Source organism: Geomonas anaerohicana (assembly GCF_016458305.1).
Lineage (GTDB): Bacteria > Desulfobacterota > Desulfuromonadia > Geobacterales > Geobacteraceae > Geomonas > Geomonas anaerohicana.
This window is the reverse complement of sequence record NZ_JAEMHL010000002.1, coordinates 115343-173013: the sequence shown is the minus strand read 5'-3', so window position 1 is coordinate 173013 and position 57671 is coordinate 115343. Positions and strand designations below refer to the sequence as shown.

Annotated in this window: 48 protein-coding genes and 1 riboswitch (2 of these 49 running past the window's edge); of the genes, 18 read left to right on the top strand and 30 right to left on the bottom strand. The window is 63.7% G+C overall.

The genetic code is table 11. The annotated features are described in order from the left end of the window. The 6 genes from JFN91_RS04125 to JFN91_RS21980 form a co-directional block, all read right to left on the bottom strand. A protein-coding gene (locus JFN91_RS04125; protein ID WP_199387940.1) for a methyl-accepting chemotaxis protein crosses the window boundary here: on the bottom strand, positions 1 to 595 show its 5' end (the start). 1898 nt of this gene lie to the left of the window's left edge; only the first 595 of its 2493 coding nucleotides appear in the window; its start codon is at positions 593 to 595; its stop codon lies off the left edge, out of view. A gap of 31 nt (positions 596 to 626) precedes the next feature. Further along, positions 627 to 1382 (bottom strand): substrate-binding domain-containing protein, encoded by a 756-nt coding sequence (locus tag JFN91_RS04120; protein ID WP_199387939.1) that lies wholly within the window; start codon positions 1380 to 1382, stop codon positions 627 to 629. Between the two features lie 323 nt (positions 1383 to 1705). After that, a complete protein-coding gene (locus JFN91_RS04115; protein WP_199387938.1) occupies positions 1706 to 3196 on the bottom strand; it encodes a M15 family metallopeptidase in 1491 nt (496 codons plus the stop codon). 69 nt (positions 3197 to 3265) lie between these two features. Continuing rightward, the gene (locus tag JFN91_RS04110) at positions 3266 to 8416 is read right to left on the bottom strand and encodes an MBG domain-containing protein (protein WP_199387937.1); all 5151 of its coding nucleotides are present in this window, start codon (positions 8414 to 8416) and stop codon (positions 3266 to 3268) included. 2 nt (positions 8417 to 8418) lie between these two features. Further along, positions 8419 to 13029, bottom strand: a complete 4611-nt coding sequence (locus tag JFN91_RS04105; RefSeq protein ID WP_199387936.1) for a pilus assembly protein — start codon at positions 13027 to 13029, stop codon at positions 8419 to 8421. Between the two features lie 195 nt (positions 13030 to 13224). Beyond that, entirely contained in the window at positions 13225 to 13377 is a 153-nt protein-coding gene (locus JFN91_RS21980) for a hypothetical protein (RefSeq protein ID WP_236014947.1), read from the bottom strand. A 128-nt stretch (positions 13378 to 13505) separates the two neighbouring features. Here JFN91_RS21980 and JFN91_RS21975 point away from each other — a divergent pair, with 128 nt between their 5' ends. Next, the gene (locus tag JFN91_RS21975; protein WP_236014945.1) at positions 13506 to 13784 is read left to right on the top strand and encodes a hypothetical protein; all 279 of its coding nucleotides are present in this window, start codon (positions 13506 to 13508) and stop codon (positions 13782 to 13784) included. A 146-nt stretch (positions 13785 to 13930) separates the two neighbouring features. Here the strand turns inward: JFN91_RS21975 and JFN91_RS04095 are convergent, their stop codons facing one another. Together JFN91_RS04095 and JFN91_RS04090 are read right to left on the bottom strand one after the other, a co-directional pair. Beyond that, a complete protein-coding gene (locus JFN91_RS04095) occupies positions 13931 to 14122 on the bottom strand; it encodes a ferredoxin (RefSeq protein ID WP_199387935.1) in 192 nt (63 codons plus the stop codon). Positions 14123 to 14165: 43 nt separating this feature from the next. Continuing rightward, positions 14166 to 14510: a YtxH domain-containing protein gene (locus tag JFN91_RS04090; RefSeq protein ID WP_199387934.1), complete on the bottom strand. Its 345-nt coding sequence runs from the start codon at positions 14508 to 14510 to the stop codon at positions 14166 to 14168. A 358-nt stretch (positions 14511 to 14868) separates the two neighbouring features. Here JFN91_RS04090 and JFN91_RS04085 point away from each other — a divergent pair, with 358 nt between their 5' ends. The 5 genes from JFN91_RS04085 to JFN91_RS04065 all read left to right on the top strand — a co-directional run bounded on the left by JFN91_RS04085 (position 14869) and on the right by JFN91_RS04065 (position 20904). Further along, the gene (locus JFN91_RS04085) at positions 14869 to 15930 is read left to right on the top strand and encodes a hypothetical protein (protein ID WP_199387933.1); all 1062 of its coding nucleotides are present in this window, start codon (positions 14869 to 14871) and stop codon (positions 15928 to 15930) included. Positions 15931 to 15933: 3 nt separating this feature from the next. After that, positions 15934 to 17106 (top strand): vWA domain-containing protein, encoded by a 1173-nt coding sequence (locus JFN91_RS04080; RefSeq protein ID WP_199387932.1) that lies wholly within the window; start codon positions 15934 to 15936, stop codon positions 17104 to 17106. 5 nt (positions 17107 to 17111) lie between these two features. Then, positions 17112 to 17522: a hypothetical protein gene (locus tag JFN91_RS04075; protein WP_199387931.1), complete on the top strand. Its 411-nt coding sequence runs from the start codon at positions 17112 to 17114 to the stop codon at positions 17520 to 17522. Between the two features lie 187 nt (positions 17523 to 17709). Further along, positions 17710 to 18570: a substrate-binding domain-containing protein gene (locus tag JFN91_RS04070; RefSeq protein ID WP_199387930.1), complete on the top strand. Its 861-nt coding sequence runs from the start codon at positions 17710 to 17712 to the stop codon at positions 18568 to 18570. A 33-nt stretch (positions 18571 to 18603) separates the two neighbouring features. Next, positions 18604 to 20904 carry a PAS domain-containing sensor histidine kinase gene (locus JFN91_RS04065; RefSeq protein WP_199387929.1) on the top strand — a complete coding sequence of 767 codons (2301 nt, stop codon included), beginning with the start codon at positions 18604 to 18606 and terminating at the stop codon, positions 20902 to 20904. Here the strand turns inward: JFN91_RS04065 and JFN91_RS04060 are convergent. The 7 genes from JFN91_RS04060 to moaA form a co-directional block, all read right to left on the bottom strand. Continuing rightward, positions 20888 to 22228 carry a radical SAM/SPASM family putative metalloenzyme maturase gene (locus JFN91_RS04060; protein WP_199387928.1) on the bottom strand — a complete coding sequence of 447 codons (1341 nt, stop codon included), beginning with the start codon at positions 22226 to 22228 and terminating at the stop codon, positions 20888 to 20890. The two genes, JFN91_RS04065 and JFN91_RS04060, sit on opposite strands and share 17 nt — an antisense overlap. A gap of 339 nt (positions 22229 to 22567) precedes the next feature. Next, positions 22568 to 24538 carry a (Fe-S)-binding protein gene (locus JFN91_RS04055; protein ID WP_199387927.1) on the bottom strand — a complete coding sequence of 657 codons (1971 nt, stop codon included), beginning with the start codon at positions 24536 to 24538 and terminating at the stop codon, positions 22568 to 22570. Positions 24539 to 24756: 218 nt separating this feature from the next. After that, positions 24757 to 26106: an electron transfer flavoprotein subunit alpha gene (locus JFN91_RS04050; protein ID WP_199387926.1), complete on the bottom strand. Its 1350-nt coding sequence runs from the start codon at positions 26104 to 26106 to the stop codon at positions 24757 to 24759. 81 nt (positions 26107 to 26187) lie between these two features. Next, positions 26188 to 27000 carry an electron transfer flavoprotein subunit beta/FixA family protein gene (locus tag JFN91_RS04045; RefSeq protein ID WP_199387925.1) on the bottom strand — a complete coding sequence of 271 codons (813 nt, stop codon included), beginning with the start codon at positions 26998 to 27000 and terminating at the stop codon, positions 26188 to 26190. Positions 27001 to 27139: 139 nt separating this feature from the next. Next, entirely contained in the window at positions 27140 to 27313 is a 174-nt protein-coding gene (locus tag JFN91_RS04040; protein ID WP_199387924.1) for a hypothetical protein, read from the bottom strand. 47 nt (positions 27314 to 27360) lie between these two features. Then, positions 27361 to 27792 carry an MOSC domain-containing protein gene (locus JFN91_RS04035; RefSeq protein ID WP_199387923.1) on the bottom strand — a complete coding sequence of 144 codons (432 nt, stop codon included), beginning with the start codon at positions 27790 to 27792 and terminating at the stop codon, positions 27361 to 27363. A 61-nt stretch (positions 27793 to 27853) separates the two neighbouring features. Beyond that, positions 27854 to 28834: a GTP 3',8-cyclase MoaA gene (moaA, locus tag JFN91_RS04030; RefSeq protein ID WP_199387922.1), complete on the bottom strand. Its 981-nt coding sequence runs from the start codon at positions 28832 to 28834 to the stop codon at positions 27854 to 27856. A gap of 489 nt (positions 28835 to 29323) precedes the next feature. Between moaA and JFN91_RS04025 the strand changes: the two genes are divergently transcribed. From JFN91_RS04025 to JFN91_RS04005, 5 genes are all read left to right on the top strand, one after another. Beyond that, entirely contained in the window at positions 29324 to 30487 is a 1164-nt protein-coding gene (locus JFN91_RS04025; protein WP_183349128.1) for an iron-containing alcohol dehydrogenase, read from the top strand. Between the two features lie 245 nt (positions 30488 to 30732). Then, positions 30733 to 30854, top strand: a riboswitch (molybdenum cofactor riboswitch). A gap of 39 nt (positions 30855 to 30893) precedes the next feature. Continuing rightward, on the top strand, positions 30894 to 32624 hold the full coding sequence (locus tag JFN91_RS04020; protein ID WP_199387921.1) for an aldehyde ferredoxin oxidoreductase family protein: 1731 nt from the start codon (positions 30894 to 30896) through the stop codon (positions 32622 to 32624). Between the two features lie 72 nt (positions 32625 to 32696). Further along, positions 32697 to 32921: a MoaD/ThiS family protein gene (locus tag JFN91_RS04015; RefSeq protein WP_199387920.1), complete on the top strand. Its 225-nt coding sequence runs from the start codon at positions 32697 to 32699 to the stop codon at positions 32919 to 32921. 1 nt (position 32922) lies between these two features. Further along, on the top strand, positions 32923 to 33774 hold the full coding sequence (locus JFN91_RS04010) for a HesA/MoeB/ThiF family protein (protein WP_199387919.1): 852 nt from the start codon (positions 32923 to 32925) through the stop codon (positions 33772 to 33774). Positions 33775 to 33900: 126 nt separating this feature from the next. Next, positions 33901 to 35142 carry a molybdopterin molybdotransferase MoeA gene (locus tag JFN91_RS04005; RefSeq protein ID WP_199387918.1) on the top strand — a complete coding sequence of 414 codons (1242 nt, stop codon included), beginning with the start codon at positions 33901 to 33903 and terminating at the stop codon, positions 35140 to 35142. 517 nt (positions 35143 to 35659) lie between these two features. Here the strand turns inward: JFN91_RS04005 and ahcY are convergent. From ahcY to JFN91_RS03990, 3 genes are all read right to left on the bottom strand, one after another. Continuing rightward, complete coding sequence (gene ahcY, locus JFN91_RS04000) at positions 35660 to 37054, bottom strand: adenosylhomocysteinase (protein ID WP_199387917.1); 1395 nt, start codon at positions 37052 to 37054, stop codon at positions 35660 to 35662. 136 nt (positions 37055 to 37190) lie between these two features. Then, on the bottom strand, positions 37191 to 38120 hold the full coding sequence (locus JFN91_RS03995) for an ArsR/SmtB family transcription factor (RefSeq protein ID WP_199387916.1): 930 nt from the start codon (positions 38118 to 38120) through the stop codon (positions 37191 to 37193). 259 nt (positions 38121 to 38379) lie between these two features. After that, entirely contained in the window at positions 38380 to 39471 is a 1092-nt protein-coding gene (locus JFN91_RS03990) for an NAD(P)H-dependent flavin oxidoreductase (protein WP_199387915.1), read from the bottom strand. Between the two features lie 143 nt (positions 39472 to 39614). Between JFN91_RS03990 and JFN91_RS03985 the strand changes: the two genes are divergently transcribed. After that, complete coding sequence (locus tag JFN91_RS03985; RefSeq protein ID WP_199387914.1) at positions 39615 to 40574, top strand: sensor histidine kinase; 960 nt, start codon at positions 39615 to 39617, stop codon at positions 40572 to 40574. Positions 40575 to 40576: 2 nt separating this feature from the next. After that, positions 40577 to 41281 (top strand): response regulator transcription factor, encoded by a 705-nt coding sequence (locus JFN91_RS03980; RefSeq protein ID WP_199387913.1) that lies wholly within the window; start codon positions 40577 to 40579, stop codon positions 41279 to 41281. A gap of 155 nt (positions 41282 to 41436) precedes the next feature. Here the strand turns inward: JFN91_RS03980 and metK are convergent, their stop codons facing one another. Then, positions 41437 to 42606, bottom strand: a complete 1170-nt coding sequence (gene metK, locus JFN91_RS03975) for a methionine adenosyltransferase (protein ID WP_199387912.1) — start codon at positions 42604 to 42606, stop codon at positions 41437 to 41439. A gap of 83 nt (positions 42607 to 42689) precedes the next feature. Beyond that, on the bottom strand, positions 42690 to 42830 hold the full coding sequence (locus JFN91_RS03970) for a hypothetical protein (RefSeq protein ID WP_199387911.1): 141 nt from the start codon (positions 42828 to 42830) through the stop codon (positions 42690 to 42692). Between the two features lie 46 nt (positions 42831 to 42876). Here JFN91_RS03970 and JFN91_RS03965 point away from each other — a divergent pair, with 46 nt between their 5' ends. Next, positions 42877 to 43380, top strand: a complete 504-nt coding sequence (locus JFN91_RS03965) for a hypothetical protein (protein WP_199387910.1) — start codon at positions 42877 to 42879, stop codon at positions 43378 to 43380. Positions 43381 to 43450: 70 nt separating this feature from the next. On the opposite strand, the gene JFN91_RS03960 is transcribed toward JFN91_RS03965, so the two are convergent. Further along, positions 43451 to 43966, bottom strand: a complete 516-nt coding sequence (locus JFN91_RS03960) for a peptidylprolyl isomerase (RefSeq protein WP_199387909.1) — start codon at positions 43964 to 43966, stop codon at positions 43451 to 43453. A 192-nt stretch (positions 43967 to 44158) separates the two neighbouring features. Here JFN91_RS03960 and JFN91_RS03955 point away from each other — a divergent pair, with 192 nt between their 5' ends. Beyond that, positions 44159 to 44788: a peroxiredoxin gene (locus JFN91_RS03955; RefSeq protein WP_199387908.1), complete on the top strand. Its 630-nt coding sequence runs from the start codon at positions 44159 to 44161 to the stop codon at positions 44786 to 44788. A 51-nt stretch (positions 44789 to 44839) separates the two neighbouring features. Here the strand turns inward: JFN91_RS03955 and JFN91_RS03950 are convergent, their stop codons facing one another. Continuing rightward, positions 44840 to 46876, bottom strand: a complete 2037-nt coding sequence (locus JFN91_RS03950; protein WP_199387907.1) for an ATP-dependent helicase — start codon at positions 46874 to 46876, stop codon at positions 44840 to 44842. Positions 46877 to 47084: 208 nt separating this feature from the next. On the opposite strand from JFN91_RS03950, the gene ligA reads away from it, so the two are divergent. After that, on the top strand, positions 47085 to 49091 hold the full coding sequence (gene ligA / locus JFN91_RS03945) for an NAD-dependent DNA ligase LigA (protein WP_199387906.1): 2007 nt from the start codon (positions 47085 to 47087) through the stop codon (positions 49089 to 49091). Between the two features lie 83 nt (positions 49092 to 49174). Here ligA and JFN91_RS03940 read toward each other — a convergent pair whose 3' ends face one another. From JFN91_RS03940 to JFN91_RS03915, 6 genes are all read right to left on the bottom strand, one after another. After that, entirely contained in the window at positions 49175 to 50086 is a 912-nt protein-coding gene (locus tag JFN91_RS03940) for an electron transfer flavoprotein subunit alpha/FixB family protein (RefSeq protein WP_199387905.1), read from the bottom strand. 10 nt (positions 50087 to 50096) lie between these two features. After that, the gene (locus tag JFN91_RS03935; RefSeq protein WP_199387904.1) at positions 50097 to 50873 is read right to left on the bottom strand and encodes an electron transfer flavoprotein subunit beta/FixA family protein; all 777 of its coding nucleotides are present in this window, start codon (positions 50871 to 50873) and stop codon (positions 50097 to 50099) included. A 201-nt stretch (positions 50874 to 51074) separates the two neighbouring features. Next, a complete protein-coding gene (locus JFN91_RS03930; RefSeq protein ID WP_183349089.1) occupies positions 51075 to 51260 on the bottom strand; it encodes a hypothetical protein in 186 nt (61 codons plus the stop codon). A gap of 113 nt (positions 51261 to 51373) precedes the next feature. After that, positions 51374 to 52294, bottom strand: a complete 921-nt coding sequence (locus tag JFN91_RS03925) for a diguanylate cyclase (protein ID WP_199387903.1) — start codon at positions 52292 to 52294, stop codon at positions 51374 to 51376. 364 nt (positions 52295 to 52658) lie between these two features. After that, positions 52659 to 52934 (bottom strand): hypothetical protein, encoded by a 276-nt coding sequence (locus JFN91_RS03920; RefSeq protein ID WP_183349082.1) that lies wholly within the window; start codon positions 52932 to 52934, stop codon positions 52659 to 52661. A 56-nt stretch (positions 52935 to 52990) separates the two neighbouring features. Beyond that, the gene (locus JFN91_RS03915; protein ID WP_199387902.1) at positions 52991 to 53872 is read right to left on the bottom strand and encodes a pseudouridine synthase; all 882 of its coding nucleotides are present in this window, start codon (positions 53870 to 53872) and stop codon (positions 52991 to 52993) included. A gap of 664 nt (positions 53873 to 54536) precedes the next feature. Between JFN91_RS03915 and JFN91_RS03910 the strand changes: the two genes are divergently transcribed. After that, complete coding sequence (locus JFN91_RS03910) at positions 54537 to 54950, top strand: MerR family transcriptional regulator (RefSeq protein ID WP_199387901.1); 414 nt, start codon at positions 54537 to 54539, stop codon at positions 54948 to 54950. Positions 54951 to 55019: 69 nt separating this feature from the next. After that, complete coding sequence (locus JFN91_RS03905; protein WP_199387900.1) at positions 55020 to 56267, top strand: endonuclease Q family protein; 1248 nt, start codon at positions 55020 to 55022, stop codon at positions 56265 to 56267. Here the strand turns inward: JFN91_RS03905 and JFN91_RS03900 are convergent. Further along, positions 56260 to 56967, bottom strand: a complete 708-nt coding sequence (locus JFN91_RS03900) for a DsbC family protein (protein WP_199387899.1) — start codon at positions 56965 to 56967, stop codon at positions 56260 to 56262. The two genes, JFN91_RS03905 and JFN91_RS03900, sit on opposite strands and share 8 nt — an antisense overlap. A 102-nt stretch (positions 56968 to 57069) precedes the next feature. Next, positions 57070 to 57671 carry the 3' portion of an ROK family protein gene (locus JFN91_RS03895; RefSeq protein WP_199387898.1) on the bottom strand. It continues 298 nt past the right edge of the window, so 602 of the gene's 900 nt are visible here — the last part of the coding sequence; the start codon falls outside the window, past its right edge; the stop codon is at positions 57070 to 57072.

Genomic DNA, 57671 nt, shown 5'->3' with positions numbered 1-57671 from the left:
CCTTCAGGAAGTCCCTGGCGGTGGTGAGGTTCATCAGCTTCTGGGTGATCTCGCTTGCCGAACCGCTGGAGACGGAGAGCTGGCGCGCCGACGATTTCTGGCGCTTCTGGATCGAGACGTCCAACTCGGAGAGCTTCCTGGTGATCTCGGAGAGCTCCGTCTTCATGGCTAGGTCCGCCTGGCGCGCCCCCTCCTCGGCCTTGAGCCGCGCCTGGGTGGAGGCGAACATCTCGCGGGTCAGCCCCTCCAGGCGTTCCACCTCCTGTGCGTCGGCGGCGCTCCCCTCCTTTCCCTTCAGCGCCGCGAGCTCGCCCCCCACCTTGTGCAGTTCCGCGAGGGTGCGTTCCGCGTTGCCGCGGGCGGTGGCGAGCGAGTTGACGTTGGCGGCGAAGGATACCTCGGAGAGGTTGGCGGTGTGCTCCTGCAGGGAGCGCTGCATCTCGATGGTCTTCAACTGGAACGGCGTGGAGCGCTCGGTCAGTATGAAGAGCTTGCCCTGAACGAATTTCATGCCCACAAGGCTCACCCCGCCGATGATGGCGATCCCGGCAAGGGTGAGCAGGGCGTTGCAGATCAACTTGGTCTTTATCGTCATATGGCACCAGTTCAGGTTCGCGTCGCCGCGGTTACTTCTTCACGTACTTGTCGCCTTCGCCCTTGATGTAGTCCAGCACCTTCTGCAGCTTGGCCGAAGGCTTGCCTTGGGTCACCACCAGGATCGGGCTGGTGAGCACCGGGGACTGGACCGCCTTCACCGAAGCGTCCGCCATGCCGAAGGGGTCGATGCCGATCGCCTCCGGGGTCGCGGAGACGCTCTCCTTGATCTTGGCGTAGTTGGTGGTGTCGAGGATGTCCTTGGTCACCTCCGCCCCGTCCAGGATCTCCTTCTGGAACTGGGCGTTCTGACCCGGGGTCCCCTTGCCCCAGACCACGATGATGTCCTTGTCGTCGCCGCCGACCTCTTTCCAGTTGCCGATCTTGCCGGTGAAGATCCCCTTCAACTGCTCCTTGGAAAGTGCCGCGACCTTGTTGGAGGGGTGCACGAAGACGGCGGTGCGGTTGACGCCTACCTGCTGCACCACCAGGGCATCGCGGTTCACCTTGACCCCGTCCTTTTCCGCGCCGGCGACCATGGCGTCGAACGGCACCGCCCCGGCCGCCATCTCGATTTTTCCCTTGATCAGGTCGACCAGGCCGTCCTTGGGCGAGGACTGCAGGATCATGAGCGTGCTGCCGGTCGCCTTCTCGAAGGGGGCCTTAATGGGAGTGAACACCGCGCTCATCGAGGCACCGCCGCCGCCTACCTTGATTTCCTCCCCGTAGGCTGCCGCCGCTGCCAGTACTACCAGACCACAAACCGCCGACTTCACTACTTTTCTCATGAGAACCTCCGGGATTTTTTTTACATCCTATCGACACGGCTAATGAAACCATTAGTGATAAAATCGCCCGGCTGTATACAATATACCCCTGCAGCGGCCCCAAAGGCGGCCTGGACGCGGGATAAGAGAACGGAATGGAGGTGGGACAGGACTGGAATCGAGCAGGCTCGAAAAAGAGAAAAGCACGTATCTTTAGTGCATTGGGACGGGGGACCGGGGCGGCCGGATCGTGCCGGACGGCTCCCGGTCGTGTGCCGGTGGCCAGACAGAAGGGGATGGGAGAGAGAAGATAATGAAAGAAAAATAATTACATCGAACGAACGTTAGGGAACCGACAGGAGCCGCCCCAGGTCGTACTCGAGGTGCTGGTAATCCGGGAAGCGCCAGCTCCCTCCCCAGGTGAAGCCGCGCTGGCGGAAAGGGGCGAGGAGCGGGTCGCCCGGCTGCAGCATGCCGGGGCGCGGGCTCTGCCGGTCCAGGTAATCGGCCGAGGCGGCCGGGAGGACGCGGCACAGGGCGGGGTTCCCCAGGCAGAATTGCTGCGCTGCTGCGACGGCCGTGATCCCTGCTGCCTGTGCCCCCCCCCCCTCTTCCAGCATCAGGTACGGGTTCTGGCGCGGGTTGACGTCGATGGCGGCACCAAAGCTGTGCCTGGAGAATACGCCGGGCCTGCCGGGGACCTCGCGGCAGTTGAAGGCCGAGGTGTTGTTGGCCTCCATGGAGCGGAAGTCGTCGCCGTCGTAGGCGTCGATGAGCTCCATCCGCTCGATGGGGAAGCGCCCGTTGTAGGCGTGGTGCAGGGAGTCCAGGAAGAAGGCGGCCAGCGCCTGGTGCACCACCAGTTCGCCGTAGTGGGGGGCGCCGTCGAAGCCCCAGTAGGAGGTGACCAGGTAGGCAAGCTGGTCCAGGGGGACCGGACACTCCGGGCGCCATGTTTTCTTCTCCTGCATCTGCTGCCCGACGCTTGCCGGCAAGGGCACCGCGGCGGCGAAGAAGCCGCCGGCGCCTTGGCGCAGCGCCAGGACGCGCCCCCCCTCGGAGAGCCTTCCCTTGAGCCCGGCCGGCAGGTCGGAGGGGAGCTGTTCAGCGATGCCCGCCAGGGCAGCCGCCACGGCGGAGGCGCTGCCGATCACCACCTGGGGGCGCTGTTCCGGGTCGAGCCAGCCGATCAGCTGCACCAGCTCCTTTTCCGGCAGCGAAACGCAGCCCGCGGTGACGCTGTCCGCCCCGCGCTCGACGTGGATGAAGATGGCGCTTCCCAGGTCGCGCACGACCGGGTCCGTGTTGTAGTCGAGCACCAGGGCGTACTTGTAGAGGGGGTCGGGACGCAAGAGTTCCTCGAAGGAGGAGGCCCTGGTCTCGCCGCGCCAGACCCAGCGGTTGTAATCGGGGGATTGCGGGTCGTCCACCCAGAGGTCCTGGGTGTCGACCTGGCGGTACGGGAAGCTGCCGGGGAGGCTTTGGGGATAACCGAAGGCGGTGCGCAGGGGGAAGATGCCGGCAGGGGTGCGGCCGTCCCCTTCCCGTTTCTCGAACGGTGGCGCCACGCCGTTGCGTCCCAGGTTCACCGGGACCGCCGGCAGGGCAAGCTCCCACCCCAATAGCGAGCGCCGCACCGGGTAGAGGGTCGCCTGCGGGTGTCCCGGCGTGCCGGGGTCGACGTAGAGGAACTGCCCGCTTTGCGAGCTTCTGGCGATGCCGTCCAGACTCTCAGTGACCCGCCGTGGCAGCTCGCGGTTCGAGCTGCACCCCGCGGCCAGGGCCAGGGTCGCCAGCATCATGCCCGCCAAGATCAATCGCCAAGTCCTGTTCATACGCCGCTCCTGGTCGTTAGATTAGAGAGGTCTATACGATTTTGGAGCGGGAAAGGCAAGAAAAAGTTCTTAAAACCGCGAAAGCCCCACGATGCTGCGCAACAGCACCAGCAGGTCGCCCACGTCGATCACCCCGTCGGGCCGGGACACGCCGTTCAGCACCGGGGCCAGGTCGCCGTGGGCGAGCGCGGCGGCAGTGACGGGTTCGGTCCCCAAAGAGATCTTCAGTAACTGCAGGGCGTCCTGGATGTCGACGCTGCCGTTGCCGTCCAGGTCGCCGCTGAGGCGTTCGATGCGCACCAGGTTGCGCTGCGCCACGCTCGTGGTCCCGTTGCCGGCGACCGCCCGCACCGTGACCCGGTTTTCCCCCAAGGCCAGCGGCAGCTGCTGCCGGAACACTCCCCCCACCACCTCGGGTGCGTAGAGCGCCCCCGCGGCCTGGATCTGCACCCCCCCGACTGCGGCACTCCCCACCGTGCCGGCGATGGTGATCGATGCCGCCTCGCTCCTCAGGTCCTGCACCGGGTCGGTAATTGCCAGCGCCGGTGCTGTCGGGTCGAAGGTGACGCTCCGCTTGCTGCGCGAACTGCGCCCCTCGCGTTCTGCGGTGAGCTCGATGGTGTTGATCCCTTCGGCCAGAAGGGCGCTCCCCGTGAAGCTCCCCACGTTCACCGGGATGAGCTGCAGCGCCGCGCCGTTCACCGCCATGGTCACCGTGCTCCCCGGGGTGACCGTGCCGGTGACGGCGCAGCTCACGGCATCGGTGACGCTGTTGTCGGCCGGTGCGCTCACGGCCAGCACCGGCGCCAGCGCATCCAGGGTGACGGTGAAGCTGTGCGTGGTCGCGTTGCCGGCGCCGTCGCGGGCGGTCACGGCGATGGCGTTGTCTCCTTCGGCAAGGGTGACGGCGGCACTGAACAGCGCCGCGTCGGCGCTGCGCTCGACGCCGGCCACGCTGAGGCTCGCGATGCCCGAGGCGTCCGAGGCCCGCCCCATGATGTTCAGCACCGGGTTGGAGGTGCCGGCCCCGGAGTTGAGCGTAGAGAGGTAGAGCTGCGGCGGGGTACCCTCCTGGGCCACGGTGAGCGTCCTGGTGACCGGCAGGGCGGGGAGGTAGTTGCCGCTTCCCCCCTGCAGCGCGCTCAGTACCGTGGTCCCGGCGCCGACCACGGTCACCCTGTTCCCGGCGACGGTGGCCACGGCGGGGTCGGAACTGGCATAGCTGAGGGGGAGGCCGCTGCTCGCGCTCCCCTCCAGGTCGAAGGGGGGGTCCCCCACCACCTTCCGGGCCGGCGAGGAAAAGCTCACCTGCTGCCCGCTTCTGTGCACGACGAAGGGCTGCGACTTCCCGGTCGCCGTCTCCAGGTCGCCGCTGCCGGGCTGGCTGGCCGTGATCACGGTGCTCCCCGCCCCGGTAACGGTGATGACGTCCCCGTCCACCCGGGCCACCTCCGGGTTGGAACTGCGGAAACTGAGCGGGAGCCCGCTGCAGGCGGAGGCGACGATCTCGAAGGGGGGATCGCCGAAGGTCCGTTCCGGGATGGCGGGGAAGGTGATCTCCTGGCAGGACTTGAAGACGGTGAGGGTGCCGTTGACCGGGACGATATCGTAGTTGGCGGCACGCAGGCTCCCGGCGGCGGCGACGATGGGGTAGCTCCCGACGGCGCTGGTCAGGGTCGCCGCGGTGGAGAGCAGCGGGGCGCCGGTGAGGACGGAGGCCCCCTCGCCGTAGACGAAGCCCGAAAAGTTCACGCTGAGCTCGGGGTTCGGCGTCAGGTAGGCCCGGCTTTGGTCCCGGGCTGCCACGCGCAGCGCCGCCCTGGCGACGTCCAGGGTGACCCGGACCTCGGGAGCGGGGTCCCAGAAGGCGTCCCCTCCCTGCGTGGCGGTGATCACGGTGCTTCCCGCGCCCGCGATGCGGATCTCGCCGTTGACTACGGTGGCCGCCCCGGGGTTGGAGCTCGCGTAGCCGACCGGGAGACCGCTGTCGGCTCGGGCTGCCGCGGCGAACGGGGCGTCGCCGTAGCTTTTCGGCGGGGGCTGGTTGAAGGTGATCAGCTGCGGTCGCCCGGTGACGGTGAAACTGCCGTCGGCGAAGCTGTAGCGATAATTGGCGCTGGTGATCCCCCCCAGGGCCGCATGGATGGGGTAGCTCCCCCGCCCGGTAGCGGCATCGACGGCGGTGGTGACCAGGGGCGCGCCCCCCAGGCTGTCCTTTGTGTCCCAGGGGGCGAGGCCGGTGTAGCGGGCGCTAAGCGGCGGGTTGGCGGAGCCTGCCGTCTTGGTCTGATCCACCGCGCTGATCAACAGGTCGGCCCGGGTGACGGTCAGGTTCGCCCCGCGGTAGACCAGCTGGTAGCCGCTTCCCAGGGCGAGCGTCCCGACCGTGATGGCGTACCCCCCCACGTCCCGCCCCGGTATCCGGGACAGGGCGCCGGTGAACTGGTCGCCGCCGTTCAGGGCCGGGGTGAAGGTGTAGGTGAGCGGGGGGTCGTCCTGGCCGTACACCTTGCTCTTGGCATCGGCGCTCACCGTGATGGTGACGGTCTGCGGCTTCAGGTAGTAAAGGCGGACCGACTCCACCGGGGAGCCGAGGGTGCCGCGCTCGGAGGCGACGTACCCCCGGGCACGGACGTAGCGGTTCACGCCGGTGCCATACTGTGCCAGGTCGAGACCGTCCAGTTCCCACCTCCCCGCGACCCAGCGCCCCTTCCCCAGCGGAATCCAGACCGGCGCCGCCGCGTCGGGGTTTTCCGAATACTCGAAGGTCACCCGCCACAGCTCGGGCGAGGTCCCTAAGCGGAGCCAGGTCACCTTGTCGCCGGTATCGGAGACGGAGAGTTCCTCGGAGCTCCAGCCGTTGGAGAAGCGGATCAGCTTGTTCCTCCCGTTCAAGCCGATGAAATCCCCCCCCACCAGCATCTTGCCGTCCGGCTGCAGGTTGACCGTCTCGACCAGGCTCACCGGGGTTCCGCCGGCAAAGGAGAAGGGGCCCAGGTCGACAGCGGGGTCGAGGCGCCCCTCCGGCGTCACGCGGGTGACGTAGTCGCGCTTGATGAGGGTTCCGAAGCCGTCGCGGATCTGGTCGAAGACGCCGTAGATGATGAGGCTGCCGTCGGTCTGCACGGTAACGCCAAGGACATGGCTATCGAAGGTGCCGTCGTGGGTGTACAAGGCCTCGATGACGAAGCCGTCGTCGACGACACCGTCGCTGGAGAGGCGCACCAGGTTGCGCGACACCGCTACAGTCGCCCCGCTCCCGGCATCGACCACGCTCCCGGGACGCAGGTTGTACCCCGAGACCAGGATGCGCCCGTCCGGGAGCAGCACCAGGTGGTCGATCTTCCCCCCCAGCTGCAGGGGGGTGCCGCCGTGCCAGGCCGGGTCGAGGGAGCCGCCGGGGAAAAGCCTCAGCACCCTGCCCGTGTCGGTGGTGACCAGGAGCAGGCCGTCGGGCTGTATGGCTATGGCGGTCACGATCCCATCGACCTCGCCCGGCGGAACGAAACCGGCGTCGTGGTCGCCCGTGCTGAAGAGCCGGGACATGAACCGGTAGGGGGACACCTCGACGTTGTCCCCGCCCAGGTAGATCGCGCCGTCCTCGGCCACGGTCACGGCGTTGATATAGCCGAAGAACTGCAGGTAGCCGCCGACGAAGCTGTTGAAGGAGGCAGGCCCGGGTACCCCGGCGCCATCGAGGCGCACCATCTGGACCTGCAGGTCGCCGTTGATGGTGATGAAGTCCCCTGCCATCAGGAGCGCGTCGTCGGGCAGGGGCACGAGGGCGAAGCCCTGCTGCCCGAGATTGAGGTCGGGGTCGTAGCCGGGGTCGATGGACCAGTCCCCCCTGAACCGCGCGATGTGAAACCGCCCTGCTCCCAGCACCTGCTCGAAGAGGCCCACCATGGTGGTCCGGCCGTCGGGACGCATGGAGAGCCGGTTGACCAGGCCGATGCCACTGACCAGCTGCGGCAGGTCGTCGTCCAGGGCGCCGTAGGGGTAGAACCGGGCCAGGGAGGTGCGGGGCACGCTGCCGACGTTGCCGAAGCCGCCGGCGGCGAGCAGGCAGCCGTCCCCCTGCCGGGCCAGCGCCCGGACCGCCCCGTCGGGGGCGGGGAACATGGTTTCCGGGAGGGTCCCGTCGAGCCTGAGCCGGGCCAGGTTGAAGCGCTGGGTCGGGCCTGCGCCGACGCTGAAGCTTCCCGCCGCGATGATGGCGCCGTCCGGCTCCACCTGGAGAGCGAAAACCGCTGACCCGGGGGCGCCGGCGAAACCGGGATCGAAGGAGTCGAGCGTCCCGTCCCGGTTCAGCCGTGCCAGGTAGTTGCGGGACAGCAACGCGCCGGAGAAGTCCCCGCCGACAAGGATCCTGCCGTCGGCCTGCACCGCCAGGGCGCGCACCGCGGCGTCGGGAGAGACGGGGCGAAAGCTCGCGTCGTAGGCGCCCGATGCCCAGAAACGGGCGATGTTGGCCGACCAGGGAGTAGCGAATTCCCCCCCCACCACCACGGCGCCGTCCTGCAACGCTATGGCGTTGACCGCCACGTTGCCGGCGTCGTCGTTGAGCCCGCCGCTGTAGGTCCAGTTGAGGGTCCCGGCGCCCCCCCCGGCAACGGCGAGGCCCGCCAGGTTCCTGGTCGGCAAGCCCGCCTTGATCTCCCGGAACTCCCCCCCCACCAGCAAGCCGGCGCCCGCAGGGAGCAGGGCGAGCGCGCGCACGGTTACCGCCAGGGGGGTCGTGACGGGGTCGAGAGGGTCGAGCCCACCGGTCCCCCCCGCAAGCCGCGCCACCCCCTTGCGGTTGGTCCCCCCGGCGCCGGTGAAGCTGCCGCCGATCCAGATGTAGTCCGGGTTTGCGGGCGCGACCGGGTCGGGCTGGAGCGCCAGGGCGTAGACCGGGCCGTCGGGTGTCGGCGGGTCGAACGAGGTGTCCAGGGTGCCGTCATGGTTCAGCCGGGCGACGTTGGTGCGCGTCACCGCCGGGAGGCCGCCGGTCAGGGTGAAATCGCCGGCCACCACGATCTTCGCGTCCTGCCGCTGCACCGCGACGGCATGCACCACGCCGTTGATGGTGACGCTCCCGCCGGCGCGGATGTCGAAACCGTCCAGGGTCCAGGCCGCCAGCGCCCGGGAGGGAGCCGCGGCAAAGAACAGGAAAAAGATTGCTGCGGCTGCCGCTGCGAGGATGCTCCGTCCTGCTGCCGGGGTGATCCGTCTCATGCCTAGCGCTCCTGGATATGGATGATCTTCTTCAAAGGCCTCAGCCCACTGTTGGTGACCAGGCGGGGCTTGACCCCCTTGCCGGTCTGGGGAGGACTGCGCCGGTGGTCACGGTCCGGCAGGAGGGCCACATCGAGCGTGGGAATGCCGCCGCTGGAGAGCGGCATCAGGGCCTGGGCCGACAGCGACCGGGTCGGAGCGCCGGTGCTGTAGTGGACCCCCCACAGGTAGGAGACCCCTTCCCGGCACGGCTCCAGGGACGGCTGGAAGGTGGGGAAGAAGACGGCCCCTCCGGTCAGGGCAGTCGGGCCGTCGATGGCGCGCTCGCTGCCGAGGGTGCCGGAGGAGGCGTCGAGCCTTATCAGCCACCCCTTGTAGGTATCCCCCTGGTCCTTGGGCTGCACGACTCGTGAGACGTCGGTGACCTCGGTCAGGTCGGACAGGCGCAGCGACGCGCTGCTGCAGGAACCGGCACCCTTGAAGAGGGTGTTTTTGCCGGCGTCGTAGCATGGGTCGCTGACACCGTAGAGGGCGCGCGCGGCAGAGAGGTCATCCTGTTTGTTGAAGTATCGCCCGCCCCCGAAGTAGAGCCACAGGCGCTTGTACTGCCGGTCCTGGAGCTTGCCGACCGCTCCGGTGACGGGCCCGACGTCGTCTATGACGATGCCCGGTTTCCAGTGGGCCGGGTCCGGGTCCTCGTAGGTCAAGAGCCTCAGCACCCCGCCGGTCCATCCTCCCCCGCTGGCCGCCCTGGTGTAACCGACGTAGAGGGCATCGTCCTCGTAATTGCCGTCGGCAGAGCCGGTCCACTTGTCGGCGTCGATCCCGGCACCGGCCATGCTGCCGCCGAAGGCGTTGGGGATCCCGGTCTCGATGACCCAGTAGTTGCGCCCCAGGGCAAGCGGCGGCACGGCGTTCAGGTCCACGACGAAGAGCCTCAGGGGCTGGTCCGACACCGCGGTGAACTGGCGCGTTTTCCTGTCGACGGCTCCGGTGGGTCCCGAGGCGAAGACGGCGAACCAGCGCCCGTTCTTGTCGGGGTCGTGGATCTGCTCGTTTTGACTGTTCATGGTGCGCGCCTTGACGCGGATGATGGCGGCGCCGGAGGTGGCAAAGCCCAGGTCCGGGTGCGCGAACTCCCACAGGAACCTGGGGCCGCCGGAGCCGTCGCCCGCCTGGGTGGTGACGTCCAGGGCGAAGTAGGAGGAAAGCCCGCCGACACCGGCAGCCGGCGCCTTGACGCAGGTCGCCGAGGCCCCGAGGTCCACGCAGGCGGGGCCGTCGGGGAGGCGGCTGGCCCCTCCCAGCCCCATGGCGCCGATGAGGACCGTGCGCCAGTTGCTCCCGGAACTGTTGTCCTTGGCGCAGTCCCAGTACGCATCGCGGCTGCAGCGTGCGGGGTCGCCCAGACTTGCGTCCACCAGCGTGGCGGCGCCGTCTACGTAGTACAGGTGCAGGTAGGACGGCTCCTTGAGATACCCGAGGTAGGGGAGCGCGTTTTGGGGGACGAAAGCCCACTCCTCCTGCCCCGGATCGTTCCCGTCCAGAACCGCCTTGCGCGAGCGGGGCCAGACCTCCTGGTCGACCGCGTGTACCCTGCTCTGCCCCAGCCTGAAGGCATGCAGCATGCCGTCGTTGGCCCCGACGTACGCGGTGCCGCGGCTGGTGTAAGCCGGTTGATCGATGAATTTGCGGTAGGAGAGGTCCCCGTAGCCCGCCGGTCCCGGGAGATGGTAGCTCCCCAGGGGTGCCGCCGACTGCAGTACCGGGGTGGAAGAGATGATGTCGCCGAGCTTCCAGCTCTTTACCCCGCTCGCGCCGAAGGCCGTCAGCCCGCGGTCCCTGGTGGCCGCCCCGCTCGCCCCCTTGACGTCGTCGCTCCCCCTGACGAAGGCCACGATCTGGTTTGCCTCGGCCTGGTCCCGGGCCAGGAGCAGCTGCCGGTTGACCGCGGACGAGGTGTCCAGGAAGGGGACCAGGGACGTGCCGCCGGTCTGGGTGTAGACGGTCCTGGTCTCCGGGGCCCGGTCCCAGAGCTGGCGCCCCGCGCGCCACAGGCTCTGCACCGCCTCCGGGAGAACGGTCACCGGGTAGCCCGCCGGCTGGACCGCGTCGGCGCTGCCGTCGCCGTTGGCATCGACAAAGAGCCTGGCGCGACTGTCCTGCAAGCCGGGGTCGACGGTGAACTCCACCACCCGGTCCAGCTTCAGGTCGAGCACCTTGTTGCCCCGGGTATCCTCCCTGATGCGGCTCGCCGCCCCCGAGCTGCCGCTCGTGAAGTTGTCGATGTAGTACCAGAGCGTCTGCAGTTCGCCCAGCCAGGTCCCGGACGTTTTGCCGCCGTCGAAGCTCTTTTGCGGATAGAACTGCGGCTGCAGGAACAGGGCGCCGTTCCCCTCCCCGGTTGCCAGCAACGAACTGCTGCTTCCCGTGTTGAAACCTCCGGCGATCTGCAGCAGTACCGTCACGAGAGCGCCCTGCAGGCCGGCCGGGTTGTAGACGCTCCTGATGCCTCCCCCCCCGTTGGCGGCGGTCAGCTGCATCAGCTTCTCGGGCTTTCCCTCGTCGGACGTGGTGCAGCTGCCGTCGGCGTTGTAGCCGGCCTTGCTGACGGGATCGCCGCAGGGGGGACCGGTGTAGACCACGTGGGTGGTGATGTAGTCTTTATGCCGCGCTATGGGCTGGGCAGGGTCGAAGATGTTCTTGTGCCGGGCGATCCAGGCCAGGTCGTCGAGGTTGTAGCTGCCGAGGTTCTCCGGGGGGGATCCCGCAGGCGTGCTCGCGGTGGTGGTGAGACTGGCGGGCATGCCGTCGCCGGGATTGACCCAGGCCGCTGCAGCCGCGGCCACGTAGCTGTTGACGGCGGCGGCACGGTCCGCGCTCGACATGCCGTCGGTTACGATGAGGACGTTGTTTCTCTGACAGCTGTAGTTGGAAGGGGGATAGACAGGGTCGAAGTCGGCGGCCTGGAGACGGAAGGAAGACTTTTCCGCAAAGTACCCGATCGCTTCGTAGAAGGCCTCGGCCAGAGGGGTCCAGGAGGTCCCCCTGACGGCGTCGACGGCCGCGACCAGCCCCTTGCCATGGTCGCCGCTCTCCCCGTAGTTGATGTAGGAGATGATCCGTCCCCCGTCGGTACGGGTGTCCTCGCTGCAGCTCCCCGTGCCGCAGTCGCCGTCGAAGTAGCATTCCCTGCGCGGCACCGGATCGCTGCTGCAGTGCTTCACGCAGGGGATGGCGGAGCCGCACTCGGAGCCGGCCCCGTTGTCGTTGAAGATCATGGCGCCGAAGTTGATGTCGTCGGCAAACCGCTGGATCAGCCCCGTCGGCGCCACTGCCGGGGCCAGCCGGACCTGGAGCGTTGCCATGACCTTGCCGAGGTTGGTGATCCCGGCGTCCAGAATGAAGGAGGGGAGGCTCGCGTTGGTTCCCGCCTGCGCGGCGTTGGCCGATGGGTCGTCGAGCCACGGTTTCTCCACCTCCGCGCAGAAATCCTTGGTCTGGTTCACCGAACAAGTGTCGAGGAAGGCACCTTGGCTGTAGCACATCCCGAGGTAGCCCTGGGTGGAGGCGGTGCTGTCATGGTACAGCAGACTGTGGAACAGTTCCTTGCCGCAGACGTCGTCCCCGACGTTCTTGGGTATCTTGTTTGGCATGGCGCTGTAGAAAAAGATGTAGCGTTTGCGGCAATCGGGCAGCAGGTTGTTCAAGAGGTCGGTGTAGACGATGTCGGTGCCGGCCAGGTAGTTGTAGCAGTAGCTCATGATCTCGGCGAAGACCTTACCGGCGGTCGGGATACCAACGGGGTCCTCCAGTTTACCCATGCAGGTGGCAGCGGCGGTAGCCACCTCGCCGGCAGGTGCCCGCTCCTGCCATTTCTGCACGGCTAAAAGGCAGTCGCTCTTGTTGTATGCCGCCGGGTAGATGTCGATTCGGCTCGGGCCGCCGTGGTTGCCCTGCTGCACATACCCTGTTTCCGCGGGGATCGGCCCGCGCACCCCGAAGGTGACCGGCAGCGGGGTGCCGTTGGCGTCCTTGACCATCTTCACGTAGCGCTTCCCTTGGCAGCCGCGCGACTCCGCCTGCAGCAGGCCCGTGCCCGGGTCGTACTTGCCGCCGGTCAGGGCCAGCTTTTCCAGGTCCAGCTTGCTCATGGCGAGCCAGTTGAGGAACCTGCCGGTGGCGAGGAAGTTGTCGAGTTTCTTGCTGGTCTTGTTGAGGTTAACGCAGACATAGGCTGTCTTGGCCTGGTTGCAGGCGCTACCGTCGATGCTGGTCCCGGGAGCGGCCGCGAAGCGGTCGGTGACCGTGGCGTACTGGTAGACCGTGTTCTGCTCGAAATACCCGGGGTAACTCGCGGCAGGGTCGAAGCTGTCGTCGAGGCAGAACGTCTGCGGGGTCGTGTAGGCGAGATCGTACATGCTGGCCGAGTTGTCCAGCAAAAGCAGCAGGTTGGGCTTTACCCCGGGGAGGGGCGGCACACTGCAGTAAGCCTGCATGTCCGCAGCCGCATCGGCTCGCGCCTGGCGCGCGGCAGACAAAAGCATTATGGCGGCGAGGCAAAAAACTACCACGGCGGCGCACACGGGCGCAGTCACTCTCCCCTTTCCCATCGTGACTCCTTTCACATTAAGTACCGACAGCCCAGGCCGGTGCGCCGGTCAAAACATTGGAAATTTCCAATCAGAAGAGTATAGCCTCGGCCTCGTGAAAAAAAAGTCCCTTCTTGATTCGGGGAGTTCCAGCTCCGCAGCGGGCCGCTGCGCTCATTGACACCGCCCTCTTTGCTGTTAATGTTTTTTAACTTTTCATTGGAAGGATTCAGACGGGGGCGCATTGATGGGGAGTGAGGGCTGGAACAACATGGGAAGGCTCGGCAGGCTGCTGCTCTTTGCTGCCGCTTTGTTCCTGGTGACGACCGGCGCCGATGCCGCCCCGAAGGTGAAGTCGCTGTGCGACATCAGCTACCCGAGCGATTCGCGCATCCAGTGGAGCTGCCGCAAACTCACCTGGAGCGACACCCCGCAGGGGCTCTTCGGCACCTACTGGCGCGACGTGCTGCGCTTCAACCGGACTCTACGACGAGGAGATGCAGTACGACTACTACCGGAACTACGATCGCAAGGTGAACAAGAAGCACTACCACGAGCTGACCAGGCCGTTTCTCGAGGACGCCAAGGCGCTGTACCGGTGGGCGGTGGATCCGCGCAGCGATAGCGGCGGGTTCCACAAGGTGAAGAACGGACCGCTGGTGGTGATCACGGGGCGGCCGGCCAACAGGCCGGGAAAGCAGCGATCTGCAGCCGCAGATAAAGCCCCTGGAAATGATGTCCACCTCCCCTCTCCCTCTGGGAGAGGGCCAGGGTGAGGGCCTTGCTACAGGCGAAATATTCCTGGCCGGCATCACCCCTCACCCGCCCTCCGGGCACCCTCTCCCAGAGGGAGAGGGTGACTAGAAACAAAAAGGCCGCGCCCGTTATGGGCGCGGCCTTTTTTGCTGCTGCTTTTGAGGGGTCAGCGCCAGTGAATGCAGCTCACCGGGCAGACGTCGACGGCGTTACGCTGGATCTCGTCCTCGGAAGCGCCGGCCGGGTCATAGGCTTCGGCCTTGCCGTTGTCGGCAAACCGGAATACTTCCGGTACGTTGTCGGTGCAAAGACCGCAGCTGATGCAGACGTCTTGGTCAACCCAGGGTTCTTTTGCCATGGTAGTACCTCCAGTTTTTGATTGTGAAGCGTCGAACGCGACGCTAGATGCTATCCGCTAACCTTTTCCTCTGCTCTTCCAGTTTCTCCTGGGCCTTCTCCAGGGCCGCCAGCAACATCTTCTTCGATTCCTTGGTGAGCCCTTCCTTCTCCTTGAGGAAGTCGGAGGCGCGGTCGCTGGCGCGGTCCACGAAGTCGGAAACAGTCTCGGCGAATTCGTTCACCGCCTCGTTCGCCTTGCCCCCCATCTCCTCGGCCAGCGACGCCAGGTACTTCCGCGTCTTCTTCCCGGCTTGGGGAGCCAGCAGAAGCGCAAGGCCCGCCCCGATCAGGCCGCCCACTACCAGTTTCACCATGCACCCCCCTTCGCAGCACTCTTTATGTCCCATACCGCCTCCTCCGTCCGCTGGTTTTGACAACAGCGGTAATACTACCAATAAAATTATTTTCGTCCAACGTTCAAAATAACGGTGGCAGCCGGGACTGACACAAAAACAAATACCCCCTGTCCCCCTTGGCAAAGGCAGCGGAAGGGACTGGCTCCGTCAGGTGCCTCTCCCTTTAGCGGAACGCTCAATTCCGCCCATACACCTTACCCCAAGCCCCTAAGGGGACAGGCACCTGGCGGAGCCTGTCCCCTCCTTCGGTGCAAGGAGTATCCAGCCGGATTTTCTCCGTGGCCAATGGTTTTCATTTTGTGTAAGATGGCGGATCGACACAGTTACAACGGCACGGGAAGGACGCGACATGAACGTGGAACAGATGAAGATCGTGGTGAAGGAGATCCTCTCCAAGACCGACCTCACACCCTGCGTGGTGGGGCACCGCGGCGTGGGCAAGAGCGCGGGCATCCTGCAGGCCTGCCGCGAGCTGGACCGGCGCTACGTCTCGCTGCGCCTGGGGCAGATGGAGGTGGGCGACCTGGTCGGCATCCCGTTTAGAAGCGGCGAGGTGATGCAGTGGTCGCGCCCGTCCTGGCTCCCCGGCGACGAGGACGCCCCCACCGTGATCCACTGCGACGAGTTGAACCGCGCCCAGCAGGAGGATACCCTGCAAGCGATCTTCCAGTTCGTGGAGCCCCCCGCCGAGGGGATGCTGCGCGCCATCCACACCCATACCCTGTCGCGCCGCCACAAGGTGGTGGTGAGCATCAACCCGCCCGACGGGAGCTACCAGGTGGCGACCTTGGACCGCGCCCTCGTCGACCGCATGGTGATGCTCTTCGTGGAGACCGATTACCAGTGCTGGGCCCGCTACGCGCAACAGCGGGAATTCGCCGGCGAGGTGCGCCAGTTCCTGGCCGGCAACCACGGCTTCCTCTCCAAGCAGGGGATGCCGATGGAGATGCAGGTGGAGCCCAGCGAGCGCGCCTGGGAGATGGTCAGCGTGCTCAAGAAGAACTGCCGCTTCCCGGCCGAGCTGGAGATGGAGGTCTACTCCGGCATCGTCGGCAAAGAGGCAGCCATCGCCTTCATGCGCTGGCTCTCGGACCGAAAAGGAAGGCCGGTGACGGCGGACGAGATCTTGAACGACTGGACAAGCGTGGCCGGGCGGGCCGAGGCGCAGCGCGACGACGTGCAGGCCGCCACCATCAACGACCTCTCCGCCTTGCTCCAGGTCTCACCGGAACTCAGCGAGGAGCAGGAGGACAACCTGGTCGCCTACATCGCCGTGCTGCCGCGCGACCTCCGCTTCGGCTTCGTGAAGTCGCTTTTGAAGATCCCGGAAGTGGCGCTTTTGCTGGTGAAGGACAAGCACGACGCGGTGATCTTCGACGCGATGCAGGCGATCAGCCGGCAGGCGGGGTAAGCGGTGTCGCCCAGCTCCCTGCAAAACGCCGTGGTGCGGCTTTTAAAGGAGCGCCCCTTCTACGGCCACTTCCTGCTCAACCTGCGCCGCGAGGAGCGCCCCCTCTCCGGGAAGCCCGCCGGCGTCACCATCCGTAACGGCACCCCGACCCTCGCCGTCGATCCCGCATCCTTTGCCCTGCTCACCAGCGGCCAGCAACAGGCGCTGCTCGAGCACCTGGTGAAGCACCTGCTGCACCTGCACATGCTGCGCGGCAAGGGGAAGAACTCCCATGACTGGGACCTCTGCTGCGATCTGGCCATCAACCCGGACACGCCGGGGCTCCCGGAGGGTGCCGTCTATCCCGCCCAGTTCGACCTCCCCGACGGCCTTGCCGCGGAAGAATACTACCGGCTGCTGGTGCGCCCTTTCGACGTCGGCAACCTGGCCGGCAGCGGCTTCGGCGACGAGGCGCAGGAGATCGAGGGGGCCTCGGGCGCGGGGAAGGATCCGGCCGGTGCCTCCACGCTGGACGACCACGCCATCTGGAGCGACGCGGACAGCACCCCGGTGCCGCTGGCCGAGGAGATGCTGCGCGCCGTGACCCGGGAGAGCCTGCGCGGCAGCGACGGCGAGGCGCCCGCCGAAGTCAGGGCGGTGGTGGACGCCCTCTTGCGCCCCTCCCCCATCCCCTGGCGCCAGGTGCTGCGGCAGTTCGTGGCCACTGCGGGGCGGATCGGCAAGAAGAGCACCTGGATGCGGGAGCACCGCCGCTTCGAGCACGACACGCCGGGGTCGCGCAAGCGGCACCGCCTGACCCTGCTGGTGGGCATCGACGTGAGCGATTCCACCAACATCGTGGCACTGCGCGAGGCCTTCGCGCGCGAACTGGTGCAGATCGCCCGCGGCCGCGACGCCGCCATCACCGTCCTCTACGCCAACAGCCGCATCCAGCACGTCGAGGCCTTCAAGGGAACCGCCTTCGTGCCGGAGCGCTACGACGGCGGCGGCTTCACCGACCTGCGCCCCGTCTTCGACTACGCCAAGACCATGCATCCCCTCCCCGCCGCGGTCATCTATCTCACCGACGGCATCGGCCCGGTGCCGGAGCAGATGGAGCTGCCGACCCTGTGGGTCCTCACCGCCGAAGGGGAGAAACCGGCCCCCTGGGGCATCGAACTGAGACTGGAGGTTTGAACGATATGGAAGAGACGACATCGACGCCGATGACCGCCGAATCGGTGGGAGAGATATTGAGGGAGGCGGGCGCCCAGGTGATGGTGCGCTCCGGGCGCAGCGAGAACTACAGCGCCCCCAGGGAGTTCTCCTTCGAGGTGAAGGCGATCTTCGACAACGGCATGGCCCTGCACGTGGTGGCGCGCCAGTTCAACTACCGCGACCCCTGGGAGGCCGAGGGGAGGGTCAACGACCTGGTGGACGTGATGCTTTTGCGCGACGGCGCGCTCACCCCGCTCCCCAAGGGATTCCCCTACTTCCAGGGGATCGACGAGGAGTGCGGTCTGGACGAGGCGATGCTGCGCGAGGTGATCGACTGCGTGCGCAAGGTGAACCCGAAGCTGTACCTGCTGCAGGAGATGACAGGTGATCTCTAAGGTCGCGTGATGTCCCAGAAAAACGATTAACATTGATTGATTACTATTTTTGTGCTGTTAAACTCTCCGCTGAGCCTGTACGGCATCCACGTTTTCTCTCAGAGCCCGTGTCTCCCTCACTATCGGTGACACTCCGGGTCAATCTGAGCAAGAGCCAGATTCAATAAAAGATCGCAGGAGGCACGTGATGAAAGGATTGGTAATCATTGCCGCCATGGTCTCCGCTCTTTTGAGTGCAGGCGTGACAGCATCGGCTGCCGAAGAGTTGAAGTTCGGCGTCGCGGCCATGATTTCGCCGCAGGAAACGATCAAGTATTACCAGCAGACCATCGACTACGTCGGCAAGAAACTGGGACGGCCGGTCGAAATGGTGCAAAAGCACAGCTACGACGAGACCGACAGGCTGCTGGAGCGGGGTGAGCTGAAAGTCGCCTTCGTCTGCTCCGGTCCTTACGTCGTCGACAAGGAGAAATTCGGCGCCGAACTCCTGGTCGCGCCCCAGCCCTACGGCGAACCCTTTTACTACGCCTACATCATCGCGCACAAAAACAGCGGCGTCACCGATCTCTCCCAGCTCAAGGGTAAAAGCTTCGCCTTTACCGATCCCAAGTCCAACACCGGCAGACTCGTCCCCGCCTACATGATCGGCAAGAGGTTCGGCACCACCCCGGAGAAGTTCTTCGGCAGGATCATCTATACCAAGACCCACGACAAGTCCATCGAAGCCGTTGCCAAGAAAATCGTCGACGGCGCCAGTGTCGACAGCCTGATCTACAACTACGCCGCCAGCAAGGATCCCCGTTTCACCAGCCAAACCAGGATCATCGCCAAGTCCCCCCGTTACGGCATCCCCCCCATCATCACCAGAAAGGACCTCGACCCCGCCCTGAAAGCGCGCCTGCGCGACATCTTCCTGAACATGCACAAGGATCCCGAAGGCAAGGCGATCCTGGCAGGCATCAAGGTGGACCGGTTCATCGTCCCCAAAGACTCGGATTACGACTCGGTGCGGGAGATGGAGAAGTGGCTCAGGATGAACATCAAGTAGCAAGCCGCACTACTAGGGGGAAGGCAGGTATTCATGGGTAGGTGGCAGATCAAAAATCTGAGTCTGCAGCGAAGGTTCTTCCTCCTTTCCTTCAGCATCATCCTCATTTTTTCCGTCGCGGTAACGGCAACGCTGTTCGTCGCCCAGAAGAACAAGCTGGAACAGTCGCTGCTGAACAAGGGGACCGGGTTCGCGAGGTATGTCTCGTCGGTCTGCACCGATGCTCTCATTTTAAAGGACACCCTGCAGTTGGATGCCCTGGTCGCCGTGGTGCACGATGACGAGATCATCTATACCGTAATCGAGGACGAACAGGGCAACGCCCTCACCACTACCGTCGCCAGCCTGAACAGCTCCCAAGCCAAGCTCAAGCCTTACCTGGACCAATTCCCTCCCGATGCTCCCGTAGGCACCGTGATCAAGGCCCTGAAAAAGGAGCTGGATGTCCTCGAGGTCTCCCAAAGGATCATGGTCGACTCATCGGTCCAGGGGACGGTGCGTGTCGGGCTGAGCGAGCACAACATCCGCACGCAACTGCTGCGGCAGACCGCGATCGTCCTGGTGGGCATGTTCTTCATGTCGCTCACCCTCGCCATCACCTTGAACTTCGCGGCGAACCGGCTGGTGCTGCGCCCGGTCAGCGAACTGGCCCGGGTTGCCGACCAGCTCACGGCGGGGAACATGGCCGCCCGGGTTACGTCCACGTCGGTCGCCGAGATCGAAACGGTGTGCAGAAGTTTCAACGTCATGGCCGAGCGCCTGGAACGGGATATCGGCGAGCTCAAGCAGGCCGAGGCGAGCGTGCGCCTGGCGCAGGAGTCCCAGGAGGCGATCCTCAACTCGATGCCGGACCTCATGTTCCGGACCGACCGGGACGGCGTCATCGTCGAATTTCACTCTTCGCAGATGAGCCTGCTGTACCTCCCGCCGGAGCAGTTCATGGGGAAGAAAATTGCCGAGGTCCTGCCGGAAGAAGCGGCACGGGTGGTCATGGAGGCCTTGGCAGAGGCGGAGAAAACCGGCACGCACCGAGGTGCGGTGTATTCCCTTGCTATGCCGCAAGGAGAGATGTGGTTTGAACTGGCGGTAACCGCGATGGGGCAGCCATGCACGGGTTTCATCCTGCTGGTCCGTGACATCACCCAGCGCAAAGAGTTGGAGGAAGAACAGCAGCGATTCGAAAAGCAGCTACTGCATGCCCAGAAGCTGGAAAGCCTGGGGGTGCTGGCGGGGGGCATCGCCCATGACTTCAACAACATCCTCATGGCCATCATGGGCAACGCGGAACTGGCCCTGATGCGCATCAACAAGGAATCACCGGCGATAGGGAACCTGCGCAGCATAGAGCAGGCCTCCGCTCGGGCCGCCGACCTGGCGGCACAGATGCTCGCTTATTCCGGCAAGGGGAAATTCATCGTCGAGAGCCTCGACCTCAATCGCCTGCTGCAAGAGATGCTGCACATGCTCGATGTGTCCATTTCCAAGAAGGCCCACCTCAATTTCGACCTAGCTGCAGCGCTCCCGCTCATAGAGGGGGACGCGACCCAGATACGCCAGGTCGTCATGAACCTGGTGATCAACGCTTCTGAAGCGTTGGGAGAACGCGACGGGACAATCTCGATCAAAACCGGCAGCATGGAGTGCGACCGCAGCTATCTGAACAACGTCTGGCAGAACGAGGAGCTTGCAGAGGGACGCTATGTCTACCTGGAGATAGCCGACACTGGCTGTGGCATGGACAAGGACACGCTGGCGAGGATGTTCGCCCCCTTTTTCACCACCAAGTTCACCGGCCGCGGCTTGGGGATGGCGGCGGTACTTGGTATCATCAGGGGGCACAACGGGACCCTGGTCGTGGATAGTGAACCGGGCATAGGGACCACCATCAAGATACTGATTCCCGCGGGCCAGCAGCAGCCAGATGTCCACCAGCCTCCCGCCCAGCCGGAACGGGAGTATTGGGAAGGCGCGGGATACGTCCTTCTTGTTGATGATGAGGAGACGGTGCGCAACATTGGCGCCGAGATGCTCAGAGAACTCGGCTTTTCCCCGATAAGCGCCAGCGAGGGGGGAGAAGCTCTCGAGCTGTACAAGTCCGTCCCGGGTATCCGGTTTGTGATCCTGGACCTGACCATGCCGCACATGGATGGCGACCAGTGTCTGGGCGAGCTGAAAAAGATCGATCCCCAGGTGCGGGTCGTCATGTCCAGCGGCTACAGCGAAGTCGAGCTGCAGCGGAAATTTTCCGGCCAACACGTGGCCGGGTTCATCCAGAAACCCTACACCCTCTCTGCACTCAGAAAGGTTTTGAGAGACGTCAGTCCAGACACCTGAAGACCCCCGAACTCCACAGACAGCTGCCGCAGGGCTCGGTGTTGACGTAGCAGTCCTGGTCGAAGCGCTCGGCCTGGACCAGGTCGCAGGGCGAGGTGTTGCACTCGGCGCAGGACGGGTAGTCGTGGCGCACCACGTTCTCACGGTAGCGGCGGAATGCCGGGCTGTTCCAGATGTCCAGCACGCCGCGATCCTTCACGTTGCCGAACACCCAGGGGTACACCGGGTGCTGCCAGCCGTTGGCGTAGGAGCGGCAGCTGTGCCACAGGTGGTAGCAGGGATGCATGCCGCCGTCCCAGGAAACGAAGGCGCTCCCCTTCTCGACGAAGCTGCAGCCGCGCTTCTCGCGCCGGGCGATCTCCGGCAGCCTCAGCTCGATCCCGGTCCGGCGCGCAACCTGCGCCGCCTCCTCGAAGATCCCCTGGCTTTCATGGATCTGGGTCATGTCCATGGCGAAGAGCCGCTTCAGGTCCAGGGTGATGCCACGCTGGTTCGCGTCCGCCTTCATCGCCGCCACGAAGTCGATCACCCGCCGCTCCTGCTCGGACTTGTGGTAGCTCCACAGGATCTCGAAGTAGCGGCTGATGTCGATCCCCTTCAGGTCTGCCTTGCTCTTCCAGCTCTGGTACAGGGTGATCGCCTCGTCGCTGCAGAGGTCGTAGCTGCACTGCTTGAGGTGCGGTTCGTCGAACGGGTGCAGGTGGGAGACCAGCGCGAAGCTGACGCCGAACTCGGCGGCCCAGGAGAGTGCCGCGGGGAGCTGCGCCAGGTTGTCGCGCATCACCACGAACTCGACGCCGATCTCCATGTCGGGGCGGTGACAGGCGGCTTTGGCGGCCCCCAGCGCGTTCAGGGCATGCTCCAGGTCCACCAGTTGGCTCCCCGATCGGATGGAACTGAAGGTGGTGGCGTCGACGCCATCCATGGAGAGGCAGACCCGGTCCACGCCCGCGTTCAAAAGCGACAGCGCGCGCAGGTGCGACAGGAGCAGGCCGTTACTCTGGAAGCCGATCCAGCTTCCCGACGGCATCAGCTTCTTGGCGCGGCTGATGAAGTGTTCCAGGCGGGTGTTCAAGAGCGGTTCGCCGACGCCGTTCAGCACCAGCGCCTCCAGGTTGGGGAGCGCCGGTTCCAGTTCGCTGAAGGTGGCGAGGTCCAGATCGCCCTCCTTGGCCCGGCTGCCGTCGCCGTTCTGCTTCATGCACATGACGCAGTTCAGGTTGCAGCGGCTGGTGGTCTCCACGAACAGCTTGGAAGGGTATTCCCGAAAGGCCGGCTCGTTGGCCGGCATGAACTCAGACAGCGCCGCTGCGTTGCATTGCATTACCTTGGTCCTCATCGTTCGCTGCGCCCCCCGCCTCCCGGAGGTGTCCGGACCGGGGAGGTGCCGCCCGCGTCAAGACGTCCCGTCCGGCCCTCCGGGAGGCGGAGAGTCTCGTGGAGCCGCTACGGGCCCCGGTTTTTGATTAGCCCCCGACCCCGCCTGCTGCGGTGTTTTGTCGGTGAGAAAGGGCACCTCCCCCTGGAGGAGGGAGGCTGGGAGGGGGGGAAGCCGGATCGAGCCGCTACGCTCCCCCTCCCTGTCCCTCCCCCTCCGGGGGCGGGAACGCTTCGGCAACTTCTAAGAAACTCTTGAGAGCGAAAAGGTTTTCCCCTGCTCCCCCTACCCTTGCAACCCTTCCGCCACGAGCTCCGCGATGTCCTTGACGGTGGTGCCGCCGCTGGAGCGGTCCTTCAACCCGTCTTCCATCATGGTCATGCAGTACGGGCAGGTGGTGCAGATGGTGCCGGGGTTCCCCGCCAGCGCCTCGCTGACCCGGTTCAGGTTGATCCTTTCACCCAGGTGCTCCTCCATCCACATGCGCCCGCCGCCGGCGCCGCAGCAGAAGGAGTTCTCGCGGTTTCTCTCCATCTCCGCCGGCGCGCTGCCGGTCGCCTGCGCGATCACCGCGCGCGGCGCCTCGTAGACCCCGTTGTGGCGCCCCAGGTAGCAGGAGTCGTGGAAGACGATGTTGCCGCCCTTCTTGGCGTGGTGGTCGAGCTTCAGCTTGCCCTGGGCCAGCAGCGACTCGATGAACTCGGCGTGCGGGATCACTTCCAGTTCCAGGCCGTACTGGCGGTAGTCGTTCTTGAGCGTGGTGAAGCAGTGGGGACACTGGGTGATGATCTTGGTCACACCCTTCTCCTGGAACTGCGCCACGTTCTCGCGGGCCATCTTGTCGAAGAGGTACTCGTTGCCCAGACGGCGCAGGCTGTCGCCGCAGCACTTCTCCTCCTTGCCGAGGATGCCGTAGGAGACGCCTGCCGCTTCCATGATCCTGGTCATGGCCAGGGTCACCTGCTTGCTGCGCGAGTCGAAGGAGCCGGCACACCCCACGAAGTAGAGGTACTCGGTCTTGCCCGCCTCGAACTGCTGCACTTCGCGCCCGCCGGCCCACTTGCCGCGCTCGCCCGGCGCGATGCCCCACGGGTTGGAGCGCTGCTCCATGTTCTCGAAGAGGTTCAGGAGCTCTTCCGGGAAGTCGGCTTCCATCTGCACCAGGTGGCGGCGCATCTTGGTGATCTTGGGCATCTGCTCGATGAAGACCGGGCAGGCGGCGAGACAGGTGCCGCAGCTGGTGCAGGACCAGAGGGCGTCCGGCCTGATGCACCCTTCCGCCTCGCCGATCACCGGTACGGCAGGCTCGCCGCCGCGCTGCAGCAGGTTGCCGTTGGCCAAAAGGTTCACCTTGATGTCGTGCATCACCAGGCGCGGGTTGAGCGGCTTGCCGGTGGTTGCGGCCGGGCAGGATTTCTCGCAGCGGCCGCACTCGGTGCAGGAAAAGGAGTCGAAGAGGTCCTTCCAGGTGAAGCGGTCGATGCTCCCGGCGCCGTACACGTTCCCCTCGACGAACTCCTCGCGCGGTTGCGTGTTGGGGGTATCGAGCCCCTTGAAGAAGCAGTTGGGGATCGCCGCCAGTATGTGCATGTGCTTGCTGTAGGGAAGGTAGTTCAGGAAGAACAGGAGCACGCCTGCGTGCAGCCACCAGGAGATCTGCGCCAGGCTTTCCAGGGTGTACGGCCCCTGCCCCGCCAGCAGAGACGCCAGTGCCGACGAAATCGGCATCGCCTGCGCCGCGGGTTCCTGTCCCATGGCGATTTCCGCCGCGTGCAGCCCGAAGTAGGCGAGCATGAGCGTTCCGATCATGGACAGGATGGCGAAGGCCTCGCCGGTGCGGGCTCCCTCGTAGGGAGGAGCCACCGCCCTTCTCACCAAGGCGACCACTATCGCCGCGAGGGCGCAGAGCGAAACCAGGTCGAAGGCCATCAACAGCGGCTGGTACAGCGCGGCCGGCAGGATATGCGACAGCTTGGCCGCCGGGAATACGCCGGCCACCAGGAACTCGGTATTGGCAACGGCCAGGATCAAAAAGGACCAGAAGATGAAGAGATGGTTGATGCCGAAGGGACGGCTCAGCACCCGTTTCTGGAGGAAGGCGAACAGGAACATCCCCTGCAGCCTTTCCGGCAGGCTGGAAAAACGGTCCTCGGAGGCGCCCACGCCGACCAGGCTGAAGCGGCGGTAGCAGCTCCAGGCGAAGATGAGTCCGGCAGCCGCCAGAAGGGGTGTAAAGATCATGGGATCAGGTTGCATATCATGTCCTTGTAAGTGTGCTGGAAGCGGTGACTATCGGTTCCCTTATGTCGGCCGATGTCCACTTCCCCTCGCCCTTCGGGAGAGGGCCAGGGTGAGGGCGGTGCCTCAACCCCACGTCGACGCATTACCACGTTAAGCGGCGCCCTCACCCCTACCCTCTCCCAGAGGGCGAGGGAGAGTTTCTGCAAGATGGCTACGGCGGAAGAAGACCTGCCTTACGCCGCCTTGACGTCCTTGACCTCGACGCTCCCCTTGCTCGCCTTCATCTCGCGCAAGGCGGCGATGAGGGCCGGGACCACGTCGAAGAGATCACCCACGATGCCGTAGTTGGCCACCTCGAAGATGGGCGCCTCCTTGTCGCGGTTGATGGCGACAATCAGGTCGGAGTCCTGCATCCCCACCAGGTGCTGGATGGCGCCCGAGATGCCGCAGGCGATATAGATCTTGGGGCGCACGGTCTTGCCGGTCTGCCCCACCTGGCGGTCGCCCGGCATCCACCCGGCATCGACCGCGCTGCGCGAGGCGCCTACCACGCCGCCTAACTCGTCGGCCAATTCTTGCAGGATGGCGAAGTTCTCCTTGGCCATCATGCCGCGCCCGCCCGAAACGATGAACTCCGCACCGGCGATGTCGACGTCCCCCGCCTTCTTGTCGCGGATGACCTGGAGCACCTTGGTGAAGATGTCCGCCTCGGAGATGGGGAGGCTGACCGGGACGATCTTGCCGGTGCGCCCCATCACCTGGGCCGGCATCGGCATCACGTGGGAGCGCACCGTCGCCATCTGGGGGCGGAAGCGGTCGCACATGATGGTCGCCATGATGTTGCCGCCGAAGGCCGGGCGGGTCTGCATCAGGTTGCGCTTGGGGTCGATGTCCAGCCCGGTGCAGTCCGCGGTGAGGCCGGTCTTGACGCGGGTCGCCACGGCGCCGGCCAGGTCGCGTCCCATGCCGGTTGCCCCCATGAGGACGATCTCCGGCTTGTACTTGTCGATCAGGTGGCACAGGGCGTCCAGGTACGGGTAGGTACGGTAGTGCTTGAGCACCGGCTGGTCCATGAGGTAGGCCTTGTCCGCGCCGTAGCTGAATGCCTCGCGGCACAGGTGCTCCACCTTGTCCCCCATGACCACCGCGCACAGTTCAACGCCCAGCTTGGCGGCAAGTTCCTGTCCCTTGCCCATCAGCTCCCAGGACACGCGGGCCGCCTCGCCCTCGGTCTGCTCCACGAAAACCCAGACCCCGCGGTAGGCCGCCACCAGTTCGCGGCGCGCCAGCTCCTCCGGATCGGCATCCTCTTCCGCCAGGTCCTGCTGTCCGGCCAGTTGCGCCAGGATCTCCAGTTCCTCCGGGGTGTAGAAGATCTCCAGGGCCGAGCCCGGGCAGGCCTTCACGCACTTGAGGCAGCCGATGCACTTGGAGAGTTCGATCTGCGGTTCGCCCGCGTCGCTCATCTGGATGCCGTCCACCGGGCAGCTGCTCTGGCAGCGCGCGCCGCAGGCGATGCATTTACCCTCTATGAGCCTGACCTTGCCCCGCGGCTTTTTCAGTTTAGTTTTAGCTTCAGCCATCTCTCTCCCGCTCCTAGTCACGTCCATCAGGTCCACCGGGTCCACCGGTGTCCACTCAGTCCATTAAGGTTTTGGTGACTACTACACCGCCAGCATGTCGCTGGCCACCAGCTTCTCCAAGAGCAGCCGCGCGGTCCCCGCCGGGTCGCCCAGGCCGTCGCCGATGATCTCGCCCGCCGCGCGCTGCGGCGAGAAGATCCTGCTCACCCAGGTGGGCGAGCCCTTCAGGCCCACGCTGTTCGGGTCGAGCTGGAGTTCCTTGTTGTCCCAGACCTTGACCTCGGCCTTGGCCGCCTTGAGCCGCATGGGGACTGTCGGGTAGCGCGGGCGGTTCAGCTCGCGCACCACCGTGATCATGGCCGGCAGCTTCGCCTCCACGATCTCGTAGCGCCCTTCCAGCTTGCGCCGGACCCGGATCTTCTTGGCCAGGAAGTCGAGGTGCTCGATCCGGTCCACCAGGGTAAGCTGCGAGAATCCGAGGCGGATGGCGATGCCGGGGCCGACCTGCGCCGTGTCGCCGTCGATGGTCTGCTTGCCGCAGAACACGATGCCCACCTCGTCCTCCTGAGCCAGTTTCCGGATCGCCGCGGCCAGCACGTTGCTGGTGGAGAGCGTGTCCGCGCCGCCGAAGGCGCGGTCCGAGCAGAGGATCACCTCGTCCACCCCCAGTGCCAGTGCCTTTCTCAGGGTTGCCTCCGTGTTGGGCGGTCCCATGGAGAGGGCGGCCGCCTTGAAGCCGTAGCGGGCCTTCATGCGCAGGCTTTCCTCCAGGGCATGGGTGTCGTAAGGGTTGACGATGAAGGGAATGCCATCGCGCACCAGCGTATTGGTCACCGGGTCAATCTGCACCTGCGTCGTATCCGGCACCTGTTTAATGCAAGCCACCACGTACATGTAAGGTCCTCTCCTTCAACAAACATTCAGAAAAAGCTTTCGCCAGCTCTCAACTACAAACGCTCACCAGCTTTCAGCCACAGTCCACCGGGTCCACCAAGTCCACCCGGTCCACCGTGTCCACCAGGTTTTGGTGGCTTTAATGGCCAACCCTGGAAAGCTCCCACTGCTCCCTGAAAAGAGCGAATGCCTCGCGCATGATGAAGGAAGCCTTCTTCCCCCTCTTGTCCATCAGCTTCTGGATTGCGTCGCGCTCGTCGTCGCTCATACGGATCGAAATGATGTTCACTTTTTTCTGGCTTCTGTCCTTCATGACTTCCTCTCCCCTTCTACTTAGACGTCCTGAAAATATGCTGCCGCTTAGAGCAGCTCGATCTCATCGTCGGGGCGCACTACCCCGCCGCTAATCACAGTGGCAAAGACACCTTCTTTGGGCATGACGCAGTCGCCGGCCTGGTAGTAGATGGCGCAGCGGGTGTGGCAGACCTTCCCGATCTGGGAGATCTCCAGCACCACCGGCCCGATGCCGAGCCGCGCACCGACCGGGAGGTGCATGAGGTCGATGCCGCGGGTGGTGATGTTCTCGGCAAAGTCACCGGCACCCACCGACAGGCCCAGTTGCACCATCTTATCTATGCTCTCCTGGGCGAGCAGGCTCACCTGGCGATGCCAGTCCCCCGCGTGCCCGTCACCGATGATGCCGAAGTTCTCCCGCAGGTGCACCTCCGGCGCCGCCTTCTTTCTCTCGCCCTTATTCTGGCTTATGTTGACCGCCACTACCGATGCGCTCATGTAAATCCTCCGTTAGGGGTACAGCTCAGTTAGGGGGACAGGCACCTGCGGAGCCAGTCCCCTACCCGCCGATCCTCGACATGTTGACCACCGCCTGCTCGGCGTCTTCCTCGGCGATGTGATGCCTGCCCGGCTTCTGGGTCACGATTCTCTTCAGGGTCTGCCCCAGCGCCTCCGGGTCGTCCGAGGCCAAAAGCGGCTTCAGGTCCGTCCCCTGTTCCGAGAAGAGGCAGCCGCGCACCCGGCCGGTCGCCGTGATCCTGATCCTGTTGCAGCTCTCGCAGAAGTGGCCGGAGACCGGAGTGATGATCCCGATGGCGCCCGCCGCTCCCTGTATCTTGTAGTTCCTGGCCGGCCCCGCCATTTCTGAACTGACCAGCGGCAGCAGCGGATAGCGCTCGCCGATGGCGGCGAGGATCTCGCTACCCGGCATGCTCTGGGCGCCCCACCCTTCGTCCTGCAAGGTCGGCATGTACTCTATGAAGCGGACCGTGTACGGCTTGTCCAGGGTCAGTGCCGCGAAGTCCAGGATCTCCTGGTCGTTCACCCCGCGCATCACCACCATGTTGATCTTGAGCGGCCCGAAGCCCGCCTTCTGTGCCGCATCTATTCCCGCCAGCACCCGTTTCAGGTCGGCCCCGCGGGTAACCCTGGCGAAGGTCTCCGGCTGAAGGGAGTCGAGGCTGATGTTGAGCCGGGCCACCCCGGCATCCTTAAGGGGCTGGGCCAGTTCTTCGAGCAGCAGGCCGTTGGTGGTCAGCACCAGCTCCCTCAGACCCGGCAGTGCCGAGAGGCGCCCCAGGAAATCGACCAGCCCCCTGCGCACCAGCGGCTCGCCGCCGGTCACCCTTATCTTTTCTATCCCCTGTTCCACGCAGGCGGCCGAGACGCGATACAGCTCCTCGTAGGAGAGCATCTCTTTATGCCCGAGCTTGGCCACCCCCTGCGCCGGCATGCAGTAGCAGCAGCGCATGTTGCAGCGGTCGGTGACCGAGAGTCTTAAGTAGTTGATCCGCCTGCCATAGGTATCGATCAGTGCCATGCCTTACTCCCTTCGGAAACACGCCTCGCCGTATACAAAGGCAATATCGATACCAATTGTCCCGATTCGGAGCAAAAAGGGGGATCAGCCACTAATGAGGGAGCAACTAAGCTGGTGAATACATGGGAAACGAACCGATTTTTGTCTTTCTGAATTCAACAAACGCGCGGGGAGCGTGACGGCGGTTGGCAGAGCAAAACGGCCGTTCCACAAAGGAGCAAATGTTCCATTGTGGAACGTCGCAACTGTTCGATTTGAGGACGCAACTTTGGAGGGGGCAAGCCGCGGGGTAAACACAGCGATCGTTAAGTATACGGTATCCTGTGAATATTATTCGATATCCCGAAAAATTGTGTTTACGGCAAATTCTGGTACGGCACTTGCGATAGTGTAGAAAACCGTTTTAGGAAAGTGTATGCAGCATGGCACCACTATCTTAAAAACAAAAAGAACCGGGTCATCCCGGAAAAACAACAGGGGGAAATGAAAATGGCATTAGGAGAGCAGACTTACGGTTTCTTCATCCCGACGGTATCGCTGATGGGCGTTGGTTCCGCTAAGGAAACCGGCGAGCAGGTCAAGGCACTGGGCGCATCCAAAGCGCTGATCGTCACCGACAAAGGCCTCTCGGCCATGGGCGTTGCCGACAAGATCAAGGAGCAGGTTGAAGCTGCCGGCGTTAAAGCCGTTATCTTCGACGGCGCCGAGCCGAACCCGACCGACATCAACGTACACGACGGCGTGAAGGTATACCAGGAAAACGGTTGCGACGCGATCATCTCCCTGGGCGGCGGTTCCTCCCACGACTGCGGTAAGGGCATCGGCCTGGTCATCGGCAACGGCGGCCACATCCGCGACTTCGAAGGCGTGAACAAGTCCACCAAATCCATGCCGGCATTCGTTGCTATCAACACCACCGCCGGTACCGCTTCCGAAATGACCCGCTTCTGCATCATCACCAACACCGACACCCACGTAAAGATGGCTATCGTCGACTGGCGCTGCACTCCGAACATCGCCATCAACGACCCGCTGCTCATGGTCGGCAAGCCGGCAGCCCTGACCGCTGCCACCGGTATGGACGCCCTGACCCATGCGGTTGAGGCATACGTCTCCACCATCGCCACCCCGATCACCGACGCCTGTGCCATCAAAGCCATCGAGCTGATCGCCGAGTTCCTCTCCAAGGCTGTCGCCAACGGCGAAGACCTCGAGGCACGCGACAGGATGGCTTACGCCGAGTACCTGGCCGGCATGGCGTTCAACAACGCATCGCTTGGCTACGTTCACTCCATGGCTCACCAGCTGGGCGGCTTCTACAACCTGCCGCACGGCGTCTGCAACGCCATCCTGCTGCCGGCCGTCAGCCAGTACAACCTGATCGCCTGCCCGAAGCGTTTCGCTGACATCGCCAAGGCTCTGGGCGAGAACGTCGACGGTCTCTCCGTGACCGAAGCCGGCCAGAAGGCAATCGACAGGATCCGCACCCTCTCCGCTTCCATCGGCATCCCGACCGGCCTCAAGGCCCTCAATGTCAAGGAAGAGGATCTGGCCATCATGGCAGAGAACGCGAAGAAGGACGCTTGCCAGTTCACCAACCCGCGCAAAGCGACCCTCGAGCAGGTCATCCAGATCTTCAAGGATGCAATGTAATACAGCAGCATGATCCCCGCCCCCGGAGGGGGAGGGTTAGGGAGGGGGCTTGTCATCCTCGGGTGCGACGCCCCCCTCCCAACCTCCCCCCTCCAGGGGGAGGGGCGAGAATCACTGTAGGGGCGAATAATCATTCGCCCCCGCACTTCCCGCCCTTGGCGGGAAATAGGCAACACCGCCTGCGGGCCCAACGCCGCGCAGGCCCGAGCACATGCAAGAGATGCGTAAGCGGTGTCGGGTCAGTCACGCATCAAAAATCTCCGAGCCGTCGCAGCCTAAAAGGGATATCCCTCATGGCTCCAGGCCAACGGGTTTCGCTGGAAACGGCGGAGCCTCCCTCTTGGAAAGGAGTCCCGGCGGCAGCTACTGCCGGTAGAACTAAATAAAAACAGGGAGCTTGAAAAGCATGGATAAGATTTTTCGCGTCAACATGACCGACCTCACCACCAAGATCGAAGAAGTTCCGGCAGCATGGGCAGGCCTGGGTGGCCGTGGCCTCACCTCCACCATCGTGGCCGCCGAAGTACCGCCGACCTGCCACGCGCTTTCCCCCGAGAACAAGCTGGTGTTCGCACCGGGCCTTCTGACCGGCACCGCGGCAGCCAACTCCGGCCGTCTCTCCGCAGGCGCCAAGAGCCCGCTTACCGGCGGCATCAAAGAGTCCAACGCAGGCGGCACCGCAGCACAGATGCTGGCCAAACTGGGCATCAAGGCCATCATCATCGAAGGCGCACCGAAAACCGGCGCCTGGTACAACCTGGCCGTGAGCGCTAACGGCGTCACCATCAACGAGGAGAAGGAACTGCTCGGTCTTGGTAACTTCGCCGTCATCGACGCGGTTGAGGCCCGCCTGGGCAAGAAGACCGGCGTCCTCACCATCGGCCCGGCCGGCGAACTGAAGATGACCGCCGCCAACATCTCCGTCAAGGACCCGGACAGCAAGATCCGCAGCCACGGCCGTGGCGGCCTGGGCGCAGTCATGGGCTCCAAGCAGATCAAGTTCATCTCCATCGACGGCGAAGGCGCGAAACCCGTGACCATCGCTGATCCGGAGAAATTCAAGACCGCAGCGAGGGCATTCTCCAAGGCGCTGCTCGACCACCCGGTCTCCGGCGAAGGCCTGCCGACCTACGGCACCAACGTCCTGGTCAACATCCTCAACGAAGCAGGCGGCCTGCCGACCAAGAACTTCACCGTCGGCCAGTTCGAAGGGCACGACAAGATCTCCGGCGAGACGATGCACGACACCATCGTGGCGCGCGGCGGCAAGCCGAAACACGGCTGCCACGCCGGCTGCATCATCCAGTGCTCGCAGGTCTACCACGACAAGGAAGGCAAGTACGTCACCTCCGGCTTCGAGTACGAGACCATCTGGGGCCTGGGCGCCGACTGCTGCATCGACAACCTGGACGACATCGCCCGCGCCGACAACCTGATGGACGACATCGGGATCGACTCCATCGAGACCGCCGTCATGTTCGGCGTGGCCATGGAGGCCGGCATCCTCAAGTGGGGCGACTCCAAGGAAATGCTCCGCCTGCTGACCGACGAAATCGCCAAGGGCACCGCACTGGGCCGCGTGCTGGGCGGCGGCGCCGCTTCCGTCGGCCGCACCTACGGCGTGACCCGCGTACCGGTAGTCAAGAACCAGGGCATCCCGGCGTACGACCCGCGCTCCGTCAAGGGCATCGGCATCACCTACGCCACCTCCACCATGGGCGCCGACCACACCTCCGGCTACACCATCGCCACCAACATCCTGAACGTCGGCGGCTACGTAGACCCGCTCAAGAAGGACGGCCAGGTCGAACTCTCCCGCAACCTGCAGATCGCGACCGCCGCAGTCGACTCCACCGGTATGTGCATCTTCGTCGCCTTCCCGGCGCTGGACATCCCGGAGTGCCTGCCGGCCCTGATCGACATGATCAACGCCCGCTTCGGCATCGCCCTCACCGGCGACGACGTCAACAACCTGGGCAAGTACATCCTGAAGACCGAGCGCGAGTTCAACCAGAAAGCCGGTCTCACCAACGTCCACGACCGCCTGCCGGACTTCTTCAAGACCGAGCCGGTCGCACCGCACAACGCGGTGTGGGACTTCACCGACGAGGAAATCGACGAGTTCTGGAACTTCTAGGAACCACCTTTGCCCGGCGTGACGGAAGTCACGCCGGGTTTTTCCGTTTGAGCCAAACAAGCAGGTGCCGTTATGCAGATCACACTCAAGCTTTTCGCCACATTCAGAAACGGCAGGTTCAAGGTCGCCGAGCAGGAGCTCGCCGAGGGGACCGACGTGCGCCAGGTGGTGCTCTCGCTCGGGCTCACCGAGGAGGAGATCGGCATCGTCATGCTGAACGGCCGGCACGGTGAGCTGGACAGCAAACTGAGCCACGGCGACACGCTTTCACTCTTTCCCCTGGTTGGAGGAGGCTGATATGCGCAAGGTCATCACTTTTCTGAAAGAGCAGGCGCAGGACGGCCTGCTCCCCTGGAGCGCCCAGGACGCCACCGCACAGCGTTTCCACCTGAGCCACGCGGCGGTCGAACTGATCGCCTTGCAAAACGGCCTCTTCCCGGCGCGCTACCAGCGCAACCGGAACATGATCCAGGTCGATGAGCAGCTGCGCCTGTTCCAAAGCCGCGTCGCCGTGATCGGCTGCGGCGGCCTGGGCGGCTACGTCCTGGAAGAGCTGGCGCGCCTCGGAGTCGGGCAGATCATCGCCGTCGACCCGGACATCTTCGAAGAGCACAACCTGAACCGGCAGATCCTCTCCTCGCCCGCCCTGTTGGGGCAGCCCAAGGCGGCCGTAGCTGCCGAGCGGCTGGCGCAGGTGAATCCAGCCGTCACGGTCACCGCCATCCAGGACTACTTCTGCCTGGCCAACGGTTTCGAGCTGCTGGCGGGAGCGCATGTGGCGGTGGACGCCCTGGACAGCATCCCGTACCGGCTGCAGCTGGCCGAATACTGCAACCTGGCCGGCATTCCCATGGTGCACGGCGCCATTGGCGGTTGGTACGGCCACGTCGCCTCACAGTTTCCCGGCGAGACCACGGTGCAGCAGATCTATCGCCACTGGGTCCAGGGCAAGGGGATCGAGCAGCAGCTGGGCAACCCGTCTTTCACGCCGGCCGTCGTGGCTAGCCTCGAAGTCGCCGAAGTATGCAAGATCCTGCTCGGCAAGGGCGAGCCGCTCAGGAACCGCAAGCTGGCCATAGACCTCCTGGAAATGGAGATGCAGGAGATATCCTACGCTCCGGCCCCGGTCACCCTGGTAGACGCCGCCTAACCGCCCGGAGTTCCCCCTCGCCCTCCGGGAGAGGGGCCAGGGTGAGGGAGAAGCAAAGCGGCAACGCTGCCGCTAAAAAAAAAAGCGACGCCGTCGACGACGCCGCAGAGAGCACCGAGGTGCATCATGCCAAGCTTTGAAGAAGCGCGAGGCATCATACTGGCCCACGTCGCCCCCCTTGGGGAGGAAAATGTACCGCTGTCCGACGCCCTGGGGCGCGTGGTAAGCAGGGACATCATCGCCCCCTGGGACCTGCCGCAATACGACAATTCCGCGATGGACGGTTACGCCGTGCACGCCGCAGATTGCACCTCCGTTCCCACCCGTCTCCTCATCACCGGTTTTCTCCCCGCCGGCGGCGCTGATTGCCCCGCCGTGACCGTCGGCTGTGCCGTGCGCATCATGACCGGCGCCCCCATTCCCGCCGGATGCAATGCGGTGGTCCCCATCGAAGAAACCGAGCAGGATGGTGCCCATGTGGTGATCAAGCAGAGGGCGCTCCCCAAGCAGCACGTCCGGGTCAAAGGTAGCGACGTCGCCTCGGGCACCCAGGTACTCCCTGCCGGCAGCCAGGTGCGCCCCGCCGAGGTCGGCATGCTGGCCGCCATGGGGCAGGCCCTGGTGCCGGTGTACCGCAAGGCGCGGGTGGCGATCCTCTCCACCGGGGACGAGCTGATCGAATTGGGCGAGAGCCCAAAGGCCGGCAGCGTGATCAACTCCAACGCCCTGTCGCTGGCCGCCGCAGTGCGCGAGGCGGGAGCGGAACCGGTGCTGCTCGGCATTGCACGCGACAACCTGGAGAGCCACCAGGACAAGATGCGCGAGGGGCTTTGCTGCGACGCCCTGATCACCTCGGCCGGCGTCTCCGCCGGTGACCGCGACCTGGTCCGGGAGGTAGCCGCGAGCCTCGGCGCCGAGGAACTGTTCTGGAAGATAGGGATGAAACCGGGCGGCCCGACGGCCTTTTCGGTCTGGCAGGGGAAGCCGATCTTCTCGCTCCCCGGCAACCCCGTCTCCACCATGGTGACCTTCGAGCTGCTGGTGAAGCCCGCCCTCCTGAAGATGATGGGGCACCACCGGGTACTCCCCCCCTTCGTGAAAGGGATCCTGGCAGAGGACGCCCACAAAAAGGCCGGCAAACTGCACTTCATCCGGGTCACGGTGAAGAAGCGCCACGGCAGGCACGTCGCCTACTGCGCCGGCGAGCAGCACACCGCCATCCTCAGCACCATGACCAGGTGCGATGCCCTGGCCGCCCTCCCCTGCGATGCCACCTTCATCCCGGCCGGGAGCGAAGTGGACCTGGCACTGATGAGGGAAGTCGACCTCTTGAGCGAGGCTGAAGTCGGCATAAGGTGCTGTGCCTGAAGCAGAACCAAAACTGAACGGCTCATAATAATAATTAATTTGGTATATTTTCTTTCCCGAATATGCGATAAGGCTGATGGTAGGATTCGGGAGGTGAAATATGCAAGAGATGTTGATTTTGGGTGGGATCGTGGTGGGGTGGATCGTGCTGCAGCGGTTTATCCTGCCCAGCATGGGGATCGAGACGTGAATGTCTCCCGCATGCACCTCCGGTCGGGGGAAAAAGAAGGAAGAAGAGAAAGAGCAGGAAGGATAAGAAAGGGCGCCGCTTAAAGCAGGCGCCCTTTCTTTTTGTTCTGTTTGATCTCGTTCCCAAGGTCCGCCTTGGGAACGCAAAGCCTCTCCGAAGCTCCGACTTCCCTCGGATGCAAAGCTGGAGCTTCGCGCCGAATGGGGTTCCCAAGCTGGAGCTTGGGAACCAGGAAGTTCGCACCAACGGTAGGGGCGAATAATCATTCGCCCCCCACCGGTTGATGCCGGCAACGTAGAACGTTGAACGTTGAACGTCCGTTGCCTCTTAGTACCTGTAATGCTCCGACTTGTACGGCCCTTCCTTCTTGACGCCGATGTAGGCGGCCTGCGCGTCGGTCAGCTCGGTCAGCATGGCGCCCAAGGTCTTCAGCTGCAGGCGCGCCACCTTCTCGTCCAACTCCTTGGGGAGGATGTAGACGCCCACCGGGTACTTGCCCGGGTTGCAGAAGATCTCCATCTGCGCCAGGGTCTGGTTGGCGAAGGAGGAAGACATGACGTAGGAGGGGTGGCCGGTGGCGCAGCCCAGGTTCACCAGGCGCCCTTCGGCGAGCAGGATGATGCGCTTGCCGTCCGGGAAAATGACGTGATCGACCTGCGGCTTGATGTTCTCCCACTTGTACTGCTTGAGTTTCGCCACCTCGATCTCGTTGTCGAAGTGCCCGATGTTGCAGACGATGGCGTTGTGCTTCATCGCCTTCATATGGTCGTGGGTGATGACGTCGATGTTGCCGGTGGTGGTGACGAAGATGTCCGCCTTGTCCGCCGCCCACTCCATGGTGACCACCTTGTAGCCTTCCATGGCCGCCTGCAGCGCGCAGATCGGGTCGACCTCGGTGACCCAGACCTGGGCCTGGAGCCCGCGCATCGCCTGGGCGCAACCCTTGCCCACGTCGCCGTAACCGCAGATGACCGCCACCTTGCCGGCCACCATGACGTCGGTGGCGCGCTTGATCCCGTCCATGAGGGACTCGCGACAACCGTAGATGTTGTCGAACTTGGACTTGGTGACCGAGTCGTTGACGTTGATGGCCGGGAACTTAAGCGTCCCCTTCTCGTACATCTGGTACAGGCGGTGTACGCCGGTGGTGGTCTCTTCGGTCACGCCCTTGATGCACGCTGCGGTCTTGGAGTACCAGTCCGGCTGCTCGGCGAGGCGCTTCTTGATGGCCGCGAACAGGAACTGCTCTTCTTCGCAGGTCGGGTTGGCGATCACGGAGGGATCCTTCTCCGCATCGGAGCCCAGGTGCAGCAGCAGGGTGGCGTCGCCGCCGTCGTCCAGGATCATGTTCGGGGCGCCGCCGTCGTGCCACTCGAAGATCTTGTGGGTGTAGTCCCAGTACTCGGCCAGCGTCTCGCCCTTGTGGGCGAAGACCGGGATGCCTGCGGCGGCGATGGCCGCTGCTGCGTGGTCCTGAGTAGAGAATATGTTGCAGGAGGCCCAGCGCACCTCGGCGCCCAGAGCGGTCAGCGTCTCGATGAGCATGGCGGTCTGGATGGTCATGTGCAGCGAGCCGGCGATGCGCGCACCCTTGAGCGGCTGGGCAGCGGCGTACTCCTCGCGGATCGCCATGAGGCCCGGCATCTCGGTTTCTGCGATGATCATCTCCTTGCGGCCCCAATCAGCCAGCGACATATCCTTTACGATGTAATCCTTGGTCACGTTACTTCTCCTTTTGGTAGAGTCGGGGCTAGGGACTGGGGGCTAGGGGCTGGCAAAATCGTTTTGCCTGTCCCATCCCCACTTCCCTGCCCCTGTTTTATCGTTGTTAATCTTCGGTTCTACTAGTCCCTAGCCCCTAGTCCCCAGCCCCTGCCTTTACCGCCTTGACCAGCAGCACACTCTCCTGCCCTACCCCGGACGGAAGTCGCTGCACGGAAACCTCGGTGAGTCCTGCTCCCTTGAGCCACGCCTGCAGTTCATCCTCTTCGAACCCCAACCACTGGTCGGCCAGTTGCTCCCGGGCCCACTCCCGCTCGTGGCGCGCCAGGTCGGCCAGCACCACGGTCCCCTGCGGCTGCAGCACCCGGACCATTTCGGCCAGTACCGTCTGCGGGTCGGCGGCATGGTGCAGCACCATGTTGGCCACGACGCATCCCGCACCGCCGTCTGCGATGGGAAGATGGGTCATCTCGCCGAGCCTTAGTTCGGCCCCCGGTACGCCGTCCTGGACCAGGCGCCGCCGCGCCTCCACCAGCATCGCAGGCGAATGGTCCACGCCGATCACCTGTCGTGCCTTGCCTGCCAGTTGCGCCATCAGGGTCCCGGTGCCGACACCGATCTCCAGCAAAACAGACACCTCGGGGACCAGGGCCAGCAGCGCCTCCTGGTACTCCGGCACCGGCAGCAGGGTGCGTGACAACTCGTCCCACTGGGCCGCGTGCTGGTCGAAGAACTCGAGGCTCCGCTTGCGACGGGCTTCCAGGGCCTGCGCCACGGCCGCGAGATCGTTGCGGCGCTCCGGGAGCTGCTCCAGTTCGCGCTCGAATTCCGGGCGGATGGCACTGAAGAAGGGGTTCTGGCCCCCCGCCCGGTAGTAGCTCCAGGTCCCCTGGCGCTTGACCGAGAGCACGCCCGCCTCCGCCAGGATTTTCAGGTGCCGCGAGATGCGCGACTGTCCCATCCCCATGATCTGGGTTAGTTCCTGGACGGTCAGTTCGGAGTTGAGCAGCACCGCCACCAGCCGCAGTCGGCATGGGTCGGCCAGCGCCTTGAAAAGTTCGAGCATACGCTATATCAACCTTGATGATTTCGTTAAATCAAGTTTTCTTGATATAGCACGGCCGGCTGCTGCTGGCAACCAGAAATGGATATTATTTCCCGCTCATTGGGGGACTGGCTCCGCCAGGTGCCTGTCCCTTCCGCCGCGCCCCCTCTGCCGTTCTCAGATTTCCTCAGATTTCCTCCGTGGCCAATGGTTTTAGAAACGAAAAATCCCCCTGCAGCTATGCCACAGGGGGATGGGAAATCAGGTTCAACGATCGAGTTTAGGCCGCCTGGTCCTCGGCGACGACGCCGGTCTCGGCGAAGATTTCGTCGAAGATCTCCTGGACGGTCTCGATACGGGTCGCCTTCCAGGCGTTGGTGCCGCAGAAGATGAGGCCGGAGTCCACCTCCCCGCGCTGGGCGCGGTCCAAGGACTTGACGATGCAGAAACGCTCGCCGCTTTCCTTGTAGGAGCACTTCTTCAAGCAGCCATAGGAGCAGACCGAACCGTGGTCACGGTCGTAGGAGACGATCCCTTCCTGGTTGGTGAGGATGGCGCGGCCGGGAAGGCCGGCGGGGCTCATGATGAGGCCGATGTCCTCTTTCTTGCAATCGAGGTAGGCCTGCTTGAAGGCGTCATCGGCGTCGCACTCGACGGTGGTGACGAAGCGGCTCGCCATCTGCACCCCGTCGGCACCTTCGGCCAGGGCATGCAGCACGTCGGCACGGTCCCAGATACCGCCGGCGGCGATCACCGGGATATCCAACCCGTACTCGCTGCGGAAGAACTCTTTCACGCCGCGCACGGTCTCGTACTGGTCGTACTCGCCGGTGCCGATGTTCTCCATCTTCTCGCCCAGGTGCCCGCCGGCAGTGTCCGGGTCCTCGACCACGACTGCGTCGGGCAGGCGGTTGTAAGCCTTGTCCCATTTCTTGGCGATGAGCTGCGCCGCACGCACGGAGGAGACGATGGGCACCAGCGCCACGTCAGGCGCGTGCGCGGTCAATCCCGGCAGGGTCATGGGGAGTCCGGCGCCGCAGACGAGCACCTTGGCTCCCGCTTCCACAGCGGCGACCACCAGTTCCTCGAAGTCGGTCAGCGCGACCATCACGTTCACCCCGATGATGCCGTCCGGAGCGATCTCGTAGGCTTTGCGGATCTCATCCTTCAGCGCCACACAGTTGGTTTTGAGGTAGTTCTTGCCGTCGAAAAATTCGCTGTTCAAGGTTATGCCGGGGGATGCCACCAGCCCGACGCCGCCACACTTGGCAACGTGCCCTGCGAGAGATCCTGCCGAAATCCTGACGCCCATGCCGCCCTGGATCAGCGGGTAACGTGCCTCGTGTTTGCCAATGCGCAACGGTTTGAACATATGCTCCTCCTGACTGTCTGACTGCACCGTAAACACATTAACAGAGAACCTCAAATTCTTTTGTAATAGTACTGTAAAACAAAGGAGCCTCTCCCCCACAGATACCCCTTGCAAAAAGCCGGCAGCGATGCTACCAGTGAGGCATGAAAATGAACCGGAAACTATCCAACCCGTTGATTGCACTGATAGGGATCCAGCTGATCTGGGTGGTCATGGTCATCTCCTGGATCTACTGGTTCATCGGCAGGAGCAAAGAGTTCCGCAACCTGGCGCTGCGCTACAAACCGGAACTCCTGACCCAGGGGATGGAGTGGATCGTCCTGGTCGAGGGCCTGTTGATGGCAATCGCCATCCTCGCCGGTGTGTATGTCATCTTCCTCTACTGGCGCCGCCAGGCCAACCTCTACCTGCAGCAGCGCAGCTACATCTCCCAATTGACCCATGAGCTCAAGTCGCCGCTCGCCTCGATCCAGCTGCACCTGGAGACGGTGAAGATGCGCGACCTTCCCAAGGAAAAGCTGGACGGCTTCATCGACACCATGCTTTCCGACACCGAGCGCCTGAACATCCTGATCAGCAACCTGCTCATGGCCACCAGGATCGAGTTTCGCCAGTTGGGCGAGAAGGCGAAAAAGATCAACTTCTCCGAGTTCGTCACCAGCTACCTGCAGGGTAAAAGCAGCGACCTCCCCGAAGGGGGGAAGCTCACCATGGAAATCGAACCCAATATCAACGCGATCATCGACGTCGAGGGCATGGAAATGGCTCTCAGAAACCTCTTCGAGAACGCGCTGCTCTACTCGCCGGTCTCGCCCGAGATCAGGGTCTCACTCAAGCGCAGCATGAGCGGGCGGCAATGCCAGCTCGACTTCCAGGACAACGGCAAGGGCCTCACCAAGAACGAACTGGAGAAGATCTTCGAGATGTTTTACCGGGTGCGCACGCCGGGTGAGAACATCAGGGGGACCGGCCTGGGGCTCTACATCGTCAGGTCCGTGGTCAACGCCCACGGCGGCAAGATCTCCGTCGAGAGCCCAGGGCTCGGCAAAGGCTGCACCTTCCACATCACCCTGCCACTCCAGGGCAGGCAGCAACGAGGTTAGGCATGTCCGGCGAAAAACCGCACATACTGCTGGTCGAAGACGAGATGCACCTGGCGCGGGGCATCACCTTCAACCTGGAACAGGAAGGCTACCTGGTGAGCCACGTCGAGAGCGGCGAGGAGGCGCTCGAGAAGGTCACAATGGAAAAGTTCGACCTGATCATCCTGGACGTTATGCTCCCGGGGATCGGCGGCTTCGAGGTGTGCCAGAAGATACGGGGGCTCGATTCGCGGGTGCCGGTCCTGATGCTGACCGCGCGCTCCGCCGAGAGCGACCGGATCTCGGGGCTCGCTGCCGGGGCCGACGACTACCTGGTCAAGCCCTTCAACCTGAAGGAGTTCCTGCTCAGGGTGTCCGGCATGCTGCGCCGCAGCGCCTGGTACCGGCCGGAACCGGTGGAGGAAGGGTATCGATTCGGGGACAACGAGGTGTTCCTGCTTTCCTACCGCGCCAGGACCAGGCAGGGGGAGATCGATCTCACCGACCTGGAAGTACGCATGCTGTCCCTGTTCTTCCATCGCGAGGGGGAGGCGATACCGCGCGGCGAGATCCTGGAAAGCGTCTGGGGCTACGCCACCGACGCCGAGACCAGGACCCTGGACAACTTCATCGTGCGGCTCAGGAAGTACTTCGAGCCCGAGCCCTCCCGCCCCGTCTTCTTCCAGACCGTGCGCGGGGTGGGGTACCGGTTCAGCAGGAAAAGCTAACAGCCGTTCAACGCTCAACGTTCAAGGTTGGAACGGGTGTAACTGCATGTGGCGCCACATAGCTACGGCCACATTGGCAACAATAAGAAAAGGCCTTCTGGATCACCAGAAGGCCTTTTGCTTTTAACATCGAACGTTGAACGTTGAACGGTTCCTTAGAGTCCCGCCTTCTCCCTGATGAGGGCGGCCTTGTCGGTGCGCTCCCAGGTGAACTCGGGGAGCTCGCGGCCGAAGTGGCCGTAGGCTGCGGTCTTCCTGTAGATCGGACGCAGCAGGTCGAGCTGCTCGATGATGGCGCGCGGACGCAGGTCGAACACCTCACGCACGATCTCGGAGATGCGCTTGCTCGGGATCTTGCCGGTGCCGTTGCAGTCAACCATGACCGAGACCGGATCGGCGACGCCGATGGCGTAGGCAACCTGGACTTCGCAACGCTCGCAGACGCCGGACGCAACCAGGTTCTTGGCGACGTAACGACCCATGTAGGCCGCGGAACGGTCCACCTTGGAGGGGTCCTTGCCGGAGAAGGCGCCGCCGCCGTGGGCACCGTGCCCGCCGTAGCTGTCGACGATGATCTTGCGGCCGGTGAGACCGCAGTCGCCCATGGGGCCGCCGATGACGAAGCGCCCGGTCGGGTTGATCAGGAACTTGGTTTTGGCATCCATCAGGTTGGCCGGGATGATCTTCTTGATGACTTCCTCGATGATCCCTTCCTTGATCATCTCGTAGGAGACCTCGGGGGAGTGCTGCGAGGAGATGACGATGGTATCGACGTGGACCGGCTTGTCATCGATGTACTGGATGGAAACCTGGGACTTGGAGTCGGGACGGAGGAAGTCGAGCACGCCGGTCTTTCTCACGTCGGCAAGCCTGGAAACCAGCTTGTGCGCCATGAGGATGGACATCGGCATCAGTTCCGGAGTCTCGTTGCAGGCAAAGCCGAACATGAGCCCCTGGTCGCCGGCGCCCTGCTCCTTGAACATCCCCTCGCCTTCGGTCACGCCCTGGGCGATGTCCGGGGACTGCTTGTCGATGGAGGTGAGCACCGCGCAGGTTTCCCAGTCGAAGCCCATGGCGGAGTCGTTGTAGCCGATCTCTTTTATCGTCTCGCGAACGATCTTCGGATAGTCGATGACTGCGTTGGTGGTGATTTCTCCGGCGATGACCGCCATACCGGTGGTCACCAGCGTTTCACAGGCGACGCGGGATTTCGGATCCTGGACCAGGATCGCATCGAGAATCGCGTCGGATACCTGGTCGGCAACCTTGTCCGGATGCCCCTCAGAAACAGACTCGGAGGTAAAGATAAAGTCCTTCATTTCCATAAGGTAAAACCCCCTAACGAAGTGTGTAGCAGGTAGCTGTAAAGCTTGCAGATTGTATAGTTGGCAATCATCTTTGTCAATAATTAAATGAGGCCAATATCAGTCATTTCCCCCACATCACCGTGCACTACCAGAGCCGAAAGATCATAATTAATTGCCTCCAATAAAATCCCCGGTACAATCATTTCCGTCATGCCATGAGGACCATCATTGGCGACTGTCATGCCTCACCGGGTGCAGAATCGGGATGCCTTCAAGGGGGAGATAACAATGAGAGTGCTTTGGCTGTTACTGCTGAGCCTGTTCCTGGGAGCATGCGGGGGTTCCGGCTCGACCGGCAGTGCCGGGGACGACGGCAAGGTGCACATTCCCGAGCCCGCGCTGGGGACAGCCCGCCTCAGTATCGGCACCCAGGGCCCTGGCGCGGATTCCGTTCTCTATGCCGCACAATTCACCCTGCGCCTCCCCGCCGGAGTGTCGCTCCCCACCACCGACGGCAACCTGTTGCCCGACGGACTGCTGGTCCCGGCAGTCAGCGGCAGCTTCACCGGCGCCAGTTTCCTGCAGATCTCCGTTCCGGGGCAGGTGCTGCTGGTGAACATCGCCCATCCCGGCGGGCTCACCGTAGGCCCCCTGGCAACCCTAACCTGCCAGGTAGACGCGGGGGTGGCGCTGACGGTCGATGCCTTCACCCTGGAGAATTTTTCCGCCCGTGACGCCAACGGCGCCGTCATCCCCGGTATCACCGCCAAACTCACCCTGCAAACGCAATGAGCGGCTGGGGCATATAGCGCCAGCCGCTCACCTGTTGCCTTCCCCCGCAGGGGAAACCATCTTACTTTTCCTACTCAGCCAGCTTCACGGAGGTGATGAAGACCGGCTCCACCGGCACGTCCTGGTGGCCGGCCTTGTTGCCGGTTTTCACTTCGCGGATAGCGTCGACGACGTCCATCCCTTCGATCACCTGGCCGAACACGGCGTAGCCGAAGCGGTCCGGGGTCTTGCCGGCATGGTCGAGGAACGCGTTGTCCACGACGTTGATGAAGAACTGGGAAGTGGCGCTGTCGACCACGGCGGTACGGGCCATGGCCAGGGTGCCGCGCACGTTCTTCAGGCCGTTGGTGGCTTCGTTCTTGATGGCGAACTTGGTCTTCTTCGGCTGCATGTTCTCATCCAGCCCGCCCCCCTGGACCATGAAGTTCTTGATGACGCGGTGGAAGATGGTGCCGTCGTAGTAGGCGTCCTTGACATAGGAGAGGAAGTTGCGCACGGAGATGGGAGCCTTGTCCTTGAAGAGCTCGATCTTAACGGTGCCCATCGAGGTCTCCATGACGACTACGGGATTTTTTTCTTCAGTCATTATGTTGCTCCTTTATAGTTGGTTTGTTACACCTTTTCTGTTTGCAGCGGTCTTCAATACCACACAAAGAAGTATGTGGGAAGTTTTTACTGGTTGAGGCGTTATTGCTACGGTATCATGTACAGTCAGTGATTGTACCAGAACCCGCTTGCTAGTGCAGCTATAGTATTAAAATATCCTCAGGAGCGCATCATGAAAGTTTCAACCTTCACTCTCTTGGCGACACTGACACTCTCCCTCTTCTCCACTGCCCTGCCCGCAGCAGCCGCGCCGGACCTGCAGCAGGTCGCCAAGGTCGGTGATCCCGCCCCCGGTTTCAGGCTCGACGCCTGGGTCGGCACCACCGCAGGCAAGGAGTTCAAGCAGATCTCGCTCGACGACTACCGCGGCAAGTGGGTGCTGCTCTTTTTCTACCCGATGGATTTCACCTTCGTCTGCCCCACCGAGATCAAGGGGTTCAACCAGGCGCTCCCCGAGTTCGAGAAGCTGAACACCGTGGTCCTGGGCGCCTCGACCGACAGCAAGTACTCGCACCTGGCCTGGGTGCAGCGCGGCGACCTGGGCAACCTGCAGTACCCCCTGCTGTCGGACATCAAGAAGGAAGTGGCCGAGAAATACGGCGCCCTGGACGAGAAGGAAGGGGTGGCCCTGCGCGCCCTGTTCATCATCGACCCGGACGGCGTGCTCCAGTACCAGGTGGTGCACAACCTGGACGTGGGCAGGAGCGTCGAGGAGACCATGCGCGTCCTCGAGGCGCTGCAGACCGGTTCGCTCTGCCCCCTGGGGTGGAAGCCAGGCCAGAAGACCCTGGGCAAACCGTAATTTCGCAAGTGGTAGGGGGACAGGCACCTGGCGGAGCCAGTCCCCTCCCCATTACCCCATCATCGCCTTCATCTTGGCGAAGAAATCCTCCGCCGTCTTTTCCGCCTCCTCAGGCGTCACTTCCTTGGCCACCCCGGTTTGCTGCACGTTCAGCACCGTACCCGGGATCTCCTCCAGAAAGCGCGACGGGACCCGCTCCTCCATCTTGCCGTACTTCTTCCTGAACAGCGTGCGCGTCATCACCAGCTGCTGGCGCGCCCGGGTGATGCCGACGTAGCACAGGCGCCGCTCCTCGTCGATGCTGTCGTCCTCGTAGATGGCCCTCTTGTGCGGCAGGATCTCGTCCTCCATTCCCACCAGGAACACGAAGGGGAACTCGAGCCCCTTGCTGGAGTGCAGCGACATGAGCGTCACCGCGTCCTTGCCGTGATCCTTCTTGTCCTTGCCGGAGAAGCGGTCCTCGTCCATGAGCGACACCTTCTCGATGAAGCCACCAAGCGTCGCCTGGGGCACGCGTTCCTCGTAGGCCGCCATGGAGTTGATGATCTGCTCCACGTTCTCCACCTTGCGCCGCGCCGCCTTCTGGTCGTCGATGGTGCGGAAGATCTCCTCCTCGATCTTCAGCTTCTCGAAGAGCGCCTTCCCCTTCTCGGCCAGTCCCCCTTCGGCCCGGAACGCCTCCGCGGCATCGAGCAGGGTGTGGTGAAAGGCAAGCACCTTGTCCCGGATCGCCTCGGAGATCCCTTCGATCTCCCCCACCCTGCTGATCGCCTCGAACAGGGGGATCTCCTTTTCCAGCGACCACTGGTTGATGCGGATCACGGTGCTGTCGCCGATGCCGCGCCGGGGGAAGTTGACGATGCGCAAAAGCGCCACCTCGTCCAGGGGGTTGGCGATCACCTTGAGGTAGGAGAGGGAATCCTTGACTTCCTTGCGCTCGAAGAACTGGGTGCCTCCCACCAGCACGTAGGGTATGTCCTCGAAGCGGAGCTGCTCCTCGAAGGCGCGGCTCTGGGCGTTGGTGCGGTACAGGATGGCGAAGTCGCTGTAGGGGGTGTCCTTCTTGAAACGCTCCAACTGGATGCGCTCCACCACGCTGGTCGCCTCCTCCTCGTCGTCCTGGACGATGCACAAGTCGATGAGCGGCCCCTGCCCCGACGCGGTCCACAGCCTTTTCGCCTTGCGGATCTTGTTGTTGCCGATGACGCTGTTGGCGGCATCCAGGATGTTGCCCGTCGAGCGGTAGTTCTGCTCCAGCTTGATGGTGCGGCACCCCTTGAAATCCTTCTCGAAGTCGAGGATGTTGCCCACGTCCGCACCGCGCCAGCCGTAGATGGACTGGTCGTCGTCGCCGACCACGCAGAGGTTCTTGCAGCCGGCGGCCAGGAGGTTCACCAGCAGGTACTGGGAGGAGTTGGTGTCCTGGTACTCGTCCACCATGATGTAGCTGAAGCGCTCCTGCCAGTGTTTGATGACCGGCGGGTGATGCTGCAGAAGCTCCGCCGTGAGCATGATGATGTCGTCGAAGTCGATGGCGTTGAAGGCCTTCAGCGCGGACTGGTAGCGCGGGTAGACCAGTGCCGCCATCATGTCGATGTCGTCGAGCGGGTTGGGGGCGAAGCGGTCGGGGGGGATCAGCTTGTTCTTCGCGCCGGAGATGCGCCAGATGATGCTTTCCGCGTCGTACTTCTTGCTGTCGGTGTTGACCTCGCGCACGATCTGGCGCACCAGGCCCACCTGGTCTGCAGTCGAATAGATGGAGAAGTTCTTCTTGTAGCCCAGGCGCTCGATGTCGCGTTTCAGCACGCGCACGCCCAGCGAGTGGAAGGTGGACAGCACGATCCCCTTGCAGTGCTTGCGCCCCACCAGGTGCTCCACCCGCTCCTTCATCTCCTTGGCGGCCTTGTTGGTGAAGGTCACCGCGAGGATCTGATCCGGCGGCACCCGCTTGTCCAGGATCAGGTGCGCGATGCGGTAGGTGATCACCCCGGTCTTGCCCGACCCGGCGCCGGCGAGCACCAAGAGGGGCCCCTCCGTGTGCTTCACGGCGGCAAGTTGTTCGGGATTGAGACGGGACAGGTCGAGCATGAATTCCTCATAAAGCGGGTAGTTGCGCCGCAGCGCTGCGAAGCTTCCGGGGCTGCGGGCCAAAAAAGAGCCGTCCCCGGAAAGGTGCGGCCGGTTATTGTTACCAGAAGCAAAACGGCAATGCAAGCCGCTATATCCATGCCAGTTCCAAACTGCCGCGCGGTGTGATATAAAGCACCGTTCAAGACAAACCGCCACGAGGTTCACCATGGAAGCACAAGCCGCCGCCCAGCGCATCGCCTGGCTCTCGAAGGAAATCGAGCGCCACAACCGCCTTTACTACGAACAGGACATGCCGGAGGTCACGGACGCCGAGTACGACGCGCTGTTCCGCGAGCTCCAGGGGCTGGAAAAGGAATTCCCGGAGCTTGCCCTCCCCGACTCTCCCACCGGCAGGGTCGGCGGCCGGCCGCTGGCGAAGTTTACCCAGGTGCGCCACAGCATGCCGATGCTCTCCCTGGAGAACGCCTTCACCGAGCAGGACATGATCGACTTCGACGACCGGGTCAAGCGCTTCCTGGGCCTCGCCGCCGACACCGGGATCTCCTACGTCTGCGAGCCGAAGATGGACGGCGTGGCGGTGGAACTGGTGTACCGCGCGGGGCTCTTGGCGATCGGCTCCACCCGCGGCGACGGTGTCGTGGGCGAGGACGTGACCCAGAACCTGAAGACGATCAAGGACGTGCCGCTGCGCCTGGAAACGCAGCAGCCGCCGGAACTGCTCACCGTGCGCGGCGAGGTGTACCTGCCGCTGGCGCCCTTCCGCAAGTTCAACCGGGAGCGGGAAGAGGCGGGTGAGCCACCCTTTGCCAATCCCCGTAACGCGGCGGCCGGTTCGCTGCGCCAGCTCGACTCCCGGATCACCGCCAAGCGCCCCCTGAGTATCTTCTGCTACGCCCCCGGGGAACTGGGCGGGGTGGAGTTCAGCGCGCAGAGCCATTTCCTGGAAACCATCCCGACCTGGCGCCTGCCGGTAAACCCGCTCACCCGAGTGGTGCACGGGATCGACGAGATGCTCGCCTACTACCAGGAGATGATGGAAAAGCGCGACGACCTCCCCTACGAGATCGACGGCGTCGTGGTCAAGGTCGATTCGTTCCGGATGCAGAGGGAGTTGGGAGAAAAGAGCCGCTCGCCGCGCTGGGCCATCGCCTGGAAGTTCCCGCCGCGCCAGGCGACCACCGTGGTGGAGCAGATCTTCCACTCGGTGGGCCGCACCGGTGTCATCACCCCGGTCGCCTTCCTGAAGCCGGTCAACGTATCCGGCGTCATGGTGTCGCGCGCCACGCTGCACAACTGGGAGGAACTGGAGAGAAAGGACATCCGCGAGGGTGACACCGTCATCGTCGAGCGTGCCGGCGACGTGATCCCGGCCGTGGTGCAGGTCATGCTGGACCAGCGCCCGGAGGGTGCGGTCAAGCCCGAGGTGCCGGCGACCTGCCCCGTTTGCGGCGGCGAGGTGGTGCGGCTGCCCGACGAGGTGGCGGTGCGCTGCGTGGCCCTCAACTGCCCGGCGCAGCTCCTGGAGCGTGTGAAGCATTTCGCCTCCCGGCGCGCCATGGACATCGAGGGGCTGGGAGACAAGTTCATCGAGCAGCTCCTGCACCTGAAGCTGATCCAGGACGTGGCAGACATCTACTCGCTCAAGGAAGAAGACTTCATGCAGTTCGAGCGCATGGGGAAAAAGCTCGCCGAAAACCTTTTGAACGCCATCGCGGCCAGCAAGGAGCGCGACCTGTCGCGGCTCATCTTCGCGCTCGGCATCAGGCACGTCGGCGAGCACACCGCGAAGCTTTTGGCCACGGCGTTTGGCAGCATCGAAAACCTGGCCAAGGCGAGCGAGGAGGAGCTGGTCAGCGTTCGCGAAGTGGGACCGCAGGTCGCCACCAGCATTGCCGACTTCTTCAAAAACGAAGAGAACCTGAAGGTACTGGAGCGGCTCAAGGAGGCCGGGGTGAGTCCCAAGGTCGAGGAGAAACGGGTCGGCGGTCGGTTCACCGGCAAGACCTTCGTCTTCACCGGCGCCCTGGAGAAATTCACCAGGGACGAGGCCAAGAAGATGGTGGAGCAGGAAGGCGCCCACGCCGCCGGGAGCGTCTCCAAGAAGACCGACTACGTGGTGGCCGGCGCCGACGCCGGCAGCAAGCTGGAGAAAGCGCGCCAGCTGGGCGTGCGGGTCCTGACCGAGGAAGAGTTTTTGGAGCTGATGCAGTAGGAGTTGCAGGAAAGAGCAGGCAAAGGGCGCGGCAACCTGACGGTTGCCGCGCCCTTTTTGGTTCAGCGCTGTTCTTACGGTTCCTACTTCGCCAGCTTGGCCGTCAGCGCCGGGACGAACTGCATCACGTCGGCCACCACCAGCACGTCGGCTACCTCGCCGATGGGGGCGTCTTTGTCCTTGTTGATGGCCACTATGAACCCGGACTTCTTCATCCCCGCCAAATGCTGAATGGCGCCGCTGATACCGCAGGCAACGTAGAGCTTCGGACTGACGGTCTGCCCGGTTACCCCTACCTGCGCCCCGGCCTCCATCCAGCCGCTGTCCACTATGGGGCGGCTCGCCCCGACCTCACCCCCCAACACCTTGGCGAGTTCGGCAATGACCGGCAGGTTTTCCTTCTTTCCGACACCACGCCCGGCACTGACGATGATCTCAGCCCTGGTCAGGTCGACCCCCTTGCGCACCGCAGCCTCGTAACCTAAAAACTCGGTCCTTCCTTCTCCGTCAACGTCCAACGCCTGTTGCTGCGGCGTCCCCCCCGGCACCAGCGCCGGGAAGGCGCCGCCCTGCAGGGTGAGCACGACGGGCGCGCCCACCGGTTTGACTACCTGCCTCATCTTCTGGCTGCAGCAGGGCCGCTCGAAACCTCCCTCCGCCAGGGCAACCACCTCGGAGACCTGCGGCGCCTTGAGCAGGGCCGCCACCCGCGGCGCCAGGTCCCACCCGTAGGAGGTGTGCAGGAACACCACGTAGTCCGGCTTCTCCCGCTCCACCGCCGCCTGCACCAGCCGCTTGTGCAGATCGGGGTTGTACTCCCCATATTTACCGGCATCGGCCAGGTAGACCGTTCCCCCGTAGCTCGGCAGAGCGGTTTCGTTGCCGACCAGGACCATGGCCGTCTCGGCTCCCAGTTGGGATGCGAAGCCGAACAGTTCGTAGCTGTATTCCAAGAGTTTTCCATCCCGGCATTCGCCTACGAGTAAAGCTTTCATGGTCGCCCCCTTAACGCAAAACCGCCGTCTTGTCCTTGAGAATCCCGATGAGCCGGTCGACCTGGTCGGCAACGTCTCCTTCCAGGACCACACCGCCTCCCTTTTTAGCGGGAGCGCTGAACTGCGCCAGCACCAACCTGGCCTCCTGCTGCAGCAACTGCTCCACCGGGATCACACTCACCTCTTTCTTCTTGGCCTTCATGATGTTGGGAAGTGTCGGGTAACGCGGCTGGTTCAGCCCCAACTGGCAGGTGACCAGGGCCGGGGTTTTCAGCCTGACCACCCCTTTCACCCCGCCCTCCAACTCCCGCTTCACGGTCACGGTGCCGTCCGCGTACTCGAAAGCGACCACGGTCGTGGCGCAGGGGTAGCCGAGCGCCTCGGCTACAGCCACGCCCACCTGGGTCGAGCCGCGATCGAGCGACTGCATGCCGGTGAAGATGAGGTCGAATGCCTCACCCTTGGCATAGGCCGCGATGATCGAAGCGATCTGGAACGGGTCCTTCAGATGGGCTTCCGGGTCCCGCACGTGCACGGCGCGGTCCGCCCCCATGGCGAGCCCCTTCTTGATCGCCTCCACCACGCGGTCCGGCCCCACGGAGAGCAGCGTTATCTCGGGTTCGCCCCCCAACTGCTCCTTGAGCAGTACCGCCTGCTCGATGGCGTACTCGTCGTATTCGTTGACGCGGAAGGCGAGATCGGTCTCCGCATACCAGACACCCGCGGCGTCGGGGCGAAAGCGCGATTCCATGTCAGGCACCTGCTTGACGCATACCAGTATTTTCATAATGAACCTCCTCCGGCGTTACGGGCGGCAGCACCTATCTGCGCCGCAGCCCCTTCCTGCGGGGAATGATATCGCTTACTTAGAGAATAAAGGAGGAAGCAGAAGTGTCAAACTTTTTCATGAGGTGGTGAGGCCGCCATGGCAGGTAAGTGGGCGGCCTGCCGGAACTAGCGGGGAGATTGCAGGTGTGGTGCAGGGGAACTAGAGCCAGTAGGCCAGTTCCTCGCGGCAGCCGGGGAGCGCCTTGTTCTTGAGACCCTGCTCCAACTCGCACAGCAACTGGGTGAGTTGGCGAAAGATCTGGTTCTTCTCGGCGATGTCGTCGGTCTTGTCGAGCTTTGCCAGCAGCTTCAAGTAGTTGGCGTAGGCGGTGTCAAAGGTGTCCATACCAGGTTCCTCCCGTATTGGCGCCAAGGGGCGTAAGCAGGAGGATACCTTTACCTTTAAATTAAAAAATTTTCAAGATATTTTTCTTAAATTTAATTAACTAAGCAAACGAATCAGACAGACATGGTTTCGACCCTGTTGCGGCCGTTCTGCTTGGCGCGGTAGAGCGCCTCGTCGGCCCGGCGGAACAACGCGTCGATGTTGTCGACCTGCGGTGAGGGATAGGTGGCGACCCCCGCGCTGACCGTCACGGTGAGGTCCTCCAGGGGGGGTGGAAAGGTATGATCGATGACGGCCTGCCTCAGGCGTTCGGCGGCGGTTACCCCACCCTCCAGCGCGGTGCCGGGGAAGACCAGGACGAACTCCTCGCCTCCGTAGCGCGCGGCGCTGTCGTAGGCACGCATCTGCTGCTGCACCACCTCGGCTACGGAGGAAAGCACGATGTCGCCGTTTTGATGGCCGTAGGTGTCGTTGACCTGCTTGAAGAAATCGATGTCGACCATGACCAGGGAAAGGCTCTCGCGGTTCCGTTTGGCCCTGAAGAACTCGGCTTCCAGAACCTCGGCCAGGTGGCGCCGGTTGAAGAGTCCGGTGAGATGGTCGATGTTGGTGAGGCGTTTGAGCTGCTCGTTGGCCTGCCTCAGCTCGTCCTGCAGGGATTTGATCTTGAGCTGGACCTTGACGCGCGCCACGAGTTCGCCGGAGTCGAAGGGCTTGGTGAGGTAGTCGCTGGCGCCCTGTTCCAACCCCCTGATCTTGGAGTTGAAGTCCATCTTGCCGGTCAGCATGATGATGGGCAGTCCCTGCAGGTCCGGGCGCGAAGCGACCAGCTGCAGGAACTTGTAGCCGTCCATGCGCGGCATCTCGACGTCACAGATGACCAGGTCGGCCTTGCACTCGATCAGGGTCTTGAACCCCTCCATGCCGTCCTTGGCTTCCCGGTACTCCGCGAACACCCCCACATCCTGCAGAGTCCGTATTACCTGCTCCCGAATAGCAGCCGAATCATCGATTACGAGTGCACATGTGGACATGATGTCTCCCATCGGCAAGGCTCAAAACAGCAAGCAACAGCCCCCGTCGTCTCCTCCGGCGTCTTCGACATAATGAGGTCTAAAAAGCGTCACGGGGTGCCGAAAGCTGCGCAGCACTGCTCATTATGAGTTACGGTATGGCTTGATGAAAAAGTAGATAATCAGAAGGAACGGGAAGGAAGAAAAAGCCGCCTCGAAGTTCCCTTTAAAGAGTTGCCACGTACCAAAGCTTATGACTGCAACGGTAAACAGGATAATAAAAACGGCTGCAAGTTTGTTCATAGCGGGGATAGTAACTAAACTTCCATGAAATTGTCCAGTGATTTCAGACAGTGACAGTGGCGGGGGTGGGAATGGCTGCCGGTCAGGGGGTATTCCAGTCCCAGGAGAATTTCAATTCGTCCTCGGTAATGAAGAGTTCACAACAGGTCTTCTTGAAGGCGGCCTGGTTGGCGGCGCTGTCGACCTCCTCCTGCACCGCTTTCTCGATGACGGAGTCGGGAAGGTCGAGGTTCTTCTCGAAAGAGCCTTCCACGAGCCCCTCGCGCCATCCCGCCTCCTTGAGCTGGATCTTGAACAGCCCGATGTGGATGCTGTTGTTGACGCCGTAATCGACCAGCAGGAGCACATTCTTCGCCATCTCACACCTCCCTGCAAACCAACTGCCGTGCCGCAGCCTGCGCGAACCGTTCTAGATTACCACAAAAGTCCCCTATCAGACTGGAACTCAAACCATTTGCCGCTGATGGGGTCCTTGAAACGCAACCGTTGCGCCAGAAGCTGCAGAGGCTTTTCGAAGTCGTCGGGCTGCCGGGGCTGCAGCTGAGGGTACAGCCTGTCGTTGAGGATCGGCACTCCCAGCGAGCTCAGGTGCACCCGCAACTGGTGCGTCTTGCCCGTGCGCGGGCTGAGTGCGAACAGCGAGGCCCCCTCCCGCTCCTCGAGCAGGCGGATCTCGGAGCGTGTGTTGGGTATCCCGGGTTCGGTTGCCATCACGAACCACGGCTCCCCCTGCACCAGCCGGCTCTCCACCAGCCACTCTTTCTTCCCGTCGGGGACCCGCCCCACGCCGATTGCCCGGTACTCCTTCTCGATCAGGCCCTCTCTGAACAGCCCGCCGTAACGGCCGCGCGTCTTCGGGTTCACCGAGAAGAGCACCAGTCCGGCGGTTTCCCGGTCGATCCGGTGCAGCGGCACCAGGTGGTGGATCCCGGTCCGCAACCGGAGCCGGTGCAAAAGGCTTTGGTTCAAGTAGGCGCCGCCGGGGGTCACCGGCAGGAAATGCGGCTTGCACGCCACCAGCAGCTCGTCGTTTTGAAACAGGACCTCCTCCGGGAAGGGGATCTCACGCTCCGCCTCCATTTCCCGGAAATAGAAAACCCGCTGCTGCGGCGCGTACGGGGTGGCGATGCCGATTGGCGCGCCGTCTTCGCCGAGGACCTTGCCCTGGGCGATGCGGCTCTCCCACACCTCCCGCGGGATCCTGGGGAAACGCTCAACCAGGAAGGCGAACACCGTCGGGTAAGGGTGCTCGAGCCGGGGCATGGTGACCTTGGCGGGGTATTGGGAGATGGACATCACGGAGACCTTTGTTTAGGAAATAGCGGCTTAGAGCAGGGCGGGCAACGGCCGCAGCCAGGAAACCGGCGCGCGGGCAGGATAACACGGAGCGGCGGCACAGGCAATGGCGCCCCAGTGCCAACAAGAAGCAAAACCAAATCCCCCCTGTCCCCCCTTCGCAAAAGGGGGGAACGTAAGGTTTCCTGCAGCGCTTCGGGTGTGGCGGAACGCTCCATTCCGCTCAGCCAGCTTATTACCCCCCAGGTGGACAGCACCTGGCGGAGCCTGTCCCCTCCCTCAGTCGAGAACAAAAAAAGAGGGGCAACCCGTCGATTGCCCCTAGTGTTGGACGGCCGGCAGAAAGGGCCGATCACAAATCGGTGCAGGCGCTCAAGCGCCTGCTGTTGCTGCGAGCACGTGTTTTATTCTGATCAAACCGAAAAAAGCAAGCTTGCACATTAGGTGCTACCTCGGCAACCGGTCACGACGGGAAGATGCCCGTAGCTTCTACTTCTTTATCAGCTGCTATCTAACCTGATACACTAAAAACAATGTTTTGTAAACAAGCACTTTGTATGACAAAGTTTTCGGTTGGGTCTGGGCTCGTTGCCCGAATCCGATTGACAGCCAGAACGCCATGTTCTAGATTAGCTGGGAATTTATTTCCACCGTGAGGTTTTTCATGGACATCATCAAGGACGGCGAAGAGATCACCTCGATCGGGGACGTCGCCGCTGCACTGGGACTCACCACCAGGACCATCCGTTACTGGGAGGAAGTCGGCATCATCGAAAGCGTACCGAGAAGCGACGGCGCCACGCGCGGCTTCACCCCCTATTATGTGCGGCGCATCAAGTTCATCATCAAGCTCAAGGAGTTGGGGCTCACCATCAAGGAGATGCAGGACCTCTACGCGGCCTACGGCGAGGCCAAGCAGACCGAGCGCATGGTGCCCCGCCTGGTGGAAATCCTGGATGAACACATCGCGAAGATCGACGACAAGATGGCCCGGCTCGCCTCGCTGCGCAGCGACATCGTCAGCTACCGCCAGCACATGGTCACCAAGTTCGGCGCCTCCCAGGCCAGCGGCGCCTGACGGCGCCGCCCCTTGCCCCCCCCTCCCCTCTCGCGACGGCGCAAGGCGCGCCAGGAACCCGCACCTCACATGAGATTCACAGCCGATCTGCACATCCACTCCCGCTTCTCCAGGGCGACCAGCCGCGACCTGGACCTCACACAACTGTGGCGCTGGGCCCAGTTGAAGGGGATCCGGGTAGTCGGCACCGGCGACTGCACCCATCCCGGCTGGCTGGCAGAACTGGAGCGGGAACTGGACCCCGCCGAAGGGGGGCTGTTGCGCCTGCGCCGGGAGCCTCTCCCCGACCAGGTGCCGCAAAGCTGCCGCGCCCCGGTCTCCTTTCTCATCAGCGGCGAAATCAGTTGCATCTACCGCAAGGGGGGACGCACCAGGAAGGTGCACTGCCTGGTGCTGCTTCCCGACTTCGCCGCCGCACGCCGTCTGAACCTGGCGCTCTCCCGCATCGGCACCCTCGCCTCCGACGGCAGACCGATCCTCAAGCTGGACGCCAAGGACCTCCTGGCCATGGTGCTCACGGCATCCCCGCGCGCGCTGCTCATCCCCGCCCACGCCTGGACCCCCCACTTCTCCATTTTCGGGGCCTGTTCCGGATTCGAGTCCCTGGAAGAATGCTTCGACGAGCTTGCCCCCGAGGTACACGCCATCGAGACCGGCCTCTCTTCGGACCCCGCCATGAACTGGCGCCTCTCGGTCCTGGACGGCATCACACTCATCTCCAACTCGGACGCGCACTCCGCCGCCAAACTGGGGCGGGAAGCCACCATCTTCGATACCGAGCTAAGCTACGACGGGATCTTTAAGGCCATAGCCACAGGCAAGGGGGTGGCGGGGACCATCGAGTTCTTCCCCGAACAGGGAAAATACCACGCCGACGGCCACCGCTGCTGCGGCGTCAGCTTCTCTCCCGAAGAGACCATCGCCCACGACTATCGCTGCCCCGCCTGCGGCGGCAAACTGACGGTAGGTGTGCTGCACCGGGTGGAACTCCTGGCGGACCGGGCGGCGGGGGCTAAGCCGGCGCAGGCGCCACCGTTTTTCTCCGTGATACCGCTCATCGATCTGATCGGGGGGGCGCTGCGGGTGGGGTGCTCCAGCAAGAAGGCGGAGACGCTCTACTTCCAGCTTTTGAGCGGGCTGGGCAACGAGTTCCACATCCTGCTCGAGGCACCCCTGAACGAAATCGCCGCCAGGTCGACGGCGACTCTGGCGGCGGGTATCGGCAGGATGCGTGCGGGTGAGGTGGAGATCGAGGCGGGCTACGACGGCAGGTTCGGCACCGTCTCGGTCTCAGCACCTGAAGAGGATGCTACTTGAGCAGTTCGTCCAGGCGGGCCAGGTCGGCGCCCACCACCATCTGCCCGTTGATGAAGAAGGTGGGGGTCCCGGTGACGCCCGCCTTCCGGGCCAGTTCCATATGCTCCTGGGCCAGCTTCTTGATCTCCGGGGAGGCGGGCTTCGCGCCGGCCGGAATATCCTGCCCGAGCATCATGGCGTCGTAGGCCTGGACCTTGTTGTCCGCCGAGAGGATGTACTCGATCTTGGTGATCGCCCCGGGGTGGGCCAGCGGTGCGAAGAAGATGTACTGGGTCACGTCGGTGCGCTTGGTGAAGTACTCGGCGCCCCTGCGGCAGAAGGGGCAGTCGGGATCGGTGAACTCGATGACCACCTTCTTGCCCTCACCGATCTTGAGCGCCTTGTCCAGCGGCAGGTCCTTGGCCACCTTGGCCATGATGGCGCCTTTGCGCTCGGCGGTGCGGCTCTTGAGGTCCTTGCCCACGATCTCGCCGGTCAGCACCAGCTCCTTGTCGGGGTAGTAATAGAAGATGCGCTGGCCGGAGATGACCTCGTACAGCCCGGGGATTTCGGTGGGGGTCATGCTGTCCACCGGAACCGTGGGGAAAGCGTTGTGGAAAGACTCCTCGGCCTTGACCGGGGTTGCGGCGAACGAGGTTGCCGCCAGGGTGAGCAGGACGCACGCGGTGAAAAGTGCTGTAAAAATGCTTCTAAACGACATGGGCGCCTCCAGATGGATCAGTATGAAGCCCCGCCCTGCGGGGCAGCGGTAACTATAGCATAGGTTGGCCGCAAACGGCGCTTGAATAATGAGAGTTTTTTTCTAAACGACGGTGCCGAAAGCGGCTACCGCCGCGCCCAGCACACCGGCATCGTCTCCCAGGGCCCCCTGCTCGACATGCACCCGGCCTCCCGACACGGGGAAGGTCCGGGAGACCAGTTCCCGGCGCAGTGTCGGCGCCAGCAGGTCGAAGCTCTGCGCCACCCCCCCGCACAGCAGCACCGCCTCCAGGTTGAGCAGGTTCACCACCCCCGCCGCAGCGATGCCGAGATAGCGCCCCGCCTCAGCAAAGACCGCAAGCGCCACGGCATCTCCCCGCCGCGCCCGCCGGGCGACCGCAGCGGCGTCATCCCCGTCGCGGGCAATAGCGCCGGCCGAGGCGTACTGCTCCAGGCAGCCCCGGCTGCCGCAGCCGCAGGGACGCCCCTCTGGCTCCACCGGGATGTGCCCGAACTCCCCCGCGGCGCCGTCGACGCCGGTCCAGAGCTTGCCGTCCAGGATCAGTCCCGAGCCGACGCCGGTCCCCAGGGTGAGGGCGATCAGGGAACGGTAGCCGCGCCCGGCGCCGTAGCGTTTTTCACCAAGCGCGCAGGCATTGGCGTCGTTCAGCGCCGCCACCGGCATCCCGGTGGCAACCGAGAGCT

Coding starts and splice junctions, on each gene's coding strand:
- JFN91_RS04120 (WP_199387939.1), bottom strand. CDS start 1,382: ATGAGAAAAGTAGTGAAGTCGGCGGTTTGTGGTCTGGTAGTACTGGCA.
- JFN91_RS04115 (WP_199387938.1), bottom strand. CDS start 3,196: ATGAACAGGACTTGGCGATTGATCTTGGCGGGCATGATGCTGGCGACC.
- JFN91_RS04110 (WP_199387937.1), bottom strand. CDS start 8,416: ATGAGACGGATCACCCCGGCAGCAGGACGGAGCATCCTCGCAGCGGCA.
- JFN91_RS04105 (WP_199387936.1), bottom strand. CDS start 13,029: ATGGGAAAGGGGAGAGTGACTGCGCCCGTGTGCGCCGCCGTGGTAGTT.
- JFN91_RS21980 (WP_236014947.1), bottom strand. CDS start 13,377: ATGTCGCACAGCGACTTCACCTTCGGGGCGGCATCGGCGCCGGTCGTC.
- JFN91_RS21975 (WP_236014945.1), top strand. CDS start 13,506: ATGCAGTACGACTACTACCGGAACTACGATCGCAAGGTGAACAAGAAG.
- JFN91_RS04095 (WP_199387935.1), bottom strand. CDS start 14,122: ATGGCAAAAGAACCCTGGGTTGACCAAGACGTCTGCATCAGCTGCGGT.
- JFN91_RS04090 (WP_199387934.1), bottom strand. CDS start 14,510: ATGGGACATAAAGAGTGCTGCGAAGGGGGGTGCATGGTGAAACTGGTA.
- JFN91_RS04085 (WP_199387933.1), top strand. CDS start 14,869: ATGAACGTGGAACAGATGAAGATCGTGGTGAAGGAGATCCTCTCCAAG.
- JFN91_RS04075 (WP_199387931.1), top strand. CDS start 17,112: ATGGAAGAGACGACATCGACGCCGATGACCGCCGAATCGGTGGGAGAG.
- JFN91_RS04070 (WP_199387930.1), top strand. CDS start 17,710: ATGAAAGGATTGGTAATCATTGCCGCCATGGTCTCCGCTCTTTTGAGT.
- JFN91_RS04065 (WP_199387929.1), top strand. CDS start 18,604: ATGGGTAGGTGGCAGATCAAAAATCTGAGTCTGCAGCGAAGGTTCTTC.
- JFN91_RS04060 (WP_199387928.1), bottom strand. CDS start 22,228: ATGCAATGCAACGCAGCGGCGCTGTCTGAGTTCATGCCGGCCAACGAG.
- JFN91_RS04055 (WP_199387927.1), bottom strand. CDS start 24,538: ATGCAACCTGATCCCATGATCTTTACACCCCTTCTGGCGGCTGCCGGA.
- JFN91_RS04050 (WP_199387926.1), bottom strand. CDS start 26,106: ATGGCTGAAGCTAAAACTAAACTGAAAAAGCCGCGGGGCAAGGTCAGG.
- JFN91_RS04045 (WP_199387925.1), bottom strand. CDS start 27,000: ATGTACGTGGTGGCTTGCATTAAACAGGTGCCGGATACGACGCAGGTG.
- JFN91_RS04040 (WP_199387924.1), bottom strand. CDS start 27,313: ATGAAGGACAGAAGCCAGAAAAAAGTGAACATCATTTCGATCCGTATG.
- JFN91_RS04035 (WP_199387923.1), bottom strand. CDS start 27,792: ATGAGCGCATCGGTAGTGGCGGTCAACATAAGCCAGAATAAGGGCGAG.
- moaA (WP_199387922.1), bottom strand. CDS start 28,834: ATGGCACTGATCGATACCTATGGCAGGCGGATCAACTACTTAAGACTC.
- JFN91_RS04025 (WP_183349128.1), top strand. CDS start 29,324: ATGGCATTAGGAGAGCAGACTTACGGTTTCTTCATCCCGACGGTATCG.
- JFN91_RS04020 (WP_199387921.1), top strand. CDS start 30,894: ATGGATAAGATTTTTCGCGTCAACATGACCGACCTCACCACCAAGATC.
- JFN91_RS04015 (WP_199387920.1), top strand. CDS start 32,697: ATGCAGATCACACTCAAGCTTTTCGCCACATTCAGAAACGGCAGGTTC.
- JFN91_RS04010 (WP_199387919.1), top strand. CDS start 32,923: ATGCGCAAGGTCATCACTTTTCTGAAAGAGCAGGCGCAGGACGGCCTG.
- JFN91_RS04005 (WP_199387918.1), top strand. CDS start 33,901: ATGCCAAGCTTTGAAGAAGCGCGAGGCATCATACTGGCCCACGTCGCC.
- JFN91_RS03995 (WP_199387916.1), bottom strand. CDS start 38,120: ATGCTCGAACTTTTCAAGGCGCTGGCCGACCCATGCCGACTGCGGCTG.
- JFN91_RS03990 (WP_199387915.1), bottom strand. CDS start 39,471: ATGTTCAAACCGTTGCGCATTGGCAAACACGAGGCACGTTACCCGCTG.
- JFN91_RS03985 (WP_199387914.1), top strand. CDS start 39,615: ATGAAAATGAACCGGAAACTATCCAACCCGTTGATTGCACTGATAGGG.
- JFN91_RS03980 (WP_199387913.1), top strand. CDS start 40,577: ATGTCCGGCGAAAAACCGCACATACTGCTGGTCGAAGACGAGATGCAC.
- metK (WP_199387912.1), bottom strand. CDS start 42,606: ATGGAAATGAAGGACTTTATCTTTACCTCCGAGTCTGTTTCTGAGGGG.
- JFN91_RS03970 (WP_199387911.1), bottom strand. CDS start 42,830: ATGACAGTCGCCAATGATGGTCCTCATGGCATGACGGAAATGATTGTA.
- JFN91_RS03965 (WP_199387910.1), top strand. CDS start 42,877: ATGAGAGTGCTTTGGCTGTTACTGCTGAGCCTGTTCCTGGGAGCATGC.
- JFN91_RS03960 (WP_199387909.1), bottom strand. CDS start 43,966: ATGACTGAAGAAAAAAATCCCGTAGTCGTCATGGAGACCTCGATGGGC.
- JFN91_RS03955 (WP_199387908.1), top strand. CDS start 44,159: ATGAAAGTTTCAACCTTCACTCTCTTGGCGACACTGACACTCTCCCTC.
- JFN91_RS03950 (WP_199387907.1), bottom strand. CDS start 46,876: ATGCTCGACCTGTCCCGTCTCAATCCCGAACAACTTGCCGCCGTGAAG.
- ligA (WP_199387906.1), top strand. CDS start 47,085: ATGGAAGCACAAGCCGCCGCCCAGCGCATCGCCTGGCTCTCGAAGGAA.
- JFN91_RS03940 (WP_199387905.1), bottom strand. CDS start 50,086: ATGAAAGCTTTACTCGTAGGCGAATGCCGGGATGGAAAACTCTTGGAA.
- JFN91_RS03935 (WP_199387904.1), bottom strand. CDS start 50,873: ATGAAAATACTGGTATGCGTCAAGCAGGTGCCTGACATGGAATCGCGC.
- JFN91_RS03930 (WP_183349089.1), bottom strand. CDS start 51,260: ATGGACACCTTTGACACCGCCTACGCCAACTACTTGAAGCTGCTGGCA.
- JFN91_RS03925 (WP_199387903.1), bottom strand. CDS start 52,294: ATGTCCACATGTGCACTCGTAATCGATGATTCGGCTGCTATTCGGGAG.
- JFN91_RS03920 (WP_183349082.1), bottom strand. CDS start 52,934: ATGGCGAAGAATGTGCTCCTGCTGGTCGATTACGGCGTCAACAACAGC.
- JFN91_RS03915 (WP_199387902.1), bottom strand. CDS start 53,872: ATGTCCATCTCCCAATACCCCGCCAAGGTCACCATGCCCCGGCTCGAG.
- JFN91_RS03910 (WP_199387901.1), top strand. CDS start 54,537: ATGGACATCATCAAGGACGGCGAAGAGATCACCTCGATCGGGGACGTC.
- JFN91_RS03905 (WP_199387900.1), top strand. CDS start 55,020: ATGAGATTCACAGCCGATCTGCACATCCACTCCCGCTTCTCCAGGGCG.
- JFN91_RS03900 (WP_199387899.1), bottom strand. CDS start 56,967: ATGTCGTTTAGAAGCATTTTTACAGCACTTTTCACCGCGTGCGTCCTG.